The 56,470-nt window shown below is 33.0% G+C and carries 55 protein-coding genes, 4 tRNA genes and 1 riboswitch (1 of these 60 cut by a window edge); of the genes, 21 read left to right on the top strand and 38 right to left on the bottom strand.

The window, feature by feature from the left end; genetic code table 11:
• The 3 genes in view from AC1Q5Z_RS20740 to AC1Q5Z_RS20730 are tightly spaced (at most 53 nt apart) and all read right to left on the bottom strand, a layout consistent with a single transcriptional unit that may run on beyond the window.
• Positions 1-1,258, bottom strand: the 5' portion of a protein-coding gene (locus AC1Q5Z_RS20740; protein WP_198858201.1) for a phospho-sugar mutase. 470 nt of this gene lie to the left of the window's left edge; 1,258 of the gene's 1,728 nt are visible here — the first part of the coding sequence; it begins with the start codon at positions 1,256-1,258; the stop codon falls past the left edge of the window.
• Between the two features lie 53 nt (positions 1,259-1,311).
• Positions 1,312-2,268 (bottom strand): glycosyltransferase family 2 protein, encoded by a 957-nt coding sequence (locus tag AC1Q5Z_RS20735; protein WP_198858200.1) that lies wholly within the window; start codon positions 2,266-2,268, stop codon positions 1,312-1,314.
• A gap of 8 nt (positions 2,269-2,276) precedes the next feature.
• Positions 2,277-2,804, bottom strand: a complete 528-nt coding sequence (locus AC1Q5Z_RS20730) for a DUF4199 domain-containing protein (protein WP_492446663.1) — start codon at positions 2,802-2,804, stop codon at positions 2,277-2,279.
• 248 nt (positions 2,805-3,052) lie between these two features.
• Between AC1Q5Z_RS20730 and AC1Q5Z_RS20725 the strand changes: the two genes are divergently transcribed.
• Together AC1Q5Z_RS20725 and AC1Q5Z_RS20720 are read left to right on the top strand one after the other, a co-directional pair.
• The gene (locus AC1Q5Z_RS20725; RefSeq protein ID WP_111363726.1) at positions 3,053-3,307 is read left to right on the top strand and encodes a type B 50S ribosomal protein L31; all 255 of its coding nucleotides are present in this window, start codon (positions 3,053-3,055) and stop codon (positions 3,305-3,307) included.
• A 161-nt stretch (positions 3,308-3,468) separates the two neighbouring features.
• Entirely contained in the window at positions 3,469-4,644 is a 1,176-nt protein-coding gene (locus tag AC1Q5Z_RS20720; protein ID WP_343588484.1) for a GlmU family protein, read from the top strand.
• A gap of 143 nt (positions 4,645-4,787) precedes the next feature.
• Here the strand turns inward: AC1Q5Z_RS20720 and AC1Q5Z_RS20715 are convergent, their stop codons facing one another.
• Positions 4,788-5,231, bottom strand: a complete 444-nt coding sequence (locus AC1Q5Z_RS20715) for a PepSY-like domain-containing protein (RefSeq protein WP_492446660.1) — start codon at positions 5,229-5,231, stop codon at positions 4,788-4,790.
• Positions 5,232-5,475: 244 nt separating this feature from the next.
• On the opposite strand from AC1Q5Z_RS20715, the gene AC1Q5Z_RS20710 reads away from it, so the two are divergent.
• From AC1Q5Z_RS20710 to AC1Q5Z_RS20700, 3 genes are all read left to right on the top strand, one after another.
• The gene (locus tag AC1Q5Z_RS20710) at positions 5,476-7,110 is read left to right on the top strand and encodes an ABC-F family ATP-binding cassette domain-containing protein (protein WP_198858196.1); all 1,635 of its coding nucleotides are present in this window, start codon (positions 5,476-5,478) and stop codon (positions 7,108-7,110) included.
• Positions 7,111-7,346: 236 nt separating this feature from the next.
• On the top strand, positions 7,347-8,501 hold the full coding sequence (locus tag AC1Q5Z_RS20705) for a porin (RefSeq protein ID WP_492446659.1): 1,155 nt from the start codon (positions 7,347-7,349) through the stop codon (positions 8,499-8,501).
• Between the two features lie 20 nt (positions 8,502-8,521).
• Positions 8,522-9,952 carry an anion permease gene (locus tag AC1Q5Z_RS20700; protein ID WP_198858195.1) on the top strand — a complete coding sequence of 477 codons (1,431 nt, stop codon included), beginning with the start codon at positions 8,522-8,524 and terminating at the stop codon, positions 9,950-9,952.
• Here AC1Q5Z_RS20700 and AC1Q5Z_RS20695 read toward each other — a convergent pair.
• Entirely contained in the window at positions 9,949-10,251 is a 303-nt protein-coding gene (locus tag AC1Q5Z_RS20695; protein ID WP_286966543.1) for a GNAT family N-acetyltransferase, read from the bottom strand. The genes AC1Q5Z_RS20700 and AC1Q5Z_RS20695 overlap by 4 nt on opposite strands.
• A 291-nt stretch (positions 10,252-10,542) precedes the next feature.
• Between AC1Q5Z_RS20695 and AC1Q5Z_RS20690 the strand changes: the two genes are divergently transcribed.
• Positions 10,543-11,202, top strand: a complete 660-nt coding sequence (locus AC1Q5Z_RS20690) for an alpha/beta hydrolase family protein (RefSeq protein WP_343588481.1) — start codon at positions 10,543-10,545, stop codon at positions 11,200-11,202.
• A gap of 328 nt (positions 11,203-11,530) precedes the next feature.
• On the opposite strand, the gene AC1Q5Z_RS20685 is transcribed toward AC1Q5Z_RS20690, so the two are convergent.
• On the bottom strand, positions 11,531-12,046 hold the full coding sequence (locus AC1Q5Z_RS20685; RefSeq protein ID WP_198858193.1) for a DUF2892 domain-containing protein: 516 nt from the start codon (positions 12,044-12,046) through the stop codon (positions 11,531-11,533).
• A 169-nt stretch (positions 12,047-12,215) separates the two neighbouring features.
• Here AC1Q5Z_RS20685 and rpmH point away from each other — a divergent pair, with 169 nt between their 5' ends.
• Positions 12,216-12,377: a 50S ribosomal protein L34 gene (gene rpmH, locus AC1Q5Z_RS20680; RefSeq protein WP_008464848.1), complete on the top strand. Its 162-nt coding sequence runs from the start codon at positions 12,216-12,218 to the stop codon at positions 12,375-12,377.
• A 145-nt stretch (positions 12,378-12,522) separates the two neighbouring features.
• Positions 12,523-15,378, top strand: coding sequence for a carbamoyl-phosphate synthase large subunit (gene carB / locus AC1Q5Z_RS20675; protein WP_198858192.1), 2,856 nt, complete (start codon positions 12,523-12,525; stop codon positions 15,376-15,378).
• A gap of 365 nt (positions 15,379-15,743) precedes the next feature.
• On the opposite strand, the gene yiaA is transcribed toward carB, so the two are convergent.
• The 5 genes from yiaA to AC1Q5Z_RS20650 form a co-directional block, all read right to left on the bottom strand.
• The gene (gene yiaA / locus AC1Q5Z_RS20670; RefSeq protein ID WP_278020576.1) at positions 15,744-16,142 is read right to left on the bottom strand and encodes an inner membrane protein YiaA; all 399 of its coding nucleotides are present in this window, start codon (positions 16,140-16,142) and stop codon (positions 15,744-15,746) included.
• Positions 16,143-16,291: 149 nt separating this feature from the next.
• Positions 16,292-16,831 carry a GFO_1091 family lipoprotein gene (locus tag AC1Q5Z_RS20665; protein ID WP_492446653.1) on the bottom strand — a complete coding sequence of 180 codons (540 nt, stop codon included), beginning with the start codon at positions 16,829-16,831 and terminating at the stop codon, positions 16,292-16,294.
• 1 nt (position 16,832) lies between these two features.
• Entirely contained in the window at positions 16,833-17,360 is a 528-nt protein-coding gene (locus tag AC1Q5Z_RS20660) for a GFO_1090 family protein (protein ID WP_198858190.1), read from the bottom strand.
• A 17-nt stretch (positions 17,361-17,377) separates the two neighbouring features.
• Positions 17,378-17,839, bottom strand: coding sequence for a PG0215 family putative anti-sigma factor (locus tag AC1Q5Z_RS20655; RefSeq protein ID WP_198858189.1), 462 nt, complete (start codon positions 17,837-17,839; stop codon positions 17,378-17,380).
• Positions 17,826-18,335, bottom strand: coding sequence for a GFO_1088 family ECF-type sigma factor (locus tag AC1Q5Z_RS20650; RefSeq protein WP_198858188.1), 510 nt, complete (start codon positions 18,333-18,335; stop codon positions 17,826-17,828). The genes AC1Q5Z_RS20655 and AC1Q5Z_RS20650 overlap by 14 nt, the downstream gene beginning before the upstream one ends.
• 167 nt (positions 18,336-18,502) lie before the next feature.
• Between AC1Q5Z_RS20650 and AC1Q5Z_RS20645 the strand changes: the two genes are divergently transcribed.
• A complete protein-coding gene (locus tag AC1Q5Z_RS20645) occupies positions 18,503-19,963 on the top strand; it encodes a GFO_1087 family putative carboxy terminal peptidase (protein ID WP_492446650.1) in 1,461 nt (486 codons plus the stop codon).
• An 80-nt stretch (positions 19,964-20,043) separates the two neighbouring features.
• Here AC1Q5Z_RS20645 and AC1Q5Z_RS20640 read toward each other — a convergent pair whose 3' ends face one another.
• The 7 genes from AC1Q5Z_RS20640 to AC1Q5Z_RS20610 all read right to left on the bottom strand — a co-directional run bounded on the left by AC1Q5Z_RS20640 (position 20,044) and on the right by AC1Q5Z_RS20610 (position 27,432).
• Positions 20,044-21,069: a YncE family protein gene (locus AC1Q5Z_RS20640; protein ID WP_198858186.1), complete on the bottom strand. Its 1,026-nt coding sequence runs from the start codon at positions 21,067-21,069 to the stop codon at positions 20,044-20,046.
• A 3-nt stretch (positions 21,070-21,072) separates the two neighbouring features.
• Positions 21,073-22,926 carry a TonB-dependent receptor plug domain-containing protein gene (locus AC1Q5Z_RS20635; protein WP_492446648.1) on the bottom strand — a complete coding sequence of 618 codons (1,854 nt, stop codon included), beginning with the start codon at positions 22,924-22,926 and terminating at the stop codon, positions 21,073-21,075.
• 27 nt (positions 22,927-22,953) lie between these two features.
• Positions 22,954-23,164: riboswitch (cobalamin riboswitch) on the bottom strand.
• Between the two features lie 65 nt (positions 23,165-23,229).
• Entirely contained in the window at positions 23,230-23,763 is a 534-nt protein-coding gene (cobC, locus tag AC1Q5Z_RS20630; RefSeq protein ID WP_492446646.1) for an alpha-ribazole phosphatase, read from the bottom strand.
• The gene (locus AC1Q5Z_RS20625; protein ID WP_492446644.1) at positions 23,748-24,533 is read right to left on the bottom strand and encodes an adenosylcobinamide-GDP ribazoletransferase; all 786 of its coding nucleotides are present in this window, start codon (positions 24,531-24,533) and stop codon (positions 23,748-23,750) included. Before AC1Q5Z_RS20625 ends, cobC begins: the two co-directional genes overlap by 16 nt.
• A gap of 137 nt (positions 24,534-24,670) precedes the next feature.
• Entirely contained in the window at positions 24,671-26,350 is a 1,680-nt protein-coding gene (gene cobT / locus AC1Q5Z_RS20620) for a nicotinate-nucleotide--dimethylbenzimidazole phosphoribosyltransferase (protein WP_343589068.1), read from the bottom strand.
• 113 nt (positions 26,351-26,463) lie between these two features.
• Entirely contained in the window at positions 26,464-26,973 is a 510-nt protein-coding gene (gene cobU / locus AC1Q5Z_RS20615; RefSeq protein ID WP_492446643.1) for a bifunctional adenosylcobinamide kinase/adenosylcobinamide-phosphate guanylyltransferase, read from the bottom strand.
• A 96-nt stretch (positions 26,974-27,069) separates the two neighbouring features.
• Positions 27,070-27,432: a C1orf53 family protein gene (locus AC1Q5Z_RS20610; RefSeq protein WP_198858180.1), complete on the bottom strand. Its 363-nt coding sequence runs from the start codon at positions 27,430-27,432 to the stop codon at positions 27,070-27,072.
• 94 nt (positions 27,433-27,526) lie between these two features.
• Between AC1Q5Z_RS20610 and AC1Q5Z_RS20605 the strand changes: the two genes are divergently transcribed.
• From AC1Q5Z_RS20605 to AC1Q5Z_RS20595, 3 genes are all read left to right on the top strand, one after another.
• Positions 27,527-28,669 (top strand): ABC transporter substrate-binding protein, encoded by a 1,143-nt coding sequence (locus tag AC1Q5Z_RS20605; protein WP_343589072.1) that lies wholly within the window; start codon positions 27,527-27,529, stop codon positions 28,667-28,669.
• 62 nt (positions 28,670-28,731) lie between these two features.
• Entirely contained in the window at positions 28,732-29,697 is a 966-nt protein-coding gene (locus AC1Q5Z_RS20600) for an iron chelate uptake ABC transporter family permease subunit (protein ID WP_492446889.1), read from the top strand.
• A gap of 87 nt (positions 29,698-29,784) precedes the next feature.
• Complete coding sequence (locus AC1Q5Z_RS20595) at positions 29,785-30,561, top strand: ABC transporter ATP-binding protein (RefSeq protein ID WP_343589074.1); 777 nt, start codon at positions 29,785-29,787, stop codon at positions 30,559-30,561.
• A 107-nt stretch (positions 30,562-30,668) separates the two neighbouring features.
• Here the strand turns inward: AC1Q5Z_RS20595 and AC1Q5Z_RS20590 are convergent, their stop codons facing one another.
• Together AC1Q5Z_RS20590 and AC1Q5Z_RS20585 are read right to left on the bottom strand one after the other, a co-directional pair.
• Complete coding sequence (locus tag AC1Q5Z_RS20590; RefSeq protein WP_343589076.1) at positions 30,669-31,124, bottom strand: tRNA (cytidine(34)-2'-O)-methyltransferase; 456 nt, start codon at positions 31,122-31,124, stop codon at positions 30,669-30,671.
• Between the two features lie 82 nt (positions 31,125-31,206).
• The gene (locus AC1Q5Z_RS20585) at positions 31,207-31,779 is read right to left on the bottom strand and encodes a pseudouridine synthase (RefSeq protein WP_343589078.1); all 573 of its coding nucleotides are present in this window, start codon (positions 31,777-31,779) and stop codon (positions 31,207-31,209) included.
• Positions 31,780-32,168: 389 nt separating this feature from the next.
• Here AC1Q5Z_RS20585 and AC1Q5Z_RS20580 point away from each other — a divergent pair, with 389 nt between their 5' ends.
• The 3 genes from AC1Q5Z_RS20580 to AC1Q5Z_RS20570 all read left to right on the top strand — a co-directional run bounded on the left by AC1Q5Z_RS20580 (position 32,169) and on the right by AC1Q5Z_RS20570 (position 37,196).
• On the top strand, positions 32,169-32,543 hold the full coding sequence (locus AC1Q5Z_RS20580; protein WP_343589080.1) for a hypothetical protein: 375 nt from the start codon (positions 32,169-32,171) through the stop codon (positions 32,541-32,543).
• A 154-nt stretch (positions 32,544-32,697) separates the two neighbouring features.
• Positions 32,698-33,450: an SDR family NAD(P)-dependent oxidoreductase gene (locus AC1Q5Z_RS20575; protein ID WP_492446641.1), complete on the top strand. Its 753-nt coding sequence runs from the start codon at positions 32,698-32,700 to the stop codon at positions 33,448-33,450.
• A gap of 308 nt (positions 33,451-33,758) precedes the next feature.
• Positions 33,759-37,196: a T9SS type A sorting domain-containing protein gene (locus AC1Q5Z_RS20570; RefSeq protein WP_492446639.1), complete on the top strand. Its 3,438-nt coding sequence runs from the start codon at positions 33,759-33,761 to the stop codon at positions 37,194-37,196.
• A 48-nt stretch (positions 37,197-37,244) separates the two neighbouring features.
• Here AC1Q5Z_RS20570 and AC1Q5Z_RS20565 read toward each other — a convergent pair whose 3' ends face one another.
• The 5 genes from AC1Q5Z_RS20565 to AC1Q5Z_RS20545 are packed head-to-tail and all read right to left on the bottom strand — an operon-like array spanning position 37,245 to position 41,335.
• Positions 37,245-37,754: a MepB family protein gene (locus AC1Q5Z_RS20565; RefSeq protein ID WP_198858172.1), complete on the bottom strand. Its 510-nt coding sequence runs from the start codon at positions 37,752-37,754 to the stop codon at positions 37,245-37,247.
• A 46-nt stretch (positions 37,755-37,800) separates the two neighbouring features.
• Positions 37,801-39,450: a hypothetical protein gene (locus AC1Q5Z_RS20560; protein WP_343589086.1), complete on the bottom strand. Its 1,650-nt coding sequence runs from the start codon at positions 39,448-39,450 to the stop codon at positions 37,801-37,803.
• Complete coding sequence (locus AC1Q5Z_RS20555) at positions 39,447-39,998, bottom strand: RNA polymerase sigma factor (protein WP_198858170.1); 552 nt, start codon at positions 39,996-39,998, stop codon at positions 39,447-39,449. The genes AC1Q5Z_RS20560 and AC1Q5Z_RS20555 overlap by 4 nt, the downstream gene beginning before the upstream one ends.
• A 51-nt stretch (positions 39,999-40,049) precedes the next feature.
• Positions 40,050-40,451 (bottom strand): hypothetical protein, encoded by a 402-nt coding sequence (locus AC1Q5Z_RS20550; protein WP_492446637.1) that lies wholly within the window; start codon positions 40,449-40,451, stop codon positions 40,050-40,052.
• Positions 40,452-40,459: 8 nt separating this feature from the next.
• On the bottom strand, positions 40,460-41,335 hold the full coding sequence (locus tag AC1Q5Z_RS20545) for a protease complex subunit PrcB family protein (RefSeq protein WP_198858168.1): 876 nt from the start codon (positions 41,333-41,335) through the stop codon (positions 40,460-40,462).
• A gap of 187 nt (positions 41,336-41,522) precedes the next feature.
• On the opposite strand from AC1Q5Z_RS20545, the gene AC1Q5Z_RS20540 reads away from it, so the two are divergent.
• The 4 genes from AC1Q5Z_RS20540 to AC1Q5Z_RS20525 all read left to right on the top strand — a co-directional run bounded on the left by AC1Q5Z_RS20540 (position 41,523) and on the right by AC1Q5Z_RS20525 (position 44,763).
• The gene (locus AC1Q5Z_RS20540) at positions 41,523-42,896 is read left to right on the top strand and encodes a DNA recombination protein RmuC (RefSeq protein ID WP_198858167.1); all 1,374 of its coding nucleotides are present in this window, start codon (positions 41,523-41,525) and stop codon (positions 42,894-42,896) included.
• Between the two features lie 75 nt (positions 42,897-42,971).
• Positions 42,972-43,520, top strand: a complete 549-nt coding sequence (locus AC1Q5Z_RS20535) for an acyl-CoA thioesterase (RefSeq protein WP_286966654.1) — start codon at positions 42,972-42,974, stop codon at positions 43,518-43,520.
• Positions 43,521-43,561: 41 nt separating this feature from the next.
• Positions 43,562-43,957, top strand: a complete 396-nt coding sequence (locus tag AC1Q5Z_RS20530; RefSeq protein ID WP_198858165.1) for a VOC family protein — start codon at positions 43,562-43,564, stop codon at positions 43,955-43,957.
• A 239-nt stretch (positions 43,958-44,196) separates the two neighbouring features.
• Positions 44,197-44,763, top strand: coding sequence for a YceI family protein (locus AC1Q5Z_RS20525; protein ID WP_198858164.1), 567 nt, complete (start codon positions 44,197-44,199; stop codon positions 44,761-44,763).
• A 4-nt stretch (positions 44,764-44,767) separates the two neighbouring features.
• Here the strand turns inward: AC1Q5Z_RS20525 and AC1Q5Z_RS20520 are convergent, their stop codons facing one another.
• Positions 44,768-45,679, bottom strand: a complete 912-nt coding sequence (locus AC1Q5Z_RS20520; protein ID WP_492446634.1) for a TIGR01777 family oxidoreductase — start codon at positions 45,677-45,679, stop codon at positions 44,768-44,770.
• A 98-nt stretch (positions 45,680-45,777) separates the two neighbouring features.
• Here AC1Q5Z_RS20520 and AC1Q5Z_RS20515 point away from each other — a divergent pair, with 98 nt between their 5' ends.
• Positions 45,778-46,437 (top strand): TetR family transcriptional regulator C-terminal domain-containing protein, encoded by a 660-nt coding sequence (locus AC1Q5Z_RS20515; RefSeq protein WP_343589094.1) that lies wholly within the window; start codon positions 45,778-45,780, stop codon positions 46,435-46,437.
• Positions 46,437-47,741, top strand: coding sequence for an ABC1 kinase family protein (locus AC1Q5Z_RS20510; protein ID WP_492446632.1), 1,305 nt, complete (start codon positions 46,437-46,439; stop codon positions 47,739-47,741). The genes AC1Q5Z_RS20515 and AC1Q5Z_RS20510 overlap by 1 nt, the downstream gene beginning before the upstream one ends.
• Before the next feature lie 195 nt (positions 47,742-47,936).
• On the opposite strand, the gene AC1Q5Z_RS20505 is transcribed toward AC1Q5Z_RS20510, so the two are convergent.
• From AC1Q5Z_RS20505 to AC1Q5Z_RS20450, 12 genes are all read right to left on the bottom strand, one after another.
• Positions 47,937-49,232 (bottom strand): cryptochrome/photolyase family protein, encoded by a 1,296-nt coding sequence (locus tag AC1Q5Z_RS20505; protein ID WP_492446630.1) that lies wholly within the window; start codon positions 49,230-49,232, stop codon positions 47,937-47,939.
• A gap of 77 nt (positions 49,233-49,309) precedes the next feature.
• Positions 49,310-49,777, bottom strand: coding sequence for an SRPBCC family protein (locus AC1Q5Z_RS20500; protein ID WP_286966663.1), 468 nt, complete (start codon positions 49,775-49,777; stop codon positions 49,310-49,312).
• A 34-nt stretch (positions 49,778-49,811) separates the two neighbouring features.
• Positions 49,812-50,252 (bottom strand): sterol desaturase family protein, encoded by a 441-nt coding sequence (locus tag AC1Q5Z_RS20495; RefSeq protein ID WP_198858158.1) that lies wholly within the window; start codon positions 50,250-50,252, stop codon positions 49,812-49,814.
• Positions 50,253-50,476: 224 nt separating this feature from the next.
• Positions 50,477-51,316 (bottom strand): phytoene/squalene synthase family protein, encoded by an 840-nt coding sequence (locus AC1Q5Z_RS20490; protein ID WP_343589102.1) that lies wholly within the window; start codon positions 51,314-51,316, stop codon positions 50,477-50,479.
• Between the two features lie 3 nt (positions 51,317-51,319).
• Entirely contained in the window at positions 51,320-52,786 is a 1,467-nt protein-coding gene (crtID, locus tag AC1Q5Z_RS20485) for a bifunctional phytoene desaturase/3,4-desaturase (protein WP_492446628.1), read from the bottom strand.
• 39 nt (positions 52,787-52,825) lie between these two features.
• The gene (locus AC1Q5Z_RS20480) at positions 52,826-53,725 is read right to left on the bottom strand and encodes a MerR family transcriptional regulator (protein ID WP_343589106.1); all 900 of its coding nucleotides are present in this window, start codon (positions 53,723-53,725) and stop codon (positions 52,826-52,828) included.
• Between the two features lie 216 nt (positions 53,726-53,941).
• Entirely contained in the window at positions 53,942-54,442 is a 501-nt protein-coding gene (locus AC1Q5Z_RS20475) for a tetratricopeptide repeat protein (RefSeq protein WP_233074196.1), read from the bottom strand.
• Between the two features lie 204 nt (positions 54,443-54,646).
• A tRNA-Lys gene (locus tag AC1Q5Z_RS20470) sits at positions 54,647-54,719 on the bottom strand.
• 159 nt (positions 54,720-54,878) lie between these two features.
• Entirely contained in the window at positions 54,879-56,027 is a 1,149-nt protein-coding gene (locus AC1Q5Z_RS20465) for a DUF6438 domain-containing protein (protein WP_492446626.1), read from the bottom strand.
• Positions 56,028-56,157: 130 nt separating this feature from the next.
• Positions 56,158-56,240: transfer RNA gene (locus tag AC1Q5Z_RS20460), tRNA-Leu, on the bottom strand.
• Positions 56,241-56,284: 44 nt separating this feature from the next.
• Positions 56,285-56,357 (bottom strand) — tRNA-Lys (locus AC1Q5Z_RS20455).
• Positions 56,358-56,397: 40 nt separating this feature from the next.
• Positions 56,398-56,470 (bottom strand) — tRNA-Lys (locus tag AC1Q5Z_RS20450).

The following is a 56,470-nucleotide window of genomic DNA, read 5'->3' as shown; positions in this document are numbered from 1 at the left end:
ATAAAGTAGCAGCAACAGCATCTTTATCTCTCACGGCATCTCCAACCATAAATCCGAAACTTTCTTCACCACCTCCAATAAACTCAAGTTCAGGAAAATCTTTGATCATTTTAGCGATCCACTTAAAGCCAGTTAGCCCAACTTTGCATTCAACACCGTAACTTGTCGCCAATTCCATAATCATTGGAGTAGAAACGATTGTTGAACCAATGAATTGTTTTCCGTTTAGTTTGCCTGCTTTTTTCCATTGTTTCAATAAGAAAGAAGTCATTAAAACCATAGTTTGGTTTCCGTTCAACAAAATCATTTTGCCGTCATTGTTACGAACTGCAACTCCTAAACGGTCGCAATCAGGATCTGTTCCAACCACAATATCAGAATTTGTTTTGTCTGCCAAGGCTAGAGCCATTGTTAAAGCTTCTGGTTCTTCTGGATTTGGAGATTTTACAGTTGGGAAATTCCCGTCTGGAATAGCCTGTTCAGGAACAATGTGAACATTTTTATATCCTGCTTGAGATAAAGTGTCTGGAACTGATTTTATAGAAGTTCCGTGCAATGAAGTGAAAACAATTTGAAGATTGTCTTTAGCTTCAGCTGGAGTGTTAAAACTTGCATTTTCGATAGACGATTTTATAAAAGCTTTGTCTATTTCGGTGTCAATGTACTGAATCAAATCTTCGTTTGGGCTAAATTTGATTTTGTCATAGCTTAAGTTTTCAATTACATTAACAATTTCTTTGTCTTGTGGAGGAACAATCTGTCCGCCATCTTGCCAGTATACTTTGTAACCGTTGTATTCTGGTGGATTATGAGAAGCTGTTAAAACAATTCCGCACTGACATTTTAAATATTTAAGGGCAAAAGATAATTCTGGAGTTGGTCTTAAATCAGAAAACAAATAAACCTGAATACCATTTGCAGAGAAAACATCAGCAACCACTTTTGCCAAAGTGTTGCTGTTGTGGCGACAATCGTAAGCAATAACTACTTTTAAAGGCTCGTTTGGAAAAACCTTATGCATGTAATCAGATATTCCCTGAGTATTTTTTCCAAGCGTATATTTATTGATTCGATTGTTTCCAATACCCATTACACCGCGCATTCCTCCAGTTCCAAATTCTAAGTTTTTGTAAAAACTCTCTTCAAGTTCTTTTGGCGAAGTTGTCATTAATTCTTTAACGGCAGCTTGCGTTTCCTGGTCAAAGGTTGGGGTCAGCCATTCGTTTACAGCGTTTAATATGTTTGGTGCTATGTTCATTGTAAATTTTGTTTTTGTATAGTTAAAAGGTTTTAAAGATGATTAAAATATTTTTAGAAATTAACCTCTCGAGCTACTTTATAACGAGCTTCATTGTTTTTAGTTCTTAGAATAATTTCGCCTAAGAAGCCTGCTAAAAATAATTGAGTACCAAGAATCATTGTGGTTAAAGCAATATAAAACCATGGGTTATTGGTAACCAAAGTGTATTTCATTCCAGTATACATATGGTATAGTTTAGAAACCCCAATGTATCCAGCAGATAAAAATCCGATGATAAACATTAAAGAGCCCATAGCGCCAAATAAGTGCATAGGTCTTTTTCCGAATCTTGATAAGAACCAAATTGTAATTAAATCTAGGAAACCGTTTATAAAACGCTCCATTCCGAATTTAGTTTCACCATATTTTCTGGCTTGGTGAATTACCACTTTTTCGCCAATTTTTCCAAATCCTGCATTTTTAGCTAAGACAGGAATATAGCGGTGCATTTCGCCAGAAACTTCAATGTTTTTTACTACGACATTTTTGTAGGCTTTCAATCCGCAGTTAAAATCGTTTAACTCAACGCCAGAAGTTTTTCTAGCGGCCCAGTTAAATAATTTAGACGGAAGATTTTTTGCTACAACAGAGTCGTAACGTTTCTTTTTCCATCCAGAAACCAAATCGTACTTTTGATTTGTAATCATTTCATACAATTCAGGAATTTCATCTGGACTGTCTTGCAAGTCGGCATCCATAGTAATAATGACATCGCCCTTTGCTTTTGCAAAACCAGCATGTAAAGCCTGAGATTTTCCAAAGTTTTTCATGAAACGAATTCCTTTTACATTTGGATTTTCGTTAGAGAAACCTTCAATAATCTGCCAAGAATTATCTGTACTACCATCATCTACAAAAATGATTTCATAAGAGTAATTGTTAGATTGCATCACTTTAATAATCCATGTATAGAGTTCTTTAAGTGATTCCTCCTCGTTTAGAAGCGGTATAAGTATAGATAAATTCATTTATATTTTTATTCTTGTGTAGATTTGCTTTTAAAAAATGCGGCTAAAATTAATCCTAAAATAGAATAGCCAATAATACTGAAAATTAGAGCCTTTAATTGTTCGACAGTTGAGAAAGGATTGTTTTCTTTCATTTGAGCTATTGCTTCATTTATTTTAGAAGCAGGAGTTCCAAATTTCTGCAGAGTTTCGGCCATATATTTAACCAATAATTCATCTATAGTGGTTCTTGCTTCAGGATCAATCACGTTGAATAATACGATACTGAAAAAAGTAGAAATTATTACAGCAATTAGTGTTGTTATAAAAAAAGTGGTAAATGCGTCTTTAAAAGATAAAAAACCGATTTCTTTTTTTGTTTTCGTTAGAAGTATAATTCCTATAATAACATAAACTGCAAATTTAATAGAGCCAATCCAACCAGAAACAAACAAGTTTAAATCTATAGCGTACATCGTTGCCGTAAATAATGAAAGGATAACTCCTAAAATAACTCCATACGTAACGCCATTCTTTTTTATAACTTCATTAATCATATTTGATATGTTTAAAATTAATCCACAAATATAGTAATTCCCACTATAATCGAATATAAAAAAAGCTTTTCGAAATAAACTAAAAAAAAGTAAGCTAACTGTTTGTTTATTAAAAAAGAATTGTAAATTTGCACACTCAAAAATAATTAAATTTTTAAACAAAAAAGAGTAGTATTTGTTTACACCTTTTTCTAGCCATGAAAAAGCTTCAAAATGAAAATGCTCTAAAACAATAAATAAAAGAAAAGATGAAAAAAGGAATTCACCCAGAAAATTACAGATTAGTTGCATTTAAAGACATGTCTAACGATGAGGTTTTTATCACTAAATCTACTGCAGATACAAGAGAAACAATTGAAGTTGACGGAGTTGAGTATCCAGTTGTAAAAATGGAGATTTCTAGAACATCTCACCCATTTTATACTGGTAAATCTAAACTTATCGATACTGCAGGACGTATTGATAAATTCAAAACTAAATACGCTAAACACGCTAAAAAATAATAGCTGTTTTACATTATACAAAAGCCTTCCAAACTCTGGAAGGCTTTTTTTATGCGTTAAATATTACTTTCCGTTAATATGGTTTTGAATTAAAACAGTAAAATATTTGTAACTTTGAAGCCAGGTAACCAAATCAAATTTTAACAAACACTCAATTATTTATGAACTACATTCTTTTCGACGGCCCCGTTCGGAATGCTTTATTACCTTTTACTTTTACTAGACCTGTAGCTGATATTTTAGTCGGAATTATGACGATTCGTCAGAAATGGGAAAAATATCTAGGTTCGACAATCACTACCATAACAGAGGAATATTTATCGGAGAAATTTCCAATGGTCGAATTAGAAGAAAACGTAATGATCAATGCAGCGTATTTGCCAAATGATACTCTTGCAGAGATGGTTTCTAATTTAACAGAAAACCAAGCAATCTTTAAAGGCGAAGATGTAATTGCATTTTTTGCAAGCGAAAATCAGGAAGAAGTCGATTTTGATTCTTATGAAATTATTCAATACAACGAAGATTGTATAACAATCGAACATACTTGGGATATTTTCTCTAAAAATGATGCCGCAATTCGTCAGGATTTTAAGTACTTGACTGAAGATCGCACTTCGCAGCCAATTCCTAAAAGTGTAAATGTAATAGCGCCAGAAAATATTTTTATCGAAGAAGGAGCAAAATTAGAGTTCGTAACTTTAAATGCTTCAGCAGGGCCTATATATATAGGTAAAAATGCTGAAATTATGGAAGGAACTGTAATTCGCGGGCCATTTGCTTTATGCGAAAACGCTATGGTAAAAATGTCGGCTAAGGTTTATGGGGCAACAACTGTTGGGCCAGGATCTAGAATAGGCGGCGAGGTTAAAAACTCAGTTCTTTTTGCTAATTCTAATAAAGGACACGAAGGATTTTTAGGTGATTCTGTTTTAGGTGAATGGTGCAATATCGGTGCAGATTCTAACAACTCGAACCTAAAAAACAACTACGAAGAAGTAAAATTATGGAGCTACGAAACAGAAGGTTTTGCTAAAACAGGACTTCAGTTTTGCGGTTTAATGATGGGAGATCATAGTAAATGCGGAATCAACACCATGTTTAATACAGGAACTGTTGTTGGTGTAAGCGCTAATATTTTCGGAAGCGGATTCCCTCGCAATTTTGTTCCAAGTTTTTCTTGGGGTGGCGCGGCAGGATTTACAACTTATGTGACTAAGAAAGCTTTTGAAACAGCAAGGTTGGTAATGAGCCGAAGAAATATTGAGTTTGATGCAACAGAAGCTGCAATTATGGAACATATTTTTGAAGAAACTAAAAAATGGAGAAAAGACTAATTAGATAATTGGTCAATTTGACAATGAGATAATTTTTGTAACCCGACAGGTTTTAGAGACTTGTCGGGTTTATTTTTTTCAGCCACAGATTAAAATTAAAAAGATCAAAAAATCTGTGGAATCCTATAATCTGTGGCTAAAAATTATTTGTCAATCTTAATAAAATCTTCTTTCAAGTTGAATTTTAATTCTAAGCCGTTGGTAAGTTTAGCTTCATAACCAGAACTTCCAATTTCTAATTTGGTTACTTTTTCCTTAGGAAAGTTCGATTTGATGTAAGAGGCAATTTTTTTAGGAACAATAGATTTTGGAATTTTAGAGCTATTGCCGTCAACTTCTTTCCAATTCCCTTTTTTATCGAATTCAATTTCTATATCATCTCCAAACTTAACTTTGTATTCTGTAGAAAGAATTTCTTTGTCTTCTAATATGTAGCTCGGTTTTTTTGAGCCAAAATGGGTTTTTAAAAAAGTTTGAGCATTTGCTGGTAAAGCTTTTTTTTTGATTACGGTTTTTTGTGCATTTGCAGAAAGTCCAAATATTAATCCTGCAATTAAGTAAAAAGTCAGTTTTAATTTCGTTTTCATATTTTGCTGATTTTTAAAATTATAGTACAAGGTAAGATTAAAAAATTGAAATATGAGAAAACCATTTGGGTTTCGTTTGCTGCGATTTAGGTATTATTTAAGAGGTCAGATTATCTAATTGACACATTTTCAAAATTATCTAATTTTCAAATTGCCTAATTATCTAATTAAATTATCTTTGCAGCACGAAAAAAATGGGTAGTCTACTAAACGATTAACCGATTAAACAAATTAACAAAGACAAATGATTACAGTTAACGATATTTCGGTTCAGTTTGGCGGAACTACACTTTTTAGCGATGTTTCTTTTGCTATAAATGAAAATGATAAAATTGCCCTTATGGGTAAAAATGGTGCGGGAAAATCTACACTTTTAAAGATAATTGCAGGAGTAAACAAACCTTCAACAGGAAGCATTTCGGCTCCAAAAGAAGCTGTAATTGCTTACTTGCCACAGCATTTGCTTACTGAGGATGGCGCAACAGTGATGGAAGAAGCATCTAAAGCGTTCAGTGAGATTTTTACAATGAAAGCAGAGATAGATGAAATCAATGAGCAATTGACAGTTCGTACTGATTATGAAAGTGATGAATACATGAAATTAATCGAAAGAGTTTCTGACTTAAGCGAGAAATTTTATGCTATTGAAGAAGTGAATTACGAAGCTGAAGTTGAGAAAATTCTAATTGGTTTAGGTTTTGAGCGTGAAGATTTCGCACGTCAAACTTCAGAATTTTCAGGAGGATGGAGAATGCGTATTGAGTTGGCTAAGATTTTGTTGAGAAAACCAGATTTGATTTTGCTAGATGAGCCTACTAACCACATGGATATTGAAAGTATTCAATGGTTAGAAGATTTCTTATTGACTCAAGCAAAAGCAGTTGTGGTAATCTCGCACGATAGAGCGTTTGTAGATAATATTACAAACCGAACTATCGAAGTTACGATGGGAAGAATTTACGATTACAAAGCGAAATATACTCATTATTTAGAATTAAGAAAAGACCGCCGTATACATCAGCAGAAAGCGTATGATGAACAACAGAAAATGATTGCTGAAAATCGTGCTTTTATTGAGCGTTTTAGAGGAACATTTTCTAAAACAGATGCAGTTCAGTCTCGTGTCAAAATGCTTGAGAAACTTGAAATAGTAGAGGTTGATGAAGTTGATACATCTGCATTGCGTTTAAAATTCCCGCCAGCGGCACGTTCTGGTCAATATCCTGTTATTGTAAAAGAAATGTCTAAAGCTTACGGAGATCACGTAGTTTTTAAAGATGCAAACATCGTAATCGAACGCGGACAAAAAGTGGCTTTTGTTGGAAAAAATGGTGAAGGTAAATCGACAATGATTAAAGCGATCATGAAAGAAATTGGCGTTGATTCTGGAAGCGTTGAAATCGGTCATAATGCTCAAATCGGATATTTTGCTCAAAATCAAGCGGCATTATTAGATGAAAATGCTACAATTTTTGAAACAATTGATAGTATTGCGGTTGGAGATATTAGAACGCAGATCAAAAATATTTTAGGCGCTTTCATGTTTCAAGGAGATGATATTACAAAGAAAGTAAAAGTGCTTTCTGGAGGTGAAAAAACGCGTTTGGCAATGATTAAATTATTGTTGGAGCCAGTAAACTTGTTGATTCTGGATGAGCCTTCAAATCACTTGGATATGAAAACCAAAGACATTATTAAAGATGCTTTGCGTGATTTTGATGGAACTTTAATCTTAGTTTCTCACGACCGTGATTTCCTTGACGGATTAGCTACTAAAGTTTTCGAATTCGGGAATAAAAGAGTTAAAGAGCATTTTGAGGATGTAGCTGGTTTCTTAGCACACAAGAAAATGGATTCTATGAGAGAAATAGAGAAATAATATCTTTCAATAAAAATTTTAAAGGGCATAAGTTTTATTACTTATGCTCTTTTTTTTTGCGGCAATATTAATAACAGTATTTTAATGCAATTTTTTTTACATAAAATCTCTTTTTTTGTTATTTTAGTATTTCCATTTCGCATTGACTATAAGCAGTTAAGTTTTTTGATCTCAAGAATAAAGAGCTGATTTTTAAATCACTATATAAGCATTACTGTTTCATTTAATTTAAGCCTATGAATAAAAGTCTACTAATGCCATTTTTGTTCCTTTTCCTTACAGCTCCATTTTTTTTGCATGCCCAAGGAGATTTGAATCAGGGAGCTGATAAAAAAGAAACCGAAGAAGTAAAATATCCGCAATTTCAATTAAAAGGTCTTCTTCAAGCAAGATATTTAGAGAGTTTTGGAGATAATGTAGACGTTTTAGGAACGCATCATTCAACAGGAGATGCAGTTCAAAGTTCTTTTGATATAAAAAGAATGCGTGTCGGATTAAATACCAAATTAAGCGAAACTACAGAAATCGTAATTCTGGTCAATTTAGCCGATTTTAAATCAGATCCAAAAGGTAAAGTTCTGGAGAATGCTTACGGAAAATATACTTTTAATAAATATATAGCCTTAACAGGAGGGCAGTTTCGACCTGCCTTTGGTATTGAGGAGCTTGTTCCTGTAGATATTATTAAATCTTTCGATTTTTCAAATCAGTATTATGAATTTGGAAAAAGTGGATGGACAAGTTTTCAGATAGGAGCATCGGCAACAGGAGCTTTTGATGTATGGAAAATTCCAGTGAATTATGCTGTTTCGATTTTAAATGGAAATGGAAAAAATACGGAAATGGATAAAGACAACGGAAAACAGTATTCTTCAAGATGGGTTTTTGGTTTGTCAAAAGAACATAAAATTAATCTAGGTTTAAATGGAGGTTTCGGAAAAGTCTTTAAAGAAGATGTTTTTGCATTTGGAGCCGATATTACCAGCGATTTTAAATTGACCGATAAACTTAGTTTTGATTTACAGATAGAATTCAAGCAAGGAACAAACCATAATTTATATTATTCTTTGCCAGTTGAGGCTCGAACAGACAATGTAGCCGATTATCAAATGCGAGGAATATATTTTCTGCCAAATTTTAGATACGAGATAAATTACAATAAACTTACAGCGCTTGAAGTATCTTGTCGCTACGAATCTTTTGATCCGAGTTATAAAATCGATTCAAATGTTCGAAAAACTTACACGCCAATGGTTAGTTTAGAATTCGGAAAATCGTACACAGGCCGTATCGAAATGGGATTTGAAATTGACAGATTTGATAAAAGTATTCCAGATACATCAACCTATAACGATAACTTGTTTTTAATTCAATTGCAGCTTAGAATTTAATTCACTTAATTTTTGTTTTTATGAAAGAAGTAAAAATTCCTCAGACTTTAATTACGCTGGCAGTTTTAGTTGCCATTTGGTTTATTCCAGCGCCAGAAGGTGTTGTTCCAGAAGCTTGGCATTTATTTGCCATTTTCGTGGCTACTATTTTAGGAATCATCTTAAAAGCGGCTCCAATGGGAACTATGTGTATGATTGCAATTGCTTTAACGGCAATGTCTCAGGTTTTAGCTCCTGGAGATCCTGGAAAGTCGATAACAATGGCATTAAGAGGATTTGGCGATAAAGTAATCTGGCTGATCGGAATTTCGTTTTTCATTGCAAGAGGATTTATAAAAACAGGTCTTGGAAATAGAATTGCTTTTCTATTCATAAAAATATTCGGAAAAAGTTCTCTTGGACTAGCTTATGGTTTAGGCTTGGCAGATTTGGTTTTAGCGCCAGCTGTTCCGAGTAATACTGCTAGAGGAGGAGGAATCGTTTATCCAATTATGAAATCAATGTCGATGAGTTTTGGATCAATGCCCGATAAACCTGAAACACATAGAAAGCTCGGAGCATATTTAACTTTGAATAGTTATAATATGAATTTGATTGCATCTTCTATGTTTTTAACAGGAACGGCAAGTAACCCGATGTGCCAGAAATTTGCACTTAATTTAGGGATAAAAATAACTTGGATGTCTTGGGCAGCAGCGGCGATTGTTCCGGGATTATGTGCTTTTATTGTAATTCCTTTTGTTTTGTATAAAATTTATCCGCCAGAATTAAAGAAAACCGGTGATGCGCCACAGCTTGCCATGCAGAAATTGAAAGAAATGGGAGCCATTACAAGAGATGAATGGATGATGTTGCTGACATTTTTTATTCTGCTTTTCTTATGGATGACAGGAGATTTGTTTTCTATTGATGCTACAACAACAGCTTTTATCGGATTAGTGATTTTGCTTTTAACTTCAGTTTTAACTTGGGAAGATGTAAAAGCTGAAAAAGGTGCTTGGGACACTATTGTGTGGTTTTCTGTTTTGGTAATGATGGCGAGTTCGCTTAACGAATTAGGTTTTATAGCATGGTTCAGTGATTTAGTAAAAGCACAAATTGGCGGATTAAGCTGGCAAATGGCTTTTCCGATTATTATATTAGTGTATTTCTTTAGCCATTATCTTTTCGCAAGTGCCACTGCGCACGTTGCAGCAATGTACGCAGCTTTACTTGGTGTTGGTGTTTCACTTGGAATTCCAGGACTATTGCTCGCATTTATGCTTGGTTTTGTCGGATCTCTTTACGGAACTCTAACTCATTATGGTCACGGTCCGGCACCCGTATTTTTCGGGAGCGGCTACGTTGACCTAAAGAGCTGGTGGGTCAAAGGGCTTATAACCGGTTTGGTTATGCTCTTAATTTATATGGTAATTGGAGGATTATGGCTCCGACTTATTGGATATTTTTAAATTCTAATTCCTGGAGGAAGCAATTCTTTGTATTTAGGGTTCTTTTTGAAAAATGAGACAATCTTTGGGTGAATAGGAACTACTCTGTAGTTTTTTTCAGAACTTAAATCTAATATATTTTTAAGTAAAGTGTTGATTGTTTCTTCGTTCTCTAATGAATCAGGTTTGTTGATTTTGGTTAAGAAGATTTTTTTCTCTTGAAATTGATACTCAACTGCTAACATTCCTTCAGGGATGACAGTTTCGAATTGGCGTGCAAATGTGTTGTCTTTGATTTCCATAGTTACAGATGTTTCCATAGTAATTTCTTGTTAGGTTATTGGTAAATAGTGAATTTGGGCCCCAAAATATTCTTGAAAGAAAATTCCTTATAAGGTTTAAAATCAAAAAATATTTGGAAATGCAAAGGTAATCATTTGATTTTCAATATTGAATTATTTTTTGCGGCTATAAAGTTTAAGTTATTGTTTCAAAGTTTTATTTTTTTCGAATCCCTGTAAAATAGGTCTGAAATTTGATTATCATGATATTAAAAAAAGTAACTTTATTTTTTAGAATAAATGTATTAATGGTAATTTCATTTTAATGTTATGAGTAAAATTCCAGTTTATTTTATGCCAGGTTTGGCGGCGAGTTCATCTATTTTTGAAAGAATAAAATTGGATGAAACTGTTTTTGAAATGCATCTTTTGGAATGGGAAATTCCGAATCCGAAAGAATCTTTATCTGATTATGCGCTTCGAATTAGTAAAAATATAAAAGATGAAAATCCTGTTTTGATTGGAGTTTCTTTTGGCGGAATTCTAGTGCAGGAAATTTCTAAACATATAAAAACACGAAAAGTAATTATTATATCGAGCGTTCGAAGCAATCTGGAATTTCCGAGAAGAATGAAAATAGGAAAGACTACTAAAGCTTATAAGTTAATCCCGATGCAATTAATTTTAAATATTGAAAAATTGGCTAAATTTTCTTTTGGCGAAAAGGTTAATAAGAGGATTAAATTATACGAGAAATTTTTATCTGTGCGCGATTTAGGTTATCTGCAATGGGCTGTAGAAAGTGTAATTCTATGGGATCGCGATAAAATTGATGAAAATGTAGTACATATTCACGGAGATCATGACGATGTTTTCCCTATAAAGTATATTGATAAATGTATTATTGTGAAAGGGGGAACGCATATTATGATTCTCAATAAATATAAGTGGCTGAATGAGAATTTGCCTTCTATTATATTGGAAGATTAAAATTCCAATTTTTAAATTCCAAATTCCAATACTTTGAGGATTTGTAATCTTTATTAAAGTTTTAAACTTTTACAAAGATGTATTTAAGAAAATGTGCAAGCAATCTTGTCATTTCGAGCGTAGCGAGAAATCTTCGCAAGTAGCTCGACAAAGATTGGTAATTTACTTTGCGGAGTTTCTTGCGGAGATCCCTCGTTCCTCGGGATGACAAACTATATGGAAAATCTTTAGTGGAGAATAAATCTGAAATCTAAATTCAATAATCTACAATAAAAAAATCCCAAACTCCTTTTGGAATTTGGGATTTTTAATATTGTAATTTAGAAAATTAGATTTTCTTCATTTGTTCTTTCATCATCGTGATTTGCTCTTTCAGCATGCCTTGCTTGTCTAATTTTTTAGCTTCGTTAAGTAAATTAGTCGCTTCCAATTTTCTTCTGCGTGACATTGCAACTCCCGCAAGGTTTAATTTAGCTACTGCTAAATCCATATCCATTGATAGTCCAAGTTCGATTGCTTTTTTGAAATGTTTCTCAGCTTGGTTAATATTGGTTTGAGATAACATAATACCTTGTAAGTAATTTAAGTATCCTTGCTGTTTTCTTACTAATGCACCTTCTGGATTTTTGATATATGATAACCATTTATTAGCTCCTGCAAAGTCTTGTTTTCTTAATTTAAGGAAAGCTAAAAGGATAAATTCGTTTTTAAAATAAAGAAAAATTGGAATTGCAGTCAATAAGATAAGGAATATACCATTCCCAATATTACTCTCTGTAAATTGCCAAATGCCCGCCACTACAAGAAGTCCGGCCAAAATAAGTTTAATATTCTTGTGAAACATAATTATTGTAAATTTGTGATTGCAAAGATAGTAAAAGGAATTAAAAATATTTTTATAAAAGTGCTTGCCAGAAAAAAAAGTCTTTGTATATTTGCACTCGGTTTTTGAACAACGATATCCAAAACCAAATAAACGAGTTAATAGATACCATTTTTAAAGATACAAAGCAATGAGCAAAAGAACATTTCAACCATCGAAAAGAAAAAGAAGAAATAAGCACGGATTTATGGACAGAATGGCTTCTGCGAATGGAAGAAAAGTTCTAGCGCGTAGAAGAGCAAAAGGAAGACATAAATTAACTGTTTCTAGCGAGCCTAGACACAAAAAATAATGTTTGTATAAACATACATAAGGCGATTACTTTTTTAGTATCGCCTTTTTTTATACCTTGTCGGTAAAAATTTTCTCAACTTTCTAGTTTTTAACGCACTAGAACAGTTTTTTAAAATCGTAAATAACTACACAATACATACAAAATGCCTAAAGACACATCAATAAAATCAGTTTTAATTATAGGTTCAGGACCTATTGTTATTGGCCAAGCTTGCGAATTCGATTATGCGGGATCTCAATCTGCACGCTCGATTCGTGAAGAAGGAATTGAGGTTATCTTGATTAACTCGAATCCAGCGACGATTATGACCGACCCATCTATGGCCGATCATATTTATTTGAAACCTTTAACGACAAAATCGATTATTGAAATTCTTAAGGAACATCCACAAATTGATGCAGTTTTGCCAACAATGGGAGGACAAACTGCTTTGAACTTGTGTTTGGAAGCTGAGGAAAAAGGAATCTGGCAAGATTTCGGAGTGAGATTAATCGGTGTTGATGTAAACGCTATTAATATTACTGAAGACAGAGAACAGTTTAAACAGCTTTTAGAAAGAATTAATGTCCCAACTGCGCCTGCAAAAACAGCAACATCTTACCTTGAAGGAAAAGAAATTGCTCAGGAGTTTGGTTTTCCACTTGTAATTCGTCCTTCGTTTACATTAGGAGGAACTGGAGCAGCTGTGGTTTACAAAAAAGAAGATTTTGATGAGCTTTTAACTCGTGGACTAGAAGCTTCTCCAATTCACGAAGTTTTAATTGATAAAGCTTTGATGGGATGGAAAGAGTACGAATTAGAGCTTTTAAGAGATAAAAATGATAATGTTGTAATTATCTGTTCTATCGAAAATATGGATCCAATGGGAATCCACACTGGAGATTCTATCACGGTAGCACCAGCGATGACATTATCTGATACAACTTTCCAAAAATTACGTGACTACGCTATCTTAATGATGAGAAGTATCGGAAATTTTGCAGGAGGATGTAACGTACAATTCGCAGTTTCACCAGACGAAAAAGAAGATATCGTAGCAATCGAAATTAATCCTCGTGTATCTCGTTCTTCTGCATTAGCATCAAAAGCGACTGGATATCCAATTGCTAAAATTGCTTCTAAACTAGCTTTAGGATACAATTTAGATGAATTACAAAACCAAATTACAAAATCGACTTCGGCTCTTTTCGAACCAACTTTAGATTATGTAATCGTAAAAATACCACGTTGGAACTTCGATAAATTTGAAGGTTCAGACAGAACTTTAGGTCTTCAGATGAAATCTGTAGGTGAGGTTATGGGAATTGGACGTTCTTTCCAAGAAGCACTTCATAAAGCGACTCAATCTTTAGAGATTAAGAGAAATGGTTTAGGAGCTGACGGAAAAGGATACAAAAATTACGAACAAATTATCGAAAAACTAACTTATGCAAGTTGGGATCGTGTATTCGTAATCTACGATGCAATTGCAATGGGAATTCCATTAAGCACAATTCACGAAATTACAAGAATCGACATGTGGTTCTTGAAGCAATACGAAGAGCTTTATACTTTAGAAAAAGAAATCTCAAACTACAAAGTTTCTGATCTTCCAAAAGAATTATTACTTGAGGCAAAACAAAAAGGTTTTGCAGATAGACAAATCGCTCACATGATGAGTTGTTTAGAAAGTGAAGTGCACACTTTACGTATGAATATGAACATCAACCGTGTATTCAAATTGGTTGATACGTGTGCGGCTGAGTTTAAAGCAAAAACACCATACTACTACTCAACTTTTGAGGCAGAAATTGAAAAAGCAAATGGAGAGCGTTATGTAGATAACGAAAGTATCCTGACAGATAAAAAGAAAGTAATCGTTCTAGGTTCTGGACCAAACAGAATTGGACAAGGAATCGAGTTTGATTATTCTTGTGTACACGGGGTTTTAGCTGCAAAAGAATGCGGTTACGAAACAATCATGATTAACTGTAATCCTGAAACGGTTTCTACAGACTTTGACACTGCTGATAAATTATACTTCGAGCCAGTTTTCTGGGAGCATATTTATGATATTATCCAACACGAAAAACCAGAAGGTGTAATCGTGCAGCTTGGTGGCCAAACAGCTCTTAAATTAGCAGATAAATTATCTAAATACGGAGTAAAAATCATCGGAACTAGTTTTGATGCACTTGACTTAGCAGAAGACAGAGGAAGATTCTCAGATTTATTGACTGAATTAAACATTCCTTTCCCAAGATTCGGAATCGCTGAAACGGCTGATGAAGCTTCAAAATTGGCTGATACTTTAGATTTCCCACTTTTAATTCGTCCTTCTTATGTATTAGGAGGTCAAGGAATGAAAATTGTAATCAACAAAAAAGAGCTTGAAGAGCACGTTATCGATTTGTTGAAAGCAATTCCAGGAAACAAATTATTACTAGATCACTACTTAGCAGGAGCAATCGAAGCTGAAGCTGATGCAATCTGTGATGCTGATGGAAATGTTTACATCATCGGAATTATGGAGCACATTGAACCTTGTGGAGTTCACTCTGGAGATAGTAACGCAACATTGCCTCCTTTTAACTTAGGAGAATTTGTAATGCAACAAATTAAAGATCATACGCATAAAATTGCTAGAGCTTTAAAAACTGTAGGTTTAATCAATATTCAGTTTGCGATTAAAGATGATACAGTTTACATCATCGAGGCAAATCCAAGAGCTTCAAGAACGGTTCCGTTTATTGCGAAAGCTTACGGAGAACCTTATGTAAACTACGCTACAAAAGTAATGTTAGGTCATAATAAAGTGACTGACTTTGATTTCAATCCACAATTAAAAGGATACGCAATTAAACAACCAGTTTTCTCTTTCAGCAAATTCCCGAACGTAAACAAAGCATTAGGGCCAGAAATGAAATCGACAGGAGAAAGCATCTTGTTTATTGATGACTTAAAAGACGATCAATTCTACGAATTGTACTCTAGAAGAAAAATGTATTTGAGTAAATAGTCTCAGATTCTATTATAAAAGAAAAGCTCCAATGAAAATTGGAGCTTTTCTTTGTTTTATACGTTTTGATGTTCCGTAGGAACATTTTGTTGGTAGTAGTAGAAATATTGTGTTGTTGTCGTTGTTACGTTCCGTAGGAACGTTTGATTATTGAGATCATTTTTTAAACAACCCAATAATCAAACGTTCCTACGGAACGTAAATACTGCTATTAGCTGTTTTTTTTCTACCGATGAGACATTCCTACGGAATGAAAGCTAGATATAAAAATACAAAGTTAAAGCTGTGTTTCATTAAAAGGATAAAATAACAAAGGGGCTGTCTCAGTATTTGAAGCAGCCCCTTTAGTATTTTAATTATAAATCCTATTCGTTTTGATTAAAGTTCATGTTGTCTCTTGTATTTTTTTGTACTGAAATAGCACCAAATAATGCTAGTAGAAAGGCAAAGGCATAAAAACCTTTTTCGCTTGGAAGAATCGTTGCATTCCATAATCCAACAACTAGAAGAACGATTGATAATAATGTTCCAAACCAGCAGATTCCGTAGTAAATATCAGTAACAGGAAGTTTTTCTAATCGGTCTCTTACGCTTTTTTGTAAAGAGACAACGGCAAAAAGTCCGAACATTAAAACAGTGAAATAATATCCTTTTTCGTTTAAAAGCATTTCAGCTCTGGCAAGTCCAACAATAAAGCCAACTGTTCCTGCTCCAAGGGCAACCCAAGATGCTGCGATAAAGGCATTTGATGTTTTTTGTATCATAATTTATTATTTTGGTAAGAAGCAAATATAATTAAATTAGATTCAGGACAAAACAAATAGCAATTGTTTTGTTCAGTAAAATCTCTCAAATAGGCAAAAAGAAAAAGCTCCGATTACGGAGCTTTTCTCATTTTAAAAGTAAGATGCTTTTATTTTTTAAGCAATTGTTCTAAAGGTTTTAACTGTTCCATGTCTATTTTAGATTTCTGTAAAACAGACATTAAAGTCATAATGTTATTTGGATTCATATTTTCTCCTAAAACACGAACTACTGCAAAGCCATTTTCTTTTCTGTTGGCGAAAATAACAAACTCTTTAATATTGTCATCACTTCCAACATAGCTTACAGAAGCACCATCTTTTCCAGAACCAATTTTCATCAATTCTTGATATTTCGGATCTTTTAATATGGCTTTTACTTTGTTTCTTTCTGTTTCAAATTCTGCCTGATTGTTTTGGTCGGCTTTAAAAGCTAGAATATTCATTTTGTCAAATGAGTTTAAAGCTTTACTTTGTTCTGCTGATAAAGATGTTTGATCAACATTTAGAATAGTTGGCGAAACATCTAATGTTATGAAATCTTTTTTCTCCGAATTCTCAACAAAATATTTTTGTAATGTTGGTTCAGAATTACAGCTTCCTAATGTTAGGAGAGCTGTAATCGCTATGATGAAAATATTTGTTCTCATGTTATTTTTTGCCTTTAGAAGCTTTCTTTAAGTCTGTTCCTCCAGGAAGTTGCATTTTATCTGTTAATACTGAAATTTCGTTTAAATCAAAATTACCAGTTAAAGATAATAAAACAGTTTCATCGTTTTTTGCACCGTCAACATACATTAAAAGCTCTTTTATTTGAGTGTCTGTAGCTCCAGATTTTACCATTATTCTAACGTTTTTCCCGCTATCATTTACACGCATTAATTCTTCTAAACCAGCAGTTTTTACATACTTATCGGCAGTAGCTTTCATATCGGCTTCGATTTTTGGGTTTTTAGTGGTAAAGACTTTTAAGTAATCTAACTTTTTGATTAGGGCAATATATTGTTGCGTCTCTTTATCAGAAGCGTCAACTTTTACTTTACTCATTAAATCAAACATTTTTTTATTTACAATTACCGAAGTCACATCATCTTGACCGTCAAATTTGTCAAAAGCACCTTGTGCGTAAAAAGTTGTGGTAACAAATGCGAATACTAAAGTTATAATGAAATTTTTCATGACTATTTTTTGTTTAATTACTGTTTAAAAATTTTGTTTTTTGATTGTTCATATTCGTTAATGTATTGCACACTTTCAATACCTACATTAACATGTGTTGATAATAAGGCCAAAGCTTTTTGTGTAGCTTTCAAGGCTTCTTCAGGATTATTATAGGTTCCTAATTCTGTTTGCGAAGCTACTGCAGTTGTATCTTTTTGCTCGCTCATAAAAAAGTAGGTTCCAATTCCTAGCAAAACAACAACTGATGCCGCAATCGATAACCACGCTACATTGCGTTTCTTAGATTGTAGTGGAATTTCATACGTTGATTTTTGTTCTTTTGCTTGAGAGAAATAGTCAAACATAGGTTTGTATTGCTCCAAATGCTGCGCAACATTGGATGAAGAAAAATATTCTTTTAATTGATTTTCTTCGGCAATAGAAGTTTCTCCCTGAAAGTATTTTTCTAATATCTCTTCTATTTTATTTAGTTCCATAAAGGTGTGTATTTGTCATTGATTCTCTAATTTTTTTTCTCGCTCTCGAAAGCGCCACTCGTATTGCCGTTTCGTTCATATTTACGATTTTGGCTATTTCTTCAAATTCATATTGTTCTACATCTCGAAGCTGAATTAATAATTGCAGTTGCTCTGGCATTTCATTTATAATTTTTTCGACCCATTCTAAACTATCTTGGTCTTCTAGTTTTTTATCCAATTGTGGCTGCCGATCGGTAAAATTATTATGAACAATCTGCAGATTACTGGCTCTTTTAGATTTTAATTGATCAAGACAATAATTTTTGGTCATGGTCATTGCCAATGCTTCGACGCTATTATAGCTTTCTAAATTGTCTTTTTTGTTCCATAATTTTACCATTACTTCCTGAGTTGCATCTTCTGCTTCTTCAGTACTTGTAAGCAATCTTTTTGCCAGACGAAAAACTTTGTCTTTAAAAGGATTTATTAATTCTATAAATACAACTTGGTTCATTAATCTGATGGTTAATCGTTAGCTTATATATTCAAGACGAGGTGTAATTATATTTGTTACAACAAAAAAGAAAATATTTTTTATATAAAAAAATACTGCTTGATCGATGAAGCTAAAACTAAAGATACTACTTTTACGTTATTCATAATATAGATAACCTACACGATATGAAAACAACTTTAAAGAGCGTTCTTTTTCTCTTTTTATTCGCATTTTCCTTGCAATCTTGTGAAGATCAGGATGATGTTGCAGCTCCAGCAGACTTACAGATTAATAATTTTATCTGGAGAGGATTAAATGAAGTCTATTTATGGCAACAAGATGTGCCAAATCTAGTCGATGGCCGTAATCTGCAACCCGATTTTAATCAGTTCTTAAGAGGGTATTCTAAGCCCGAAGATTTATTTGAAGCTTTATTGAACAAACCGGTAAGTAAATATCCAAATGGAGACGCAATTGATCGTTTCAGCTGGATTGTTGAAGATTATACTGTTTTGGAACAGGAACTAAGCGGTGTCACAAAAAATAATGGTGTAGATTTTAGATTGAGTCGCGTATCTTCAGGATCGAATGATGTGGTAGGTTTTGTGCGATATATTATTCCAAATTCAGATGCTTCAACTAAGGCAATTAAACGCGGTGATTTATTTACAAGTGTGAATGGAGTAAAACTTACTGTTTCTAATTATCAAGATTTATTGTTCAATAAGGATAGCTATACGCTAAACTTGGCTGATTATAATGGTAGCGGTTATGTTTTGAACGGAAAATCGGTTGATTTGACAAAAACTGTTTTAGAAGAAAACCCGATTTTAATTAGCAAAGTGATTCCTTTTGGAGGTCATAAAATAGGTTATTTAATGTATAATGGGTTTTATTCAAGCTATGACGATAAATTAAATCAGGCTTTTGGCGAATTGAAAACACAAGGAGTTACCGATTTAGTTCTAGATCTTCGATATAATGGAGGAGGAGCCGTGCCTTCAGCAATTAGACTTGCTAGTTTGATTACAGGGCAATTTGATAATCAGGTTTTTGCTAAAACGCAGTTTAACACAAAGTGGATGAAAGATATGACTGCTGATGATTTAGAAAGTCTGAATTACAGATTTGTAAATAATATTGATGGTAAAGCTTTAAACAGTTTAAATTTAAGTACGGTTTACATTATTGCCACTGCAAGTACAGCATCTGCAAGTGAATTGGTTATTAATGGATTAGCACCTTATATTAATGTAGTTCAGATTGGAGAAACTACAACAGGTAAAAATGTTGGTTCGTATACTATTTATGATTCTGAAACTTTGTTTACTAAAAAAGGAATCAATGCAAATCATAAATATGCAATGCAACCTTTGGTTTTTAAAATCTCAAATTCTGCCGGTTTTGGAGACTATACTCAAGGTTTACAGCCTACTTATCCGCAGAAAGAATATTTGGATACTTATGGTGTTTTAGGAGAAACATCTGAGCCTTTGCTTAATTTGGCTATTTCAAAAATTACGGGATCTACTGCTAAAACAATTTCTAATGATTCTGGACTGGATCTGCCTTATTTAACTGATTCAAAAATCATAAACGGATTAAGACACGGAATGTATTTTCAGAATGCTCCAAAGAATTTTTAATAAAAATCTAATAAATAGAAAAGGCTTTCATTTCTGAAAGCCTTTTCCATAAAAAACAAAAACTAATTCTAAGGATAAAATTAATCGTTAAAGTAGAATCCGTTCGTACCTATTCCAGTAGTCAATTCTTTTTGTAGAGTTCCCGACAAATTGTAGATGTAAGCTTTACTGTCTTGAGTAAATTTCCCATCAGCAAAGAAAGCACGGTTGTTTTTTACTGCAAATCCGTAAAGGTATCCAATCTCTGGATTAGCTGTAAAAAGCGGAGTAGTAGCTGCTGTTGTTGCAGAAGTTGTAATTGAATACACAGAGCTTCCTACTGTATAATAAACTTGGTTGTTTTCTATGTCTAAAAACCCAGCAACCCCTTGAGATTCTGGAATTGTAATTTTAGAAACAGATTTGTCAGAGATTTTAACTTTTATAATTTCGCTACTTTCAGTAAAAGAAGGACGTAAGATAAAAAGAGTTCCATTTTCTTCTTCAATAGAATCTGAACCAGAACCAATTGTTATTGGAGTTTCTAAAGTTTTTGTGTTCAGATTGTAAATAGAAAGTTTGTCAGTTCCAATTGGATCTGTAATGTATAATTTTCCGCCTTCTTCTACAATTCTGTTTGCCGTTGTGTTTAATGAAATTTTGGATTCAACAACATTAGTTGCCAAGTTAATTACAGCAATATAATCATCTGTAACAGAATCGTATGAATTTGCATTTGTTACATAAGCTTTACCGTCTTTTATAACACCATATCTAGGATTAACTAAGCCGCTGTCAATTTTAGTAATTAACTTAAAAGTATAACGATTTACAATGTTTATTACGTTTGATCCGCCAGCAATAATATATGCTTTGTCTCCATCAAAAAAGATATTCTGAATAAATTTCCCAAGTACATCAGATCCGTTTTCTGTTTCATAAACGTCTTTTGTAAATATGCTGAAATCATTGCTAGAGAAAGATACTGTTCCAGAAGTAGAACCTCCTTCATTAACAATAAAAAAACCATTGTCGTAAGCGCCTTTCGGACCATCGTTGTCATCACTTGAACAAGAAGCGAATAACGAAATGCTTAACGCTATTAAAAGTAATTTGCTAAACTTCATATTTTAAAATTTTAAGGTTAAATACATATTGAAATTTCGACCTGGCATTGGTCTGCTTTCTAGACTTTCGTAATTTTTATTTAAAAGATTCAAAACTTGAAAACCTATTTTGAAAGAATCTAAAAATTTAAGATCATAATCGATTCCGACATTAGAAATTGTATAATCATTAATGATTTCATCAGGATTATTATCGGCTCTTGTATAAACAAATCCGTTGTAAAGAATTTGATAATAAGCGCTTATTTTATTTCTAGAATATGAAACTGCTCCTGTTGCTTTGTTAAATGGAACAAAAAAGATCTGATTTTTAGTTTTTTCATCCTGAGAAACCGTATAAGCATAAGTAGCATTTGCAGCAAAAATGTTTTTGCCATAACTTTTTTTCCAACTCAGCATGGTTTCGGTTCCATAACTGTTTACTTTATCTTGGTTTTTAGGAGTCCAAATACCGTTTGCGCCTGGAACCCATTGCAGCATATCGGTAATTTTCATATAATAAAAATTCTGCGTCCAAGTCAGGTTTTTGAATGTAAAAACATTACCAATTTCTCCCTGATAAGAACTTTCGGGTTTTAAGTCTAGATTTCCTCCTGGATTCCAATACAAATCATTGTAAGTTGGAATTCTAAAGTTTCTAGAAACATTCAGTTTTAAATTGTACCAATTATTGAATTTATAAGAAGATCCTAAATTGAATAAAACGGGAGATTTGTAATTGTCTGTAAATTCTTTTCTAACGCCAAGTTCGTTCTTCCAGTTAGCGCCAAAATCTTGTCTAACCAACAAAGCAGCAGAACTGATTTCACGAATATGGCTTCCAAAACTAGTTCCGTAACCATTTGTTCGACTGTAATCTACAATTCCGTTTACATGTGTCTCTTTAAATAAATGATAATCGACGTCAAGCTTAGTAATTAAGTTCTCCGTTTTTCCGTATGTGTAATTTTTTAAAGAATTATCGGCAAAATATTGATAGTTTTCGAAAATATAAGCGGTTTTGAAATTGGTCTTCAGTTTTCCAAAACTTCCGTCATATTCCAGTAAATTTCGGTTAAAACCATTTATGTATTTGCTTTTCGTTTCAGATTCTGTAACCAAAGAAGTATTGCGGTCAGTGTTTGAAGTCTGGCTGTACAGTTTTAAAATATGATTTTCATTGAATTTATAGCCAACATTGGCATTTAACGTAATAATATCGTATTGCCCATTTTGGTTCCATCGCTGTTCACCTCTCCATGTGTAGCGATTTAAGTATTTATAATCGTTTGTTGAGCTGTTTTTAGAAAAGCCAATTTGGGTACTCCATTTTTTATTTGAAATAGAAGTTTTGTAATTAATCCCAATTGTATTAAAACTGCCGTAATCTAGTCTTAAATTATTCTCAAAACGATTAAAAAACAACAAATCGTTGTTTAAATGCACCGTGCCTCCAACTGCGCCGCTTCCGTAAATTACACTTCCACCACCTGCTTTTATACTGATTGAATTATAATCTGAGCCCGAAATAGTATTAAAATCGGTACTTCCGTTCATTTGAGAATTAATATTTATTCCGTTCCAGATAACAGCTGTTTGCGAAGAAGTTGTTCCTCTGAAAGAAACCGTAGAAAGCATTCCTCGTCCGTATTCTTTAAAATATAAAGTCGAATTAAAGTTCAATAAATCGGTTAGGAGCGCCTCGTTTTTATTGATTATAGAATCATTCAGTTTTAAAACAGATTGTGAAGCCGAATAGGTTTTTAAATTCTTATCTGAAACAAAAACTTCTTTCAGACTGGTAATAGAATCGTTCTGCGCCGAAATAATCTGGCACACAACAAATAAACAAAAAGTAAAAAATCTTTTTAAAGTCATAATTTCTTCACTCTTTTTCCCGAGAGTTTGATATTTGTTATAAAGGCAGGTCTCCTGGCTTGCGTCTTGCTGTTTACCTTCCCATCGCGCGGGGCGTGACAGTGGTTTGTAGTTTACAGCAAGCATTCGTTTTTTTTGAACTTAGCTTACAGTTGCGGGTACAGCTCAAGAATTATACTTGATTCCCTTTTAATGTATTTTTTAAATTAAAAACACAACCTTAATTTGTCGCAAAGATAAAGTTAAAAATATTGATTATTCAAATTTGTTTTAGGTTTCATGAAAAATTATAAATAATTAGCATTAAAAACTGATTTTTATAACTTCTCCGAAATCAACTTTATTATTGAAGGCGTCTTTTAATGGAAGCGACCTCTGATGGCATAAAATGCTTCTGATGATTCCTGCATGTGCGACAATTACAGTTGGCTGATTTATTTTTGAAAGTGTTTCAGATAAAAAATGGCCAACTCTTTCATGTAATTCAATAAAAGATTCTCCGTTTGAAACCTTGATATTCACGAAATCTTCCATCCAAGGATTGAGCTCTTCTGACGGAATTTCGTTCCAGTTTTTCAATTCCCAATCACCAAAATTCATTTCTTTTAATCGTTCATCTTCCTGATACGAAATGGTTTTAATGTTTTCTTGAATGTGTTTTGCTAATGTAACGCAACGTTTTAGTGGACTCGAGAAAATAATTGCCTCAGAAGGAAGTTCAGAAATAATTTTGTCAAAGATTTCATTAAAGGGAACAGCAATATCAACATCTGATTGCCCATAACAGATTCCTTTTTCACAAACTGTTTCGGTATGACGAACTAGATAAATTTCCATAAAAATAAAATGCTTAAGTAAAATACAACTTCGCAAACTTGCTGTGTTGCGCCAAGGCAATCTCCAGTATAACCATCAATCCATTTTTGAAAATAGCGCGCTAGAAAATATCTCGTTATGAAAACAGGAATAATAGCAAGCAGAAATTTCAAATCGAAATAAGAAAATAGAATTAACGGAACTAAGCCAAAAAAGAAAGATCCAAAAACTTCTTTCCAAGTATATTGTTTTGCAATTGGTTTGCTTTTGCTCGAAGCATCATCACGAGAATATTCGTGTGTGAAAATAATGCTTATTGCGGCAAGTCGACTCAATGAATGAGCAGAAATAAAGAAAAGGAAAACGAGAAGAATATTATTTGCAAAAAGTAAAACGGATTCTGAAAGCAATTTAAATTTTAGTAAAAAAAGCAAAACCAATCCGATTGCTCCATAGGCTCCAATTGCACTGTCTTTCATTATCATTAAGATTTTTTCTTTAGTCCAGCCTCCGCCAAAACCATCACAGACATCTGCAAAACCATCTTCGTGAAAAGCGCCTGTGGTTAAAATAGAAGCAATGATTGCTAGTATGACAGCAATTTCTGAAGAAAGAAAAAATGAAAAAAGATAAAAAGCTAAAAAAGAAATACCCCCAACAATCCATCCAATAAATGGAAAATATCTTGTGGCTTTATTTAAATAATCTGGATGATGCGTAATGTTTTTTGGACATGGAATTCTGGTGTAGAACATTAAACAGGTGAAGAAAATGTGTAGTTCTTTTTTCATTTATATAATTGGTTTTCTATTTATTTTGTCATTTCGACTGAAAGGAGAAATCACACAAGATTACGCAAAGAAAATCGTTAATCTTTGTCGAGTTTCTAATGTGATTTCTCCTTTCGGTCGAAATGACAAATAGTAGTTTATTTACGACTTACTCCCGCGCTTTCAAAACTAGCCATTTCATTCAAAAAAGCTTCAGCTGATTTTAAAATCGGAAAAGCAACAGCGCAACCAGTTCCTTCGCCTAAGCGTAAATCGAGGTTTAAAATTGGTTTTGCTTCTAAATAATTTAATAATTCTGAATGTGCTTTTTCGGCAGAACAATGACAAAAAACAGCATTTTGCTGTATGTTCGGATTTATTTTAAAAGCAATCAGATAAGCAATAGTGCAGATAAAACCATCGACTAGAATTAGCATTTTATTTTCAAAAGCTTCTAATATTGCTCCAGACATTTGAAGGATTTCAAAACCGCCAAAATAGGAAAGTTGCGCTATTAATTCGGTTTGACCGGAATAATTATCAATTGCTTTTTTGAGCAAGTTTTGTTTTAGAAGCAGTTTTTCATTTTCAACTCCAGTTCCCTTTCCGATGCATTCTTCAATAGGAAAACCTGTTAGAATACTCATTAAAACAGAAGCAGTTGAAGTGTTTCCGATTCCCATTTCGCCAAAACCAATACAATTCGAGCCAGATTTTGCAATATTTTGAACAATCGATTTTCCTTTATCCAAACACAACCAAACTTCAGATTCGCTCATTGCAGGAACATGTAAAAAGGATTGAGTTCCTTTTGCAATTTTTGCATCGATTAATTTGGCATTGGTTGGAAAATCGTAATTGACGCCCGAATCTACAATTGATAATTCAATATTATTCTGATTGCAAAAAACATTTATGGCAGCGCCGCCATCTAGAAAATTATTGACCATTTGGCGTGTAACATCTTGCGGATAATCACTTACACCGTGATTGGCAATTCCGTGATCGGCTGCAAAAACAACAATGTTAGGTTTTATTATTTTCGGATTTAAAGTTTTAAAAACAGTTGCCATTTGAAAAGCTAGAGATTCCAGCATTCCTAAAGAACCAACGGGTTTTGTTTTTGAATCTATTTTTTCTTGTAAACGTTTATTGAAATCAGATTTGTTTTTGATTTCATTTTCCGATCTTAAATCAAAATCTGGAACATTTATTTGATGAATTTCTTTGATTTCATTACAAATGGGAGCTTCCGATTTTTGTTTCCAATGCAACTGTTGCAACATTGGCTGATTGTTATAATTGGTGGCTGGTTTTCCGATGCAGAAATAACCAAGCGGTTCTATATTTTCGGGTAAATCAAGTATTTTTTTAAACTGATAATAATTTAAAATCGAAACCCAGCCCATTCCGTAACCTTGTTCTGTAAGCGAAAGCCAAATATTTTGAGCTGCACAAACTGAACTGAATTTTACTGCTTCGTTACTGCCAATTGTTCCAATCGTAAACTGATTTAAAACGGAGCGATCATAAGCAATAATAAGTCCGATTGGCGCTTCTTCGATCGCTTCTAGTTTTAGCGATCTGTAAAGTTCCTTCTGTTCTGCATTATCGGTACGCTCTTCGGCTTTTTTATTGTAATCTAAAAACAGTTTTTTGATAGACGTTTTTACTTCATCCGATCTAATGAGATAATATCGTGTAGCATCAGTAAGCCCAACAGAAGGCGCCCAATGTCCAGCCTGTAAAGCTTTCTGAATTACTTCGTCTGGAACTTCATCGTTTGTAAAATGGCGTGTGTCTCTACGGGATTTTAATATATCGTCTAAATTACTCATGCTATAAAATTACAATTTTTAAATTCCAAACTCCAAGGTCAAGCTCCAAAAAAGAAAAATTTCAAATTGCAAAACTCACTATGTTTTGCAATTTGAAATTTTTGTATTGAAATTTATCCTTTGATTTTAACCGGAATTCCAGAAACCATAAGTACAACTTGATCAGCATTGGTTGCAAGAAATTGATTTATCCAACCTTGCAATTCAACAAATTTTCTGCCTATGTGCGTTTCTGCATGAACTCCCATTCCGATTTCATTTGTTACGATAATTATATTCGCATTTTCATGTTTAGCAATGGCAAGAAATTCTTTTTTAGCCTCTTCCAAACTTAGTTCGACATCATTTTTAGTATCGATAAAAAAATTAGTCAGCCAAAGCGTTACACAATCTATTAAGGCAGTTTTTTCAGAAAAATCAATTTCACTTAAATATTTTTCTTTTTCGATATTCGTCCAATGTTCGTCCCTTTCCTTCTGATGACGATCGATTCGGTTTTGAAAATCAGCATCCCATTTTCGTGCAGTTGCCACATATAAAGGAGAATCGGAAAGCTCTAAAGCAAGTTTTTGAGCATACCCGCTTTTTCCAGAACGTTCGCCGCCAGTTACCAAGTAAATCATTTTTGTTAATTATGAGTTTTGAATTATGAATTATGAGTTTGGCCAAGTTATAAATTAATTATGAAGACTAACTCATAAATTTATAACTCATAACTTCTAATAAGGGCAATGTCGGCAGTTATTTCCGCAGCAGACTCCTCTTTTTAGATGAAACCAAGCTTTAAAAACATAGTTGCCATTTTCGATGTAGTAATCGATTCCTTCAATTAAATTATCATTTTTGGGCAAAAACATGGCCTTGTTATTAAGAGCCTTTTTTGGAGTTACAGTTTCGACATAAGCATCAATTTTATCTTCACAGGCTTCTTTAAAGCATATAGGGCAAAGGCAATCGCCTCCTTCTGATAGATTGAAAATAGGTGGATAATCATTACACCAGCACTTATTTTCGGGCGAAGTGTCGCCACATAAAAAAGCAGTTTCACAACTGGAGCAGATTTTTGTTTTTGGTACATTCATCAAATAAAAAGCGATTTGTTTAAATTTGTACGAATAAAGGTAAACAAAAAAAATAGAATTTGATTTACCTTTGTTGCCATACAAAACATAAAATATGAAATATTTTTTCCATAAATTACCAGTCGTTTTTGTGCTTCTTATCTTAATTGGATGCAAAAAAAATGAAGCGCAAGATGTTGTAAAATCTGCTACTGCCAAAGAAAGTATCGAGTTTGCTTCTGGACTTTCGATCATAAAAAACGATGGCTATTCAATTGTAAATGTGAGTAATCCATGGCCAAATGCTAAGGGAAAATTTACTTACATTTTAAAAGAAAAAGACGTACAAATTCCTGATAGTTTAAATAAATATATTTCTATAAAAGTTCCTCTAGAAAGTGTTGTGGTAACTTCAACTACCAATATTCCTTTTTTAGAAATGTTAGAAGTTGAGAATAAATTGGTCGGATTTCCGCATACCGATTACATTTCTTCTGAAAAAACTAGAGCATTAATTGACAAAGGTTCTGTGAAAAACGTTGGACAAAATGAAAAACTGAACATTGAGCAATTAATAGAATTATCACCAGATTTGATTGTGACATTTGGTGTAGATAACAATAATCCGATGCTGGATAATCTTAAAAAAAGCGGTTTAAATGTTTTGATTCAGGGTGATTGGATGGAACAGTCTCCACTAGGAAAAGCAGAATGGATAAAGTTATATGGTGCTTTATTTGGAAAAGAAGAAAAAGCAAAAGAGCTGTTTGATAAAATCGTTGAAAGCTACAATCAAGCCAAAAAATTGGTTGCCGATAAACCTGCAACTTCAAAAGTATTATACGGTTCTATGTACGAAGATGTTTGGTATGTTGCCAAAGGAAATAGCTGGGTTGCACAGTTTATGAAAGATGCAAAAGCTAATTATTTATGGGCTGATCTTGAAGGAACTGGAAGCGAAGGTTTGTCTTTTGAAAAAGTTTTAGATAAAGCAAAAGATGCAAATGTTTGGATTGCTTCTGGATCTTTTAAAAGTTTGGATGAATTGCAGAAAGCAAATCCGCATTACTCAGAATTTGATGCTTTTAAGAATAAAACCATTTACAATTTTGAAGGCAAAGTAGGAGCGACAGGCGGTACAGTTTATTATGAATTAGCACCAAGTCGTCCAGATTTGGTATTGAAAGATTATATCAAGATTTTTCATCCTGATTTATTGACGAGCTACGAATTTACTTTTGCTTCTAAACTGAATTAATTTTGGTGAGTAAAACACGAAATACCATTTTATTTACCGTTTTGGGCATAGGTCTTTTGTTAATGTTTTTTGCGAGCATTAGTTTAGGATCGGTTACAATTCCGTTAAAAGATGTTTTTGCAAGTTTAACAGGAGGACATGCTGCAAAATCAACATGGGAATATATTATTATTAATTACCGTTTGCCAAAAGCAATTACAGCAGTTTTAGTTGGAACGGGACTTTCTATAAGCGGACTTTTGATGCAGACGCTTTTTAGAAATCCGCTTGCGGGACCGTATGTTTTAGGGTTAAGTTCTGGTGCAAGTTTAGGTGTTGCTTTTGTAATTTTAGGAGCAGGATTTCTTCCTTCTTTTTTAAGTGCAATTGCATTGTCTTCTTACGGAATTGTTTTGGCATCAACTTTAGGAAGTACATTGGTTCTTTTTTTAGTTCTTATCGTTTCACAACGATTGAGAGACACAATGGCAATTTTGATTGTTGGTTTAATGTTCGGAAGTTTTACAACTGCAATTGTAAGCGTGCTGACTTATTTTAGTACAGCAGAACAGCTTCAGAAATTCACTTTCTGGTCAATGGGAAATCTAGGAAACCTTTCTTGGACAACAATCGGAATTTTGACATTTTGCGTTGGAATCGGTTTGCTTTTAAGCGCCAAAAGTATAAAACCTTTAAATGCCTTGCTTCTTGGTGAAAATTACGCCAAAAGTATGGGATTGAATTTTAAACAAGCAAGATTAGTTATCATCTTTGCTACCAGTATTTTGTCAGGAGCGATTACGGCATTTGCTGGCCCGATTGCTTTTGTTGGTCTGGCAGTTCCTCATATTGCAAAACTGACTTTTCAAACTAGTAATCATACGATTCTATTTTGGAGCACTTTATTTTTTGGTTCGATAATAATGCTATTTTGTGATATTGTTTCTCAAATGCCAGGCTTTGAGGTTACACTTCCAATAAATGCTGTTACGTCTATAATTGGTGCGCCTGTTGTAATTTGGTTATTAGTTAGAAAAAGAAATTTTTAATATTTTTTTGCCACAGATTAAAAAGATTTACACATATTTTTTAATTATTAGACAAAGAAAAAACTTAGAATCTTAGCACCTTTAAAAATGAAAAACATTCTATCAACTTCAAGTTTAAATATTGGATATAAATCCAAGAAAGGAGTTACGGCCATTGCTGAGAATCTTAATATTAATCTTGAAGCAGGAAAACTCATTACTTTAATAGGAGCAAACGGAATTGGAAAATCAACTTTACTGCGAACGATTACTGGAATTCAGAAACCGTTGTCAGGAAATGTTTATTTGAATGAAAAAAAGATTTCAGATTATCAACCTTTAGAATTGGCGCAAAATTTAAGTTTAGTTTTAACCGAAAAATTGCCACCAAGCAATCTTTCTGTTTTTGAATTAGTTGCTTTAGGAAGACAACCTTACACCAATTGGGTTGATAAATTATCTGATGAAGATATTACTAAAGTTCATGAAGCTATGCAATTGACACAAATTGAACATTTGGCTTCGAAAAAACATTTCCAGATTAGTGACGGACAATTGCAGAAAGTGTTAATTGCAAGAGCATTGGCTCAAGATACTCCCCTAATTATTTTGGACGAGCCAACAACACATCTTGATCTCCTTCATAAAGTTTCATTATTCAAGCTCTTGAAAAAGCTTACACAAGAAACTCAAAAATGTATTTTGTTTTCGACACACGATATCGATTTGGCTATTCAGTTAAGTGACGAAATGATTATCATGACCCCAGAGAGTATAGTGCAAGACCAACCGTGCAATTTAATTTCTAACGGAAGTTTCAGCAATTTGTTCAAAGACGAACATATTATTTTTGACGCTGAAAAAGGGAAATTTATTGTGAGTTAATATTTCGGCTGTCCTGCAAGGTTTTCAAAACCTTGTAGGTCTTCTTAAATTACAACTTATAAATATTTATACCTACAAGGTTTTGAAAACCTTGCAGGAAATCGAGATTATTTCTTCAATCTAATCTGTCTCTTAGCTTCTCCAACCACAAAAGCAACCGAATTGGCAATATTAAAACTGCGAATAAGCGGTGACATCGGAATCGTTAAATGATTTTCGAATCTTGCCATAAAGGCTGCACTCAAACCAACGCTTTCTTTTCCAAAAACTAACCAGTCGCCATCTTGAAATTCGTTTTCTAAATAAGATTTATCAGAATGCGAACTCATTAAAAACACGCGAGAATGATCTGGAATTTGCGTAATCCATTCTTCTACATTTTGATATTCGGTAACATCAAGATGAACCCAATAATCCAATCCTGAACGTTTTAGGTTTTTGTCATTAATAACAAATCCGAAAGGATGAATTAAATGAAGACGGCTTTCTGTGCCAACGCACAATCTTCCGATATTTCCGGTATTATTTGGTATTTCTGGTTCTACAAGAACAACGTTTAACATCTTTTTTTAGTTATGAATTATGAGTTATAAGTTATGAGTTATAAGTTATGAGTTTCTGGAAATTGTCTAATTGGCACATTTTTTAATTATCTAATTGAAAATCGGAAACTTCTAAAACTTCACCTGCTTTTAGATTTTGCAAATATACATTTCCTATTCGAACGCGAACTAAACGCAATGTTGGAAAACCAACAGCCGCAGTCATTTTTCTAACTTGACGAAATTTTCCTTCTCTAACCGTGATTGAAGCCCAAGAAGTTGGACCATGACGTTCGTCTCTTATTTTCTTCGCTCTTGCTCCAAAATCGGGAATTTCGTTAACGATAGATGCTTTGCAGCGTTTTGTTTTGTATTTTCCACCGTCAAGTCCAATTTCTACCCCATTTTGTAATTGTTCAATTGCTTCTGGCGTAATTAATCCGTCAACCTGAACGTAATATTCTTTTTCAACCTTTTTACTTCGAACAAGTTCGCTCATGTTTCCATCAGTCGTCAAAAGAAGTAATCCTTCAGAATCTTCATCTAATCTTCCAATTGCCATTGTACCTTCTGGGAAATCGTGCAATTCGCCCAAAAGCTTTTTCTTTCTTTTTAATTCATAAATAAATTGACTTAAGTAGCCGTAAGGTTTAAAAAGAATGAAGTGTCGATGCATTTTTAATTTTTTGCAAAGATAGTTCTTTCCTAAAATTAAAACCCATTACTGCTTTTGCGATTTCATTTTTTTGAGCCATTGATAAACAAACCAAATTGCAGTTACAATAAAAATGCCTATTAAAACGGAATAATAATTTTGAAAAAATTCATGAAAATAACTTCCAACAAAAATATAAATAGAAGCCATGCAAAGTTTAATCAAGATAAATTCGGAATTGGACCAGCTGGTTTTGATTTTGAAGAAATTCATAATAATTAAGGTTGTTAAGTTGCTTTGAATAAAGGTAATAAATAAAAAAACAGATGGCAATTATAAAAGAAAGCAATCTTAAGCCATAACTTTTTTGCAATTAGAATTTGTAATATTATAAACTAAAATATAATGTTATGGAAACGAATAAATTAGGAACGAAAAAGATAAACGGAACGCAAAAAAATATAGACGAGTCTAAAGGAAAAAACGTTTCGCACGATAAAGAATTAAAAGATGCCAAACTGAATAAAGAATTGATTACAGATGCAGATGGCGATAAAAAAATTGTTGAAAGAGCTAGAAACGAAAATGAAGATATAAATGTAGCGAAGCATCAGATAAATCCAAATAATCCAAATGCAAATCGCGGAGTAGAAACAGAGGAAGAAGCAAATAAAACAGTAGAGAATAAAGATCGTAACTCTGATATAACTCCAAATCGATATTCAAACTCACATCCAGATAATCATGAAGATCGTGGAAACATGAAATTGGACGAAGAGAATTAGATAATACAAAATTTTAAACAAAATCTTGTCAATTTAATGTCAAATAACATAACATTAGCGCTTAACGTTAATGTTGTTTTAAACTCTTTTGAAAGCTTCGCCAATGCTCAAGTTCTTCGTAAATTAGAAGAATCAATTTAAAAACATATATAAAATGGCACTTTTAGAAAATAAAGTAGCTTTTGTATCTGGCGGGGGTTCAGGAATCGGACGTGCAGTGGCAGAAGCATACGCTCGAGAAGGAGCAAAAGTAGTAGTAGCTGATATAAATGTAGAGCACGGTGAAGAAACCGTAAAAACAATAAAAGATAAGGGCGGAGAAGCTTTTTTTGTAAAAGGAGATTCGTCGAGTGCCAATGACAACAAGCATATGGTTGAAGTTACGGTTTCAAAATATGGTCGATTGGATATTGCCTGTAACAATGCAGGAATGGGAGGGCCAGCAAAACCAACTGGAGAATATGAGCAAGAAGCTTGGGATAAAGTTATTGCACTTAATTTGAGCGGTGTTTTTTATGCCTGCCGTTATCAACTAGAACAAATGGAGAAAAACGGGGGAGGAAGTATTGTAAATATTGCTTCGATTCACGGACAAGTTGCCGCTCCAAATAGTGTCGCGTATACTGCAAGTAAACATGGTGTAGTTGGTTTGACAAAAAATATTGCGGTAGAATATGCTCAGAAAAATATTCGATGCAATGCTGTTGGACCGGGTTATATAGAAACAGCACTTTTAAAAGATAATTTGAATAAGGAAATGATGCAGGCTGTTGCGGCAAAATCTGCAATGAATCGTTTAGGGACAGCAGAAGAAGTTGCCGAATTGGTAACATTTTTAAGTTCTGAGAAATCTTCTTTCACAACAGGAAGTTATATTATAGCCGATGGAGGTTATACCGCAGTCTAATTATTTTTTAGAGTAAATAACATGACAATTGAAAAAGCAGTAAGCGAAAGTTTACTGCTTTTTTTTGCTGAAACTGCTGTATTTGTAGGAAACATGGAGTTTTTGTTAGTGTTTTTGAGATGCTTATTATTTGAGTAATGTTTTGTAATAAGGCTTTTTTGTTATTTTTATTTTAGTATCTTTAAGTATGTGTTAAGCTTTATTGAATTATATTGATAAAAAAGCAAACATTAAGTTGATGGTTTTGTAACATTCCCTTAATTTTAAAGAAGATAAATTTGAACTCTAAAAACTCTATTCTTTAACGTATGAAAAAACTTTACTTTTCGCGCCTTATTCTGGCTCTTTTGTGTTTTTTTGCTTGCTTTTCTGGAGATCTTTTTGGTCAAACTAATCCAGAGGCGCAAGAACCATTACCTTACAAACAAGATTTTGAATCATGGCTAGCTACAGATGCACAGTTTCCAGCAGGATTTCAAGGTTGGACTCTTGGTGGTAATGATGGTGGAGTAACTCAATACTTGACTTCTTCAACTTTTACAGATTATAATACTATACTTATTGGCAAAGGTGCAAATACTAATTCAGGAGGTTTTTATAATTATGTTGGTAAACTAGGTTTTTTAAACACAGGGAGTGTCAATCTTACAATTGGTTTTGCTTTTTCAAGTGTTGGAACAACAAATGTACAGGTTACATATAACGTAATGACAATAAGAAATCCTTCTGATGCTACAAATACGAGAGTTAATGAAGTGATTTTGCAATATAGAGTTGGTACTACGGGAGATTTTATTTCACTTTTAGGAACGGCATATAGAAATAATTCTAGCAATCAAATTAGTAATACTACTGCGCCACAAAATCCTCAACTAAGAAAAATTACTTTACCTGCAGAATGTGATAATCAGCCTGTAGTTCAAATACGTTGGGCTTCAAGACAAATTTCAGGCAGTGGAGGGCGTCCATCTTTTGCAATTGATGATTTAGATATTAGAAAAGATACTTTTGCTCCAGCTAATATTTCAGGTTACCCAAAAGCAGCAAATGTTTTAGCAGAAAGTTTTGATTTTATTAATAAAATTGATGAAATTGGAAAAACGTATTATGTCTTACTACCAGGTGGTAGCGAAGAACCAACAATTGCACAAATAAAAGCAGGGCAGGATTCAAATGGAGTTGCAGCGTTGCAATCAGGGATTTTTGATGTAACAAATTCTTCTCAAGAATATATAGCAAGTTTTACAGGGTTGCCTTTAAATACAGCATATTCTATTTTTTCTATTTCAGAAGACATTGCAGGAAATATACAAGCATCAGTTAATAGAGTAGATGTAACAACGCTAAGTGTTATGCCTCCTGCTATATCTCCTTCGGTTGCGGTATTAAATTTAGGTGGTACCGAACCAAATTTTGATCCTTTAGTTAAAAATTACCAGATAGGAGCTTCAGATCTTACTGCAAATGTAGTGGTTACTGCTTCAGGAGATTTCCAAATTTCAAAAGATAATGCAACATATTCATCATCTTTAACTTTTGTTCCAACCGATTTTGATTCTAATGCCACACCAACAGTTTATGTAAAATTTACTCCTACTTCAGTTGCCAGTTTTACAGGTTCAATAATTCATGAAACAACAGGTGGAATAACTAAAACGGTTAATTTAACAGCGCTTGGAGTAAATCCTTTAGTACAAAAATTTGACGATGCAAATGTTTTTGTAAACAGTAATTGGGTACAATATAATGAGGCGGGACCTTTAAACAAATGGTCTTATACTAACCAATCACGAAATGTTAACTCTGGAACTGGTGCAGTTTTAATGAACGGATATTCAGATGCTGGAGCTAGTAAAGACTGGTTAATTTCTCCAAGATTACGTTTAGATAGTTTTAACCACATTCCGTTATTATCTTTTTATTCTCGTCAATATTATGATGGACCATCTTTAAAATTAGTAGTTTCTACAAACTACGACGGAGTAAGTGATCCCAATACAGCCACATGGACGCCACTAGATGGTAAATTTCCAGGTAATACAGGAACTTACGAAAAATCAGAATATATAAATTTAATAGCTTATAAAACAGATCATACTTATTTGGCTTGGGTTTACGAAACGACTTCTGGTGGGCTTGATAATGCTGCCGAATGGTCTTTTGATGATTTTGCTATTATCGATGAATCAAAATATGTGGATTCAAACCCATTTTTAGATTTTGCAGATGTAAGTCCGAATTCGGTTTCTGCTAGTCAGTCTTTTGTTTTTAATGCTGCAGGTTATGACGATATTACTATTACTGCTCCAGCGTCTTACGAGTTATCATTAGATAATGTTTCATTTGCATCAAGTGTTATTGTTGCTTCTGCCGAATCTGAAGCAGGAAAAACAATTTATGCAAGATTTGTTCCAACAACAAAAGAACCAACAATCTCTGGCGTTTTAACCGTTACAGGAAGCTCTCTAACTAAACAAATTGGTTTATTTACAGGAACTTCTATATTAAAAGCAGATACTTACGATGTAGTATCTTATAATTTAGAGTTTTTTGGAACCGATGTTAGAGATGCTACTGGTAAAGAATTTGGCCCAACGAATGATGCGTTACAAGTAGAAAACGCAGCTAAAGTAATGAACACATTAAACGCAGATGTTTATGTAGTTCAAGAAGTTTCTGATGACCTGGCTCTTGAAGAATTAATTAAAAAAATTAGCATCAACGGAAAAACATTCGATAAAACAATCTCAACTTCTTGGTCGTATTCATTTAAGCCTTTAGATCCTTATTATCCACCACAAAAACTAGTTGTGATTTACAATACACAAACAACTACTGTAAAAAGTACAAAAGTATTGTTTAAAGATTTATTCGATCAAATTCTTGCGAATACGGTGGTTTTACCAAATTATCCAGGAACAAAAACTCCAGAAGAGAACGATGATAGTTTTTTCTCATCGGGACGTCTTCCTTATTTGGTTCAAGTTGAGGCTAATATTGGCGGAATTAAAAAAGAAATTAACTTAATTGATCTTCACGCACGTGCAAACAGCGGAACTGATATTTCAAAATACAATCAGCGCAAATACGATATAGATTATCTTAAAGATGCATTAGATACAGAATATCCAAATTCAAATTTAATTCTTTTAGGAGATTTTAATGATGATGTAAAAGCTTGGGTTGGTAATGCAAATACACCGTCATCTTATCAGAAATTTGTAGAAGATACGGCTGGTTATAATGCTTTGACATTAGGCATTAGTCAGGCTGGAGCTTATAGCTTTTTAAGTTCAAAAGGATTTTTAGATCATATTTTGATTTCTGATGAATTGAATGAAGATTACATAGATAACTCAATCGCAGTTTATGACCCAAGAAATTTTATTTCAAATTACACCACAACGACTTCAGACCACGGACCAGTAATTGCTCGTTTCTATTTGAAAGAAGACGTACTTTCTACACCTGATTTTGGAGCGAAAAACAAATATTTCGTAAAAGCTTATCCAAATCCTGCAACAGATATTTTGAATTTTGATATCAAAACAACACAAGGAAGAGATTTGAAAATTAGATTATATGATGTTAACGGCCGTGCAATTGGAAACCCAATAAGCGTTAAAAACGAATCTGAAATTAGTACAGCAGTTATTGCTGTTAATAATTTAGTTTCTGGAGTTTATTTTTACACGGTTACCGAAAATAATAAAGTTATTTTTAAAGATAAAGTGATTAAAAAATAAGTGCTTACTATTAATTGGAAAAGGCAGTCATTTTAAGACTGCCTTTTTTTATATAAATATTTTTCTGATTTCATTAAAATCGATTTGACCTTGATCGGTAAAAAGAAAAAAATAATCCAATTGCCATTTCTGTGTTTTTTGAGCTTGTTTGCTTGAGGTTTCATCCCAAGGCGGATATACTCTTGTCGCTCTAATTCCTTCTTTGTTTTGGGTAGAAAAAATACCTTTTTCTAACGCTATCTTTTTTGGAAAAATAAATTGTCCCCAATTCTGATCTTTTCGAACAGTGATAATTACAAAATCTATATCGTCAGAATAGGCGAAAGGTTCAATGATCCCAGTTTGATTGCGTTTCCATAAAGTAACAAACTGTCCTGTTTTGGTTGGAGTAACTTTTGCTTCTCGATAGCAAATCTTCTTATTGTTTATTAGAAAACGATGCGCCTTGTATTCGTCACTTTCACTTTCTTTTTGCAAAGAAGCAAGCAATAATTCAGCCTTATCATAAACGCTTTCTTTGCTTAATAGCAAATCAGCTGGAGCAGTAGTAAAATTCATAAAAATTCAATTCTCAAGAATTCTTGAAAATTACTGCAAATTCTTGTTAGAAAGCAACATTAAGACCAAAATTTAATCCCCATTGAAATTGGTTGAAAGACTGGCTGTTTAACGGATTGACATAATAATTCATAGCAGGTTCAACAAAAACATTGGTTTTTTTGTACACACGATATTGAACCGTACTGCTTAAAGTAGAACCATAAACGTAATCATTAGCATTCATATTTTCTCCAATAGAATGTCCATCCAAATTCACATTGTTAGAAATTAGTTTACCAACAAAACCTCCAGTGTTTAAATTAATGCTGGCTTTATTTTTATTAAAAATAGAATAAGAAACCTCAAGTGGCATCTCAATATATCTTAAGTTTTGATCCAATTTACCCGTTTGCACGTTTTCATTCTTCAGAGCTTCTTTTGTGCTATTAGAAATCAAAAGATAATCCTGACTTGGTTGATTGCCAGCAGCAGCAACTGGATAAGAGTCTGGAGCAAAAAAAGCATTGTTTTTGGCACTTAAATACGATACATTGGCAACGCTTTGTCCTAATTCATTAATTTTTAAACCAGATCCAACAGCCCATTTTTTATTAATGCTGTATTTTGTTTTAACTCCATAAGAATTAGATTGTTTAGAATCGTTTACGTTGCCCAGAGTTTTTTCGTTTTTAGTGTTTTCAGAACTTGCAACACCAGCAAAAACAGCAACTGCCCATCTTTCTTTTTTATCAATCAAATTGTCTTTTTTCTCTTTTTCTTCTTTTGTCTTTTCAGGAGATAAAATACCTTTTTCCAAATTCTGAAGTTCAGCCAATTGAATAGAGTCTGTTTTGCTTAAAGTGTTATTAAGCTTTACATCGTCTTTTATGATAACTGCTTTATCGGTACGGCTATTTTCAGTTTTTCCTGAAATAGAAGTATTCGATTTATATACATTGCTGTTTACAGAAGAGCTGTTGTTTACAGAAGAACTTTGGCTATTGAAAGCAATATTTTTGTTGTTTTTAGCTGTCAATTGTTCGTCAAAAATAGATTTTGAGAGCGATTTGTTTGCTGTCGAGTTAAATTTACTTTGTTTGCCAAATGCAATACGTTCTTCAGAAATTCCTTTATTAGAAGTTTTTAAATTATTTCCTAAGATAGATTTGCTAGAAGATTTCACAATCGATTTATCTTCTGAAATACTAGAATTTTGAAATGCAACCGATTCGTTTGGAGTATTGGCAACATTTGGAGTGCTATATTTAGAATCTTTTTTATTCGTTTTGTTTTTAGAATTTGTTTGAGCTACAGAAGTCTCTTGAACTTGAATTCCAGATGTGGTATTAAATTGATTTTTTCTTACTGAATTTTCATTTAAAGAATCTATCGTTTTACCAATATTTTTATTTTGATCTAAATTTTTGTTGCTAGAGTTGTCATTTGTTTTTTTGTCAAGAACAACACTATTGTTGCTGTTTTCTAAACCGCCTTTGTTGAGGTTGATATTTTCAGGCGAAGCAGTAAAATGTAATATTGAAGGCAGAAGCAACCCTAATAATAAGCATGCAGCAGCCGACCACCAAAGAACAACTCTCTTCTTCTTTTTAGGTTTGTCTAATTTTTCTTCAATCTGACTCCATAATTCTGGAGGCGGAACACTCGAAAAGTCTTCCATTGATGAAAAAATATCTTCTATTTTATGCTTCTTCATGCTGTTTTAAAATTTTTTATGCTCAAAATTCGCTTTTGTAATATATGTTTGGCGCGATTTAAATTTGATTTTGATGTCCCTTCGGAGATCTTTAGTAGTTCGGCGATTTCTCTGTGTTTCATTTTTTCAAATACATACAAGTTAAAAACCGTCCGATATTGATCTGGCAAATCCCGAATGTATTCTAGTAGTTTTTCCTGTTCTATCGGAATAACTTCTAATTCCTCTTCTTCTATAAAATCGGTGTCAGGATCAAAAACATCCAAATAGAAACTTTCTTTTTTCTTCTTATTTAAAGTCTCAATGAGTTTGTTTATAAAAATCCGTTTTAGCCAGCCTTCGAAACTTCCTTCAAACTTATACTGGCTTATTTTCTGAAAGGCAATTACAAAAGCTTCCTGAAAAACATCTTTCGCATCATCTTCGTTCTTCATATATTTCAAACAGATGCCATATAAAACAGGAGAGAACAACTGATAAATTTTCAGTTGTCCCTCTCTGTCATTTTTAATGCACAGTTTGATATATTTTTCTAACTCGTCTTTCAAGAAATGGTTCAAATTTGATTTTGCAAAAATAGTTTTAAATAGCTTACAAAACTATCTTTTAAAAATAGTTCGAGTACCATCTTGATGGTTACTTACTATTGTTAAGTTTTGATTGTCAAGGTTTTCTATCACGTAGGTTTTGCCTTCGAACGTAATTAGATCACGTTCTGATTGGTCAAAATATGCTTTTCCTTTTTCTATCTTATAAACACTGTTTCTTATTTCTACATTGTTTTTATAAGTAATAACTCTTCCGTTTTGGGTGAAGATAATTTTCTTAGTAAACCCAATTGATTTTGGGGTAGCCACATAAGGATTGCTAGAACCTCCTATAGATTTTTCCCAAATCCAAGTATTGATTATTGATCCTGTAATTTTTTCTTTAGAAGAATTTACAGAAATCATTGATGTAAAAAGAAAGCAGGCAATAAAAGATAAAAAGAGATGCTTCATGATTTAAATTATTTTAAGCTTGTAATTTTGTCTTGAATCTTTTTCTTGAATTGTTTTACGTCAGCACTTTGATCTGCTGTGTCATTGTTGTCTATATAAATTTTTGTAGTGTTTCCTGCTTGACGCAATTCAAAATAAACTCCGCCTTGATCTCCTGCATCTGGAGTACCGTATGTTTTAGTTTGTCCTTTTAAAGCTAAAATCTCTGCAGGAACTTCTTTTAAAAGTAAAGTATATTCGCCTCTTTTAATTGTTGGAGTATATCTGTATTGTCCAAAATCATATTGTTTTGCACCAACATTTAAGAATTTTAAAGTGTTGTAATCGTTAATTTGGTAGAATTTTTGGCAATCTGAACTAGCACATTGGTTGTTAAAACTTCCAATAACAATATTATCTGCATTCTCTGTTGTTTTGTTGAAAATCATTCCTTTTGACGTTTTCGGAATCAAAACAAAATTAGTTGGGTAAGTTGGGGTTTGAGTTACGTTTTCGCCAACAGCCGGAGTTTTTTCGTAATAGTTCACAACAATTTCGCAATTGTTTTCTACAATAGAGCTAATTACAATTTCGTAACCGCTTGTAGGTTTAGCGCCAGCAAAAAGTCCAACCAAATATTCTTTTGTAAAATCAATATTTGGATCACTTGCAACAGGGCAATTGTTAGTATGTTTTGTAAAATATTGATTCATTTTTTCCTGAGATCCAACAACAATTGCGGCAGGATTATTTTGCAATGTTTTTTCGCTATAATTACATGAGAAAGGAAAACCAGTAAAATTTACAACAGTATTAGAACCACAATCTACATAGTTATTTCCATCATTAAGAGAACAGGCACTGAATCCGAAGGCTACAAATAAGCCAAGCATTATTTTTTTCATAATTATTTTGATAGGTTTATATTTTAGTAGATAGCAGTTTTAAAAAAAGGTTGCGTTGAGGTTCTTATTTTTTTTGAAAAAATAAAATGTTGGTTTAGTTTGAATTGAGAATGAATTAGTGAAATTTCCGTTTTAAAAACTAAGCACTACGTATTATTGCGTACTTTTACGTAAAATAAACTTAGTTATGTCTGATTATATACCGTTTTTATTAGGTTTTGTTGTTGCACTTTTTATGGGCATATACGTAGGTAGAATGCTTTCTGCATCAAAATTTCAGTCAGAAAAAGTCATTTCTGAGGAAAGATTAAATGCGTTAAACGGTCAATTGCAAATGCAGAAAGAGCAGTTTGAAAACGAAAAAAATAATTTTCAGAAACAATTGCAGTTAAATATTGCTGAGAAAGAAAACATCCGAACCGAAAAAGATAGTTTGGCAATTCAGCTTTCTAAAAAAGAAGTTGATTTTGAAAATTTATGGGAACGTCATAAAGAACAAAAAAGCGAAATCAATGAACTTCAGGAAAAATTCACTAAAGAGTTTGAAAATCTTGCGAATAAAATCTTAGAAGAAAAATCGGCTAAGTTTACCGAACAGAATACCGTTAATATGAAAAATATCCTAACTCCTTTGCAGGATAAAATTTTGGTATTTGAACAGAAAGTAGAACAAACACATAAAGAAAGCATAGATTATCATGCAGCACTTCGTCAGCAGATTATTGGTTTGAGCGAAATGAACGCGCAAATGAGCAAAGAAACCTTAAATCTTACTAAAGCTCTAAAAGGCGACAGTAAAATGCAGGGAAATTGGGGAGAATTGGTTCTAGAACGTGTTTTAGAAAAATCAGGATTAGAAAAAGGAAGAGAATATGAAGTCCAGCAAAGTTTTACCAATAGCGAAGGAAATCGTGTTTTGCCAGACGTTGTAATTAATCTTCCGGATGGTAAGAAAATGATTGTTGATTCTAAAGTTTCGCTTTCAGCTTACGAAAAATGGGTAAACGAAGAGTCGGAACTTTTAAAAATAGAATTTCTTAAAGAACATGTTATTTCTATAAAAAGGCATGTCGAGCAATTGGGAAGTAAAAACTATCATGATTTGTATCAAATGGAAAGTCCCGATTTTGTACTGCTTTTTATTCCAATGGAACCCGCTTTTGCAATTGCTTTAAACGAAGATCCCTCTTTATATACAAAAGCATTTGATAGAAATATTGTAATTGTAACGCCTAGCACACTTTTGGCAACTTTACGAACAATTGATAGTATGTGGACGAATCAAAAACAGCAAGAAAATGCGTTAGAGATTGCAAGACAAGCAGGAGCTTTATATGATAAATTTGAAGGTTTTGTGTCCGATTTAGTCCGAATAGGAAATAAAATAAAAGACACTAAAACTGAATACGAAAGCGCCATGAATAAACTGGTTGACGGAAAAGGAAACCTGATTTCGAGCGTAGAAAGATTAAAAAAAATGGGAGCAAAAGCAAAGAAATCGCTTCCAGACAATATTATTGCAAGAGCGATAAATTCAGATGAAAATGAGTTATTGAATTAGAAGGATAAAGACGCAAGAAGAAAGACTAACGTAATATAGAATATAACTAATCAAAAAAATACCAAAAACAAAAACATGAGTACAGATTTTAAACCCGTTTCATCATCAAAAGTTAGTATATCAGAATTAATGTTGCCTTCGCATACCAACTTTAGCGGGAAAATTCACGGAGGATATATTTTACAATTGTTAGATCAAATTGCCTTTGCATCAGCATCAAAATTCAGCGGAAATTATTGTGTGACTGCCTCTGTAGATACGGTAAACTTTTTGAAACCAATCGAAGTTGGAGAATTAGTAACAATGAAAGCTTCTGTAAATTATGTTGGAAGAAGTTCTATGATTGTAGGTATACGTGTAGAAGCAGAAAACATTCAGACAGGGGCTATCAAACATTGTAATTCATCTTATTTTACAATGGTTGCCAAAGATAAAGACGGAAAAAGCGTTCCGGTTCCAGGATTGATTTTATCTAATTTGGAAGAAGTGCGCCGTTTTAGAAAAGCAATAAAACATATCGAAGTTCGAAAAGAAGTAGAAGAACACGAAAAATTGACCAATATTAATTCTATCGAAGATTTGGCGAGCCTTGAAAAATATAATGTTCTTTTAGAAATTAGCTAAATTTTCTTATATTTATTGAAATCATTAAATATTTAGAAAGCATGGTCAAGTTTGGATATACAATTTTATATGTTGAAAATGTCGAAGAAACTATTTCGTTTTACGAAAACGCATTTGGTTTTTCGAGAAAATTTGTCACACCAGATAATGATTATGGCGAATTAATTACGGGAGAAACAACACTTTCATTTGCTTCAAAAAAATTAGCTTCAAAAAATTTACCTGATGGTTTTATCGAAAGCAGTTTAGAAGACAAACCTTTTGCAATAGAAATTGGCTTTATTACAGAGAATGTTCCAGAAGTTTTGCAAAAAGCTACTTCTTTTGGAGCTGTTATTGTTTTAGAACCTGTAGAAAAACCGTGGGGACAAGTTGTAGCATACGCAAGAGATTTAAACGGATTTTTGATTGAGATTTGTACAGAAGTAAAAAGTTAAGTTTTGACAATATTTGACATCTCATACCTCTTATTTTTCAATTAAAACATTCACAAATATTTAGCATAAGTTCTAAAACTTCGCATACAAAAATTCCGTAACTTTAAGTGTAATTATTGGGTTACGGAAATTTTTCACTGAGTATTGCCGTTCGATTTTTTTCAGATTAATTAGAATCTGATTTTTTTTCTCTTAGTCAGAATAAATGGAATGACATAATTGTTTAAATGAAGACGATTATGAAAACAACTACTTTATTATTTTTACTTTTTACTGCTTTTTCTGTCATTGCCCAAGACAAATTTTTTACAAATACAGGGACAATAAATTTTGAAGCGTCTGTTCCGCTATTTGAAGAAGTGAGAGCTGTAAATAGACAAGTTGCCATACTTTTAGAACCTAAAACAAGTACTTTTATCTGTACTGTTATTATCAAAGATTTTCGTTTTAAATTAGATTTGATGCAAGAGCATTTCAATGAAAATTATATGCAAAGCAATCGTTATCCTAAAGCTGTGTTTAAAGGAAAGATTGAAAAATTTGATTTGAAAGATATTAATGAGGTTGAAAAACAATACCAAATAAAGGGCAAGCTTAATTTGCGCGGAAAGTCGAAGGAGATTATCGTAAATGCTTTGATAAAAAGAGTTCCAGAAGGAATTCAGGTTATTTCCGATTTTCCAATTGCAGTATCTGATTTCAATATTAGTATTCCAACTACTATTGCTGCCAAAATTGCAAAAACGGCCAATACAGAACTCACGGGTGTTGTACGCAGTGATGACACGATGCTAACACTTAAGTGAAAAACTACTTTATACAGTTTATAAGTGTCTTTTCTAGATCGGTAAACTGAAACTCAAAACCTGTTTTCTGAATTTTTTCTGAAGAAACACGTTGTCCTGTCAAGACAGCTACACTCATTCGCCCAAGTAAAATCTTTAACACAAAAGGCGGAACTTTTGGCAGCCATATACTATAATCGTATAGTTTTGCCATAGTTTTAGAAAATCGAGCATTTGTGGTATTGTCAGTAATACAAGCATTGTAGGCACCTTCAAGTTGGTTGTCTTCAATGCTTTTTAAATAAATCTGACATAAATCTTCAACATGAATCCAAGGTAGATATTGTTTGCCTGAACCTAATATGGCACCAAAACCGGACTTAAAAGTAGGAATCATTTTTTTTAAGAAACCTTCATTTTTGCCCAAAACAATACCAGTCCTAATTTTGACTGTTCGAATATTTAAAGAACTAATTTTATCGGCAGCGCTTTCCCATTTTTGACATGTAATGCCAAGAAAATCATCAGCTGGCGGAGTATTTTCAGTACAGATTTTATGACTTGTAATGGCACCGTAAATTCCAATGCCAGAAGCAGAAATAAAGGCTTCCAGTTTTTTATTGTTCATTTCTAAAATAGAATAGATCATTTCTACTGGTCTTACGCGGCTTTCTATAATAGCTTTTTTGCGTCTTTTGGTCCATCTTTTTTCTACTATTCCTTCGCCTGCAAGGTGAATGATATAATCGGCATTTAGAATTGCATTTTTATCAATGTAGTTTTTCTTTATGTCCCATTTATAATAGGTAATTCTTGCACTGTCTTTTTTATCAGAACGACTCAAAACAGAAACAGAAAAACCTGCTTCGATCAGAACATCTGTCAAATATTTTCCAATGAAACCAGTTCCGCCTGTTAATAGAACATTTTGAGCCATAATAGTTTATAATATATTTAACAGTGTATAGTGTTTAAGGATTAGTAAAGGTACTTAAACAATGTTTACCTTTATGGCAAATTCTAAATTTTAATAAAATGGCGACTAAAAAAAAGGTAATTACCAAGGATGATATCGTTTCAAAATATATGGAAGAGGTTCTAGAAAAGGGACAAAAACCAAAATCGGTTTATCATTTTGCCAAAGAAAATGATTTTACTGAAGCTGAGTTTTATGCTTTCTTCGGAACATTAGAAGGTTTAGAAAAAGAAATATTTCGACTGTTTTTTGAAAACACAGTCAATCTTCTTCATAAAAACGAAGAGTATCAGGGATATGACATGAAGAATAAAATGTTAAGTTTTTATTTTACTTTCTTCGAAATCCTAACAGCAAACAGAAGTTATGTTTTGCAATCGCTTAAAATAGATAGAAATCCGCTTAAAAATTTAGTTCAGTTAACGACGCTTAGAAATAGTTTTAAAGATTATGTTGCTGAAATTTTAACCGACGATTATAGATTAGAACAAGAAAGATTTCAGAAGTTTCAGGAAAAAACGATTCAAGAATCTTCTTGGTTGCAATTAATGCTAACCATTAAATTCTGGATGGAAGATGAATCTCCTGCTTTTGAGAAAACCGATATTTTTATAGAAAAATCGGTTAATGCCTCATTTGAATTGATGAATGTAGCTCCGATGAATCATTTGCTTGATTTCGGGAAATTTTTGTTCAAAGAAAAAGTATACAGTAGATAATGAAAACGATAGATTATATCCCAACTTCAAAAATTGAAAGAGCGGGAAAATTGGTTCAGACCGGTGCTAAAATTGGTGTAAACTACGTAAAGCATTATGCTGAGAAAATGGTAAATCCAGATCTAACGCGTGATAAACTAAACGAGAACAATGCAGAAGATATTTATGACGGACTAAAAAGCTTAAAAGGAAGTGCTCTTAAAGTAGCTCAGATGCTGAGTATGGACAAGAACTTTTTACCTCAAGCTTATGTAGAGAAGTTTTCTTTGTCGCAGTTTTCTGTTCCGCCGCTTTCTGCTCCTTTGGTTTTAAAAACCTTTAAAAGCAATTTTGGAAAAACTCCATATGAAATTTTCGATGAGTTTAATCCGAATTCTGTCAATGCAGCAAGTATTGGTCAGGTGCATTTAGCAAAGAAAGGAGATAAAAAACTAGCCGTTAAAATTCAATATCCAGGTGTTGCCAATAGTATTTCGTCAGATTTGGCTTTGGTTAAACCAATTGCGATTAGAATGTTTAATCTTCAAGGAAAAGATTCTGATAAATATTTCAAAGAAGTTGAAGATAAACTGATTGAAGAAACTAACTATTTGTTAGAATTGAAACAAAGCCAAGAAGTGGTTGATGCTTGCAGCAAGATTGAAAATATAACTTTTCCAAACTATTATCCTGAGTTTTCATCTGAGAAGATTATCACAATGGATTGGATGACAGGAATTCATCTTTCTGAGTTTACAGCTAAAAATACCAATCAAGAAGTAGGAGATAAATTAGGTCAAGCACTTTGGGATTTTTACATGTATCAGATTCACGTTTTGAAAAAAGTTCATGCAGATCCACATCCTGGAAATTTTTTGGTAGATGATCAAAACCAATTGATTGCTTTAGATTTTGGATGTATGAAACAAATTCCAGACGATTTCTACACACCATATTTTGAGCTAATCAACAAAAATGTAATTACCGACGAAAAGCTTTTTAGTGAGAAATTATTCGAATTAGAAATTCTTCGTCAAGATGATACACCTGCAGAAATTGAATATTTTACCGAAATGTTTCATGATTTGTTATCGCTTTTCACGAAACCTTTCCAAAACGAAACTTTCGATTTTGCCGATGAAAAATTCTTCAATGCAATTGCCGAATTAGGAAAACGTTTCTCAGAAGATACAAACCTTAAAAAAATGAACGGAAATCGTGGTTCTAAGCACTTTATTTACATGAATCGTACTTTCTTTGGTTTGTACAATTTAATGTTTGATTTGAAGGCTAAGATTCTAGTTGATAATTATTTGAAGTATTAAAGTTTTTATTTCAAGTTTCAGGTTTCATGTTAACCGAACTTTACACATAGAACTTTGTCAAAGTTTAAAACTTTGACAAAGTTTTTTTGTTTAGTTTGCCATTCTTCGTTCCTCAGGATGATAAAAATGAGTATAAATCTGCAAAATCTGCGTGAAATAAAATTAAGCATCCAGTGTAAACCTAAAATAAAAACTTTATTTCAAAATCCCAGCCTTGTAAGTAGAAATCGCACGATCTCTAGCAAAGGCATGATCAACCATTGGTTCATTATAACCAAAATCAAACTCAGGAATCCATTTTCTAATATATTCTCCTTTTTCGTCAAATTTCTTTTGTTGTATCTCGGGATTGAAAACTCTAAAATAAGGCACTGCGTCGCAACCTGTTCCTGCTGCCCATTGCCAGTTTCCTACGTTTGATGCCAATTCGAAATCTAGAAGTTTTTCTGCGAAATAGGCTTCGCCCCATTGCCAATTGATGAGTAAATGTTTGCAAAGAAAACTTGCCACAACCATACGGACACGATTGTGCATATAACCAGTCTCATTTAATTGGCGCATTCCGGCATCAACCATTGGGTAGCCTGTTGTTCCCGAACACCAGCGTTTGAAATCTTCCTCATTATTTCGCCATTGAATTCCGTCATAATTGGACTTGAAATTATGATTAACGCAATTCGGAAAACTAAACAGAATCTGAATGAAGAATTCTCTCCAGATTAATTCACTCAAAAAAGTCTGATTTTTTCTGTTGGCCCAATTTACTAATTTTCGAATACTCACTGTTCCAAAACGCAAATGTGGAGAAAGATATGAAGTACTGTCTAAAGCTGGAAAATCTCTGGTTTCTTTATAATTAGCAATTTGAGTTAAGTTGTGCGGAAGTACTTTTATAGCACTTCTTTCAAAACCGATTTCGGCTAATTCAGGAAACTTGAATTTATTCTTCGCAAAATTAGATTGATATGAAGCCGAATCGTATTCTGGTGCTGAGCCTGAAAGATGGTATTTCTCCAGCCATTTGTTTTTATAAGGCGTGTAAACGGTATATGGAAGTCCGTCTGCTTTTGTGATTTCTTTTTCTTCGAAGATTACATGATCTTTAAAAAAGAAAGATTCAATGTCATTTTCCTTTAATAAAGATGAAATTAAGCTATCACGTTTAATGGCAAAAGGTTCATAATCTTTATTGAAGAAAACAGATTGAATGTCAAATTCTTCAATGAGTGATTTCCAAACGTCTTTTGTTTTTCCTTTTTTGATTAAAATGGAAGAATCTAATTTGCTTAATTCTGTATTTATTTTTTCGAGTGAAGCATAAATGAAAGTTACTCTGGCGTCATTTTTTGGAAGATGTTCTAAAATATCATCATCGAAAATAAAAAGAGGAACAACAGGAAAGTCTGATTGCAAGGCATGAAATAAACCTGTATTATCTTCTAAACGCAAATCGCGTCTAAACCAAAATAAAGTAACTTTTTGTTTTGTCATTGTTTTTGTTTTTTTGCCACAGATTATTAGAATTTAAAATGATTTTTTAATCTGTGCTAATCTGTGAAATCGGGGGCTTATTTTTTCAAATTAAATAATTCTTCGATTTTATTAAATCTATAATCGAAAATGCTTTTCAATTTGTTTTTTACAACCAAGCGATTCATGATTCTGCCTAGAATTCCAAATGGGAGAGCGTAATGAACAATATCTGTCATTTTGGTTCCTCCATCTGGTGTTGGTTCAAAGAAATGTTTGTGATGCCATAGTTTATAAGGCCCGAATTGCTGAATGTCTACAAAATACTCGTTTTCTTGGCAAGCTGTAATTTCGGTAACCCAAGACATTTTGATTCCGAAAAGTGGCTTTAAGGTATAAGTGATAATCTGTCCTTGATACATACGTTTTCCATCATAATCCTGAATTTGGAAATTCATGTTATCGAGTGTAATGGTTTGCAAATTTTTCGGACTTGAGAAGAAATCCCAGCAATCTTCTGCGCTTGCATTGATATGTTGTACGGTTGTTATTTTGTATAATTTCATAATCAAATCGATTTTAAAAAATGCCCAAATAATGCTACATTTTATAATATTTGAATGGTACGAATAACATTCCGAAACATTCTCCTTTTTCTTTTTGTAAATGTTTGTGGTGTATTTTATGTGCTTTTCTAAGTCCGATGAGGTATTTATTTTTGGTGTTTTTAAACCATTTAAAACGCTGATGAATCAAGACATCGTGAATTAAAAAATAACAAGCGCCATAAAGCGTAATGCCGCAAGCAATAAAAAACAAATAGTTAAATCCGCCTTGAACGCCAAAGTAGAATAAAATAATACTCGGAGTAGCAAAAATGACGAAGAAAATATCGTTGCGCTCAAAAGTGTTTTCGTATTTCGGCTGATGATGGTCGGCATGAAAATACCACATAAATCCATGCATAACGTATTTGTGCGTAAGCCATGTCACACATTCCATGAAAAGAAAAACGCCTAAAAAGATTAAAAAAGAAATCATTTTATAAATATTGATGTTTTAAAAATATCGTTTTATTGGTTTTGAATTTAGCTTTAAATTATAAAAGATTGACTCAAAAGGTTGTTTTTATTAATGATTTTATCATTTTTTTGTTATCCTGAGCGGAGTCGAAGGAAAGCAAGTAACTCCGCAACGAAAATTCAATCTTTGTCGATTTGCGAGTGCGATTCCTCGTTCCTCGGAATGACAAAACGATGCGATGATTATACCAACTTCAATTTATAAGTCACAAAAGACTGCGCCAAAAGTCCCGCTTTGGTATAATTAGAAACTCTAATTCTAGAATTTCCGATCTCGTAATACGGTGTGTTTTTTAGCTTTTGAAGCAGTTTTTTATAATAAACATAAGCGGTATAAACTCCAAATTTTGCTTCGATTGGTAATTTTACAATTCCTTGATAGGCAATTCTAAAATCTTCTTCGATTTCTTTGATGATTTGGTTTTTCGAATCTTCATTGAAATTATTCAGGTTGATGCCTGGAAAATAAGCACGATTTAAAATCGTATTATCATCTTTTAAATCTCTCAAGAAATTTACTTTCTGAAAAGCAGATCCCAAACGCATGGCTTCGTTTTTTAGCTGTTCGTATTTGTGCTCTTTTCCAGAAACAAAAACTTTCAAACACATTAATCCCACTACATCGGCAGAACCATAAATATAATCGATGTACTCGGTTTGAGTTTGATAATTAGATTTTATGAGATCCATTTTCATGCTTTTTAAAAATGCCTGAACCAAATCGTCTGTAATATTATATTCTTTGACAGTTTGCTGAAACGAATTCAAAATCGGATTTAAGCTAATGCCTAATTGCATTGCTTTGTAATATTCTTTTTCGAAATCTTCAATAAGATATTCTTTTTCATACTCATGAAATGAATCTACAATTTCGTCAGCAAAACGAACAAATCCGTAAATGCTGTAAATGGCATCGCGAATGCTTGGAGAAAGCATTTTTACGGCTAGCGAAAATGAGGTGCTGTAATTTTTGGTTACCAGTTTGCTGCATTTGAAAGAAACGGCGTCAAATAGTGATTTCATTTTTTAAGATCTAAAAGATTTTTGAATTAATTCAGCTGCGAGTTTTCCTGAAATTAAAGCAGGCGGAACACCTGGGCCAGGAACAGTTAATTGTCCTGTAAAATATAGATTCTTGATTTTTTTGCTTTTTAATTTTGGTCTTAAAAAAGCCGTTTGCAATAACGTGTTGGCCATTCCGTAAGCGTTTCCTTTATAGGCGTTGTAATCGGCTACAAAATCATTTTTGCAGAATGATCTCTTAAAGATAATGCTATTTTTTATCTTTTGCTGTGTCAGTTCTTCAAAACGTGTGATGATTTTTTCGAAGTATTCTTCTCGTAAAGCTTCATTGTCCTCAATTCCAGGCGCAAGCGGAATTAAGAAAAATCCAGATTCCATCCCGTCAGGCGCCGCAGTTGAATCTGTTTTGGACGGAAAATTGGCATAGAATAACGGAGCATTCGGCCATTTTGGATTATCGTAAATATCGGCAGCATGCTGATTAAAATCGACATCAAAGAATAAAGCGTGATGCGAAATATTTTCTATCTTTTTATTGAAACCAACAAAAAATAGAAGAGAAGAAGGTGCAAAAACTCTACTTTTCCAATATTTTTCAGAATACATTCTGTGCTCTTTTTCTACTAATGTTTCAGAATGATGATAATCGGCTCCGCTTAAAACGATATCTGCATTTAGGATTTCGCCATTAATTACAATTCCTTTTGCGGTTTTGTTTTCAACGACTATTTTATCAATTTTCGAATTGGTTTTTATGGTAACGCCAAGTTCTAATGCCAGTTTTTCGATTCCTCGAATAACATCAAACATTCCCGTTTTAGGATGCCAAGTTCCTAAGCCAAAATCGGCATAATTCATAAAATTATAAAACGAAGGTGTTTTGGTTGGTTTTGCTCCGAGAAATAAAACAGGAAATTCTAAAATCTGAATTAGTCTCTCGTTCTTGAAATTTTTGCGAATATCGGTGCTTACGTTCTTAAAAAACTGATTGAGTTTTAATGCAGTTTCTTTTGTCACTAATTCTAGCGGCGAAATTCCAGGACGATAGACCAAATCCTTAATTGCAATATCATAATTGCTTTTGGCTTGATCAATAAAGTTTTGCAGTTTTTGACCGCTTCCTTTTTCGATGGTCTCAAAAGTGTATTTTATTTCATCTAGATTATCGTAAATACTAATAAAATCATCGATTCCAAAATAAACCCGATAGGCTGGATTTAGTTTTATCAGTTCGTAATAATCGGAAGGTTTTTTATTGAAATCTTGAAAAAAGCGTTCAAAGACATCTGGCATCCAATACCAGCTCGGACCCATGTCAAAAGTGAAACCATCTTCTTTAAATTGTCTTGCACGTCCGCCAATTGTACTGTTTTTTTCGTAAACAGTAACTTTATTTCCTTGCTGGGCAAGGTAACACGCGGCTGCCAAAGAAGAGAAGCCTGAGCCTATTATTTGGATAGTTTTTCTCATTTGTTTAACAAATATAAGAAAAACTTAAACAAAAATAAATTATAGCATATTAATAGTTTCTTCCATCGAATCAAAAACTCGAATTCTGTCTGTTAGAACCTTTTCATCTATGTATTCAACCATTTTACCCATAAGCCAGATTTCATTGTTTTTCTGTAATAATTTCTGCCCCATCGATTTTACATATTGATTAATTACGCTTCTGTCCGGCTGAACAGTCATGAAAGAGATGAATGTAATGTTTTCAAAATGTTTCGTTAAATCCTGTAAGTTTTCAATAGGCATACTTTCTCCCAAATAAATGGTTTTGTAGCCTTTGTCAAGGATTTCGTATTGCAAGTATAGTAATCCGATTTGATGAATTTCGTTTAACGGAAGTGATAAAACAAAAATTCGATCGGTTTTGATTGGCTTTCTAATTTGAAGACTTTCTGTATAAATCAATATTTTCTGCTTGATTAAATGACTCATAAAATGTTCATTTGCAGGCGTGATTGTTTCAGATTGCCATAATAATCCTAGCTCTTTTAAAAGAGGTAAAAAATGATCTTTAAAAACTTCTTTAAATGTTTTCTCTGTAATAAGCCAATCAAATGTATTGAAGAATAACTCTTGGTCAAAGTTCATCATTGCCATTTTGAAAGATGTAATGGCATAGTTTTGAGAATTTTTTTTCGAAATTATTTCGCGTACCAGTTGCGGTATTTTTTCTTCAGGATATGTTGCGATTTTAGAAATCTTATAGCCGTATTCGTGCAGTAACGTAATATTTAATAGTTTCTGCAGGTTATGAAGATTGTAAAATCTAATATTAGTATCGGTTCGCATTGGTTCAAGGATGTTGTATCTCTTTTCCCAGATGCGTATGGTATGCGCTTTTATTCCAGATAAGTTCTCAAGATCTTTAATGCTGAAAACAGTTTTAATATTGTTTATCATTTTTCGCGATTAAGTCAACAAATGTAAAATAAAATCTAATACTCGGCATTAAAACTAGATTAAAAAGATAGAGAATTAGAGGTTTACGTATTAATAATATATTTTTTACCTAAAATCAGGTATTTTTTTCTTAAGAAATATATTACTTTGATAAAAACAGAACAGCCTGCTAGATTAAGAAATCTTAACAGGCTGTTCGTATTTTTTAGTTTTGTACTATTTGCAGAAAGTTGCTCTGTTTTTTGCAGCGCTCTGACTTCCTAATTCAATTGCTTTTGTAAAATCTTCGCATGACTTTTTTTTATCGCCAATGCTGCTATATGCTAAACCTCTTAGATTATAAGCAATGTAATCTTTTGGATTTAAACCTAATGAAGAGGTGCAGTCATCAATTGTTTCTTGATACTTTTGTAATTTGTAGTTAACATTGGCTCTGCCAGTAAAAGCATCGGCATTCATGTTGTCTAGCTCAATTGTTTTGCTAAAATCGGCTTGAGCTCCTTTGAGATCGTTTAGTTTGAATTTTGCGACACCGCGATTCTGATAAGCTTCAACAAATTTAGGGCTCATTTGAATCGCTTTGTTGTAATCGGCAATTGCGCCTTTTGTGTTGCCGGCTTCAGCTTTTTTCATGGCTTTGTCAAAATAGCCCGTTGCAGATTGTGCCCAGATAGAGCAGGTCATCATCATAAGTGATGCGAATAGTAGGTTTTTCATAAAACTAATTTGGGATTAGTGATTTAATTATTTCAAGACGAATTTAAGAAAGTTTTTATTTTGTAAGAGAATTTCTTTTTTTATTATGCGCAAAAAATGAGGTAATGCAGTTAGAGAAATTAAAAGATTTTTTAAATCTACTTTTTAGGATTGGAATAGGAGGAAAACAAAAAAGGCCAAGTAAAATAATTACTTGACCTTTTGTGACCCGACTGGGGCTCGAACCCAGGACCCCATCATTAAAAGTGATGTGCTCTACCGACTGAGCTATCGAGTCTTCATTTCTTCAATGAGGGTGCAAATATAAGGACTTTATTTAGCTTTACAAGTCTTTTTTGAATGAATTTTGAAATAAAGTTTAGAAAGATTGGTAAGGTGTTGTTTTATAGTGGAATAAAATTTATTGTTTTTAAGTGGATAAAAATGATGATAGATTTTAATCGTATTTGTCTTGCAATCTAAATTTTGTATTGAAATTATTTACCGTTAAAAAGTTGTATCCAATGTCGATAGTTTTGTTTTTAAATTTAAAATACCTCCCATCGGTATGAACTATTTCTTTTCTGTCTTCATCATTCCAAAATTCAATATAGTATTTGTGCTCAAATGTGTCATTTGTTTCTTTGCCTTTGAAAATTTCTGTGAATAAATAATAGCTTTCAGATTTTGTCAAATCACAAATTTGGTTTCCTTTTTTGAAACTGATTCGCCATATCGGAAATAGAAGTTCTTCTGTTTTTATAGGAGACAGTTTTATTTGCTGGTATAAATATCGAATAGGAGTGTAAGCCCAAACGAAAGTGGCTGGGGATTGTCTTCCGTAATCACTAATCGACTTCACGATTTTATTGTTTTTTACAAATGTTACTGTAATAGTTTCGTCATCTGTCCAGCTTCCTTCATAATTATCTTTAAGATTCATTATGTCTGCTTTTTTGAGATTGGTTTGGACTTTTTGATACTGACTCTTGGTGATTTGAGATTTATAAAAGCCATTTTGTGTGTTGTAATGTTGGCCAAAATAGATAATATTGCCATTATTGTCAATACTTATATTTAAAACAGGACAAGAACCATAACAACCTGAAGAAGAAAGGATAATTTGATCGTAATTCTCATCTGGATTAATCTTGTACTTTGTTCTTGCGTATTTTGCAAAGATGCTATCATCTATTTTTGTTGTTAATGTATCTCCAAGAATAGATTCTATTTTCTGATTTTTCCAGGTTTTGCTTTCTAAATCAAAAATTTTCAGACTATCATTTTCGATTTTATATTTAGTTTCAGTACCTAAAAAATAAGTCTTTCTATTTTCTCTTTCTTGAGTTTTAATCATTTTAAAATAACCAGATTTATATTCGGCAATATTGTTTTCTAAAAAAGCATATCCCTCTTTGTGCGAACCAAATGGAGGAGGTGGTGGAGGAATATTATGGTTATTATTTGTCTGTGGTTTTCGCTGATCATCTGTCTTAATGTAGATCCATTCTCCAAGAATATCTTTTTGTAGTTTTTTATCATTATTCGTCTGACAAGAATATAGAATGAAAAATAGTATGAGATATAATACTGGTGTTGGCTTCATAATATTTATTTCGATTATTGTAATTTTTGGTTTGTAGTAATGTAAATATAATCGATTTTGAAGGAAGTTTTTAAAGGAAGTTTTGAAATAAAAAAAGCGGAAATCTTTAAATAAAGATTTCCGCTTTAAGTGACCATGGAGGGATTTGAACCCTCACGCCCTTGCGAGCACCACCCCCTCAAGATGGCGAGTCTACCGTTTCTCCACATGGCCTCAAAAGAAAAAAGGTCGAGTAAAATAAATTACCCGACCTTTTGTGACCCGACTGGGGCTCGAACCCAGGACCCCATCATTAAAAGTGATGTGCTCTACCGACTGAGCTATCGAGTCATTGCTTTCAAGAAATTTAATTTGTTAATCACAAAATTTGTGACCCGACTGGGGCTCGAACCCAGGACCCCATCATTAAAAGTGATGTGCTCTACCGACTGAGCTATCGAGTC

The sequence above is a fragment of the Flavobacterium sp. GW823-FHT06G12 genome (genome assembly GCF_058794775.1).
Note: the sequence above shows the minus strand (reverse complement) of the source record. Positions and strands in the feature narration are given on the sequence as shown.

What these genes read in the sequence shown, in the direction of transcription:
- AC1Q5Z_RS20650 (WP_198858188.1), bottom strand. Translation starts at nt 18,335, where the DNA reads ATGAACCAAGTTGTATTTATAGAATTAATAAATCCTTTTAAAGACAAA.
- AC1Q5Z_RS20600 (WP_492446889.1), top strand. Translation starts at nt 28,732, where the DNA reads ATGTTTTTTGCGAGCATTAGTTTAGGATCGGTTACAATTCCGTTAAAA.
- AC1Q5Z_RS20585 (WP_343589078.1), bottom strand. Translation starts at nt 31,779, where the DNA reads ATGCATCGACACTTCATTCTTTTTAAACCTTACGGCTACTTAAGTCAA.
- AC1Q5Z_RS20625 (WP_492446644.1), bottom strand. Translation starts at nt 24,533, where the DNA reads ATGAAAAAAGAACTACACATTTTCTTCACCTGTTTAATGTTCTACACC.
- AC1Q5Z_RS20715 (WP_492446660.1), bottom strand. Translation starts at nt 5,231, where the DNA reads ATGAAAACGAAATTAAAACTGACTTTTTACTTAATTGCAGGATTAATA.
- rpmH (WP_008464848.1), top strand. Translation starts at nt 12,216, where the DNA reads ATGAGCAAAAGAACATTTCAACCATCGAAAAGAAAAAGAAGAAATAAG.
- AC1Q5Z_RS20710 (WP_198858196.1), top strand. Translation starts at nt 5,476, where the DNA reads ATGATTACAGTTAACGATATTTCGGTTCAGTTTGGCGGAACTACACTT.
- AC1Q5Z_RS20640 (WP_198858186.1), bottom strand. Translation starts at nt 21,069, where the DNA reads ATGAAGTTTAGCAAATTACTTTTAATAGCGTTAAGCATTTCGTTATTC.
- AC1Q5Z_RS20515 (WP_343589094.1), top strand. Translation starts at nt 45,778, where the DNA reads ATGGCGACTAAAAAAAAGGTAATTACCAAGGATGATATCGTTTCAAAA.
- AC1Q5Z_RS20545 (WP_198858168.1), bottom strand. Translation starts at nt 41,335, where the DNA reads ATGAAAAAAATAATGCTTGGCTTATTTGTAGCCTTCGGATTCAGTGCC.
- AC1Q5Z_RS20525 (WP_198858164.1), top strand. Translation starts at nt 44,197, where the DNA reads ATGAAAACAACTACTTTATTATTTTTACTTTTTACTGCTTTTTCTGTC.
- AC1Q5Z_RS20655 (WP_198858189.1), bottom strand. Translation starts at nt 17,839, where the DNA reads ATGGAACTAAATAAAATAGAAGAGATATTAGAAAAATACTTTCAGGGA.
- AC1Q5Z_RS20575 (WP_492446641.1), top strand. Translation starts at nt 32,698, where the DNA reads ATGGCACTTTTAGAAAATAAAGTAGCTTTTGTATCTGGCGGGGGTTCA.
- AC1Q5Z_RS20465 (WP_492446626.1), bottom strand. Translation starts at nt 56,027, where the DNA reads ATGAAGCCAACACCAGTATTATATCTCATACTATTTTTCATTCTATAT.
- AC1Q5Z_RS20665 (WP_492446653.1), bottom strand. Translation starts at nt 16,831, where the DNA reads ATGAGAACAAATATTTTCATCATAGCGATTACAGCTCTCCTAACATTA.
- AC1Q5Z_RS20560 (WP_343589086.1), bottom strand. Translation starts at nt 39,450, where the DNA reads ATGAAGAAGCATAAAATAGAAGATATTTTTTCATCAATGGAAGACTTT.
- AC1Q5Z_RS20730 (WP_492446663.1), bottom strand. Translation starts at nt 2,804, where the DNA reads ATGATTAATGAAGTTATAAAAAAGAATGGCGTTACGTATGGAGTTATT.
- AC1Q5Z_RS20510 (WP_492446632.1), top strand. Translation starts at nt 46,437, where the DNA reads ATGAAAACGATAGATTATATCCCAACTTCAAAAATTGAAAGAGCGGGA.
- AC1Q5Z_RS20530 (WP_198858165.1), top strand. Translation starts at nt 43,562, where the DNA reads ATGGTCAAGTTTGGATATACAATTTTATATGTTGAAAATGTCGAAGAA.
- AC1Q5Z_RS20720 (WP_343588484.1), top strand. Translation starts at nt 3,469, where the DNA reads ATGAACTACATTCTTTTCGACGGCCCCGTTCGGAATGCTTTATTACCT.
- AC1Q5Z_RS20580 (WP_343589080.1), top strand. Translation starts at nt 32,169, where the DNA reads ATGGAAACGAATAAATTAGGAACGAAAAAGATAAACGGAACGCAAAAA.
- crtID (WP_492446628.1), bottom strand. Translation starts at nt 52,786, where the DNA reads ATGAGAAAAACTATCCAAATAATAGGCTCAGGCTTCTCTTCTTTGGCA.
- cobU (WP_492446643.1), bottom strand. Translation starts at nt 26,973, where the DNA reads ATGATTTACTTGGTAACTGGCGGCGAACGTTCTGGAAAAAGCGGGTAT.
- AC1Q5Z_RS20595 (WP_343589074.1), top strand. Translation starts at nt 29,785, where the DNA reads ATGAAAAACATTCTATCAACTTCAAGTTTAAATATTGGATATAAATCC.
- AC1Q5Z_RS20550 (WP_492446637.1), bottom strand. Translation starts at nt 40,451, where the DNA reads ATGAAGCATCTCTTTTTATCTTTTATTGCCTGCTTTCTTTTTACATCA.
- AC1Q5Z_RS20690 (WP_343588481.1), top strand. Translation starts at nt 10,543, where the DNA reads ATGAGTAAAATTCCAGTTTATTTTATGCCAGGTTTGGCGGCGAGTTCA.
- cobC (WP_492446646.1), bottom strand. Translation starts at nt 23,763, where the DNA reads ATGGAAATTTATCTAGTTCGTCATACCGAAACAGTTTGTGAAAAAGGA.
- AC1Q5Z_RS20565 (WP_198858172.1), bottom strand. Translation starts at nt 37,754, where the DNA reads ATGAATTTTACTACTGCTCCAGCTGATTTGCTATTAAGCAAAGAAAGC.
- cobT (WP_343589068.1), bottom strand. Translation starts at nt 26,350, where the DNA reads ATGAGTAATTTAGACGATATATTAAAATCCCGTAGAGACACACGCCAT.
- AC1Q5Z_RS20660 (WP_198858190.1), bottom strand. Translation starts at nt 17,360, where the DNA reads ATGAAAAATTTCATTATAACTTTAGTATTCGCATTTGTTACCACAACT.
- AC1Q5Z_RS20735 (WP_198858200.1), bottom strand. Translation starts at nt 2,268, where the DNA reads ATGAATTTATCTATACTTATACCGCTTCTAAACGAGGAGGAATCACTT.
- AC1Q5Z_RS20705 (WP_492446659.1), top strand. Translation starts at nt 7,347, where the DNA reads ATGAATAAAAGTCTACTAATGCCATTTTTGTTCCTTTTCCTTACAGCT.
- AC1Q5Z_RS20505 (WP_492446630.1), bottom strand. Translation starts at nt 49,232, where the DNA reads ATGACAAAACAAAAAGTTACTTTATTTTGGTTTAGACGCGATTTGCGT.
- AC1Q5Z_RS20635 (WP_492446648.1), bottom strand. Translation starts at nt 22,926, where the DNA reads ATGACTTTAAAAAGATTTTTTACTTTTTGTTTATTTGTTGTGTGCCAG.
- carB (WP_198858192.1), top strand. Translation starts at nt 12,523, where the DNA reads ATGCCTAAAGACACATCAATAAAATCAGTTTTAATTATAGGTTCAGGA.
- AC1Q5Z_RS20490 (WP_343589102.1), bottom strand. Translation starts at nt 51,316, where the DNA reads ATGAAATCACTATTTGACGCCGTTTCTTTCAAATGCAGCAAACTGGTA.
- AC1Q5Z_RS20500 (WP_286966663.1), bottom strand. Translation starts at nt 49,777, where the DNA reads ATGAAATTATACAAAATAACAACCGTACAACATATCAATGCAAGCGCA.
- AC1Q5Z_RS20645 (WP_492446650.1), top strand. Translation starts at nt 18,503, where the DNA reads ATGAAAACAACTTTAAAGAGCGTTCTTTTTCTCTTTTTATTCGCATTT.
- AC1Q5Z_RS20695 (WP_286966543.1), bottom strand. Translation starts at nt 10,251, where the DNA reads ATGGAAACATCTGTAACTATGGAAATCAAAGACAACACATTTGCACGC.
- AC1Q5Z_RS20540 (WP_198858167.1), top strand. Translation starts at nt 41,523, where the DNA reads ATGTCTGATTATATACCGTTTTTATTAGGTTTTGTTGTTGCACTTTTT.
- AC1Q5Z_RS20535 (WP_286966654.1), top strand. Translation starts at nt 42,972, where the DNA reads ATGAGTACAGATTTTAAACCCGTTTCATCATCAAAAGTTAGTATATCA.
- AC1Q5Z_RS20520 (WP_492446634.1), bottom strand. Translation starts at nt 45,679, where the DNA reads ATGGCTCAAAATGTTCTATTAACAGGCGGAACTGGTTTCATTGGAAAA.
- AC1Q5Z_RS20480 (WP_343589106.1), bottom strand. Translation starts at nt 53,725, where the DNA reads ATGATAAACAATATTAAAACTGTTTTCAGCATTAAAGATCTTGAGAAC.
- yiaA (WP_278020576.1), bottom strand. Translation starts at nt 16,142, where the DNA reads ATGATACAAAAAACATCAAATGCCTTTATCGCAGCATCTTGGGTTGCC.
- AC1Q5Z_RS20700 (WP_198858195.1), top strand. Translation starts at nt 8,522, where the DNA reads ATGAAAGAAGTAAAAATTCCTCAGACTTTAATTACGCTGGCAGTTTTA.
- AC1Q5Z_RS20685 (WP_198858193.1), bottom strand. Translation starts at nt 12,046, where the DNA reads ATGTTTCACAAGAATATTAAACTTATTTTGGCCGGACTTCTTGTAGTG.
- AC1Q5Z_RS20610 (WP_198858180.1), bottom strand. Translation starts at nt 27,432, where the DNA reads ATGAATGTACCAAAAACAAAAATCTGCTCCAGTTGTGAAACTGCTTTT.
- AC1Q5Z_RS20475 (WP_233074196.1), bottom strand. Translation starts at nt 54,442, where the DNA reads ATGAAAAACCTACTATTCGCATCACTTATGATGATGACCTGCTCTATC.
- AC1Q5Z_RS20495 (WP_198858158.1), bottom strand. Translation starts at nt 50,252, where the DNA reads ATGATTTCTTTTTTAATCTTTTTAGGCGTTTTTCTTTTCATGGAATGT.
- AC1Q5Z_RS20570 (WP_492446639.1), top strand. Translation starts at nt 33,759, where the DNA reads ATGAAAAAACTTTACTTTTCGCGCCTTATTCTGGCTCTTTTGTGTTTT.
- AC1Q5Z_RS20590 (WP_343589076.1), bottom strand. Translation starts at nt 31,124, where the DNA reads ATGTTAAACGTTGTTCTTGTAGAACCAGAAATACCAAATAATACCGGA.
- AC1Q5Z_RS20605 (WP_343589072.1), top strand. Translation starts at nt 27,527, where the DNA reads ATGAAATATTTTTTCCATAAATTACCAGTCGTTTTTGTGCTTCTTATC.
- AC1Q5Z_RS20725 (WP_111363726.1), top strand. Translation starts at nt 3,053, where the DNA reads ATGAAAAAAGGAATTCACCCAGAAAATTACAGATTAGTTGCATTTAAA.